The organism is Paraburkholderia atlantica, assembly GCF_000092885.1.
Classification (GTDB): Bacteria; Pseudomonadota; Gammaproteobacteria; order Burkholderiales; family Burkholderiaceae; genus Paraburkholderia; species Paraburkholderia atlantica.
On sequence record NC_014118.1, the window covers coordinates 1,197,541 to 1,255,211 of the forward strand.

General features: G+C 63.8%; 51 protein-coding genes and 2 pseudogenes (2 of these 53 only partly in view). 32 read left to right on the forward strand and 21 right to left on the reverse strand.

Features of this window, described 5'->3' with window-relative positions; all coding sequences use genetic code 11:
• The 3 genes from BC1002_RS21410 to BC1002_RS21420 form a co-directional block, all read left to right on the forward strand.
• Window positions 1–146, forward strand: the 3' portion of a protein-coding gene (locus tag BC1002_RS21410; protein WP_013092081.1) for a cation:proton antiporter. It extends 1,147 nt beyond the left edge of the window; the window shows 146 of its 1,293 coding nt (coding positions 1,148–1,293); the start codon falls outside the window, past its left edge; the stop codon is at window positions 144–146.
• Window positions 147–561: 415 nt separating this feature from the next.
• Entirely contained in the window at window positions 562–840 is a 279-nt protein-coding gene (locus BC1002_RS21415) for a DUF1488 family protein (RefSeq protein ID WP_013092082.1), read from the forward strand.
• 19 nt (window positions 841–859) lie between these two features.
• Entirely contained in the window at window positions 860–1,651 is a 792-nt protein-coding gene (locus BC1002_RS21420; RefSeq protein ID WP_013092083.1) for a phosphate/phosphite/phosphonate ABC transporter substrate-binding protein, read from the forward strand.
• A gap of 40 nt (window positions 1,652–1,691) precedes the next feature.
• Here the strand turns inward: BC1002_RS21420 and BC1002_RS21425 are convergent, their stop codons facing one another.
• Genes BC1002_RS21425 through BC1002_RS21440 form a run of 4 tightly spaced genes read right to left on the reverse strand, consistent with a single transcriptional unit; the run spans window position 1,692 to window position 7,493 of the window.
• Entirely contained in the window at window positions 1,692–3,761 is a 2,070-nt protein-coding gene (locus tag BC1002_RS21425) for an acetyl/propionyl/methylcrotonyl-CoA carboxylase subunit alpha (protein WP_013092084.1), read from the reverse strand.
• A gap of 52 nt (window positions 3,762–3,813) precedes the next feature.
• Entirely contained in the window at window positions 3,814–4,602 is a 789-nt protein-coding gene (locus BC1002_RS21430) for an enoyl-CoA hydratase/isomerase family protein (protein ID WP_013092085.1), read from the reverse strand.
• A 49-nt stretch (window positions 4,603–4,651) separates the two neighbouring features.
• Entirely contained in the window at window positions 4,652–6,259 is a 1,608-nt protein-coding gene (locus tag BC1002_RS21435; RefSeq protein WP_013092086.1) for a carboxyl transferase domain-containing protein, read from the reverse strand.
• Window positions 6,260–6,311: 52 nt separating this feature from the next.
• Window positions 6,312–7,493: an isovaleryl-CoA dehydrogenase gene (locus tag BC1002_RS21440; protein WP_013092087.1), complete on the reverse strand. Its 1,182-nt coding sequence runs from the start codon at window positions 7,491–7,493 to the stop codon at window positions 6,312–6,314.
• A gap of 247 nt (window positions 7,494–7,740) precedes the next feature.
• Between BC1002_RS21440 and BC1002_RS21445 the strand changes: the two genes are divergently transcribed.
• The 3 genes from BC1002_RS21445 to BC1002_RS21455 all read left to right on the forward strand — a co-directional run bounded on the left by BC1002_RS21445 (window position 7,741) and on the right by BC1002_RS21455 (window position 10,799).
• Window positions 7,741–8,478 carry a TetR/AcrR family transcriptional regulator gene (locus BC1002_RS21445; RefSeq protein WP_013092088.1) on the forward strand — a complete coding sequence of 246 codons (738 nt, stop codon included), beginning with the start codon at window positions 7,741–7,743 and terminating at the stop codon, window positions 8,476–8,478.
• 39 nt (window positions 8,479–8,517) lie between these two features.
• Window positions 8,518–9,441 carry a DUF72 domain-containing protein gene (locus BC1002_RS21450; RefSeq protein ID WP_013092089.1) on the forward strand — a complete coding sequence of 308 codons (924 nt, stop codon included), beginning with the start codon at window positions 8,518–8,520 and terminating at the stop codon, window positions 9,439–9,441.
• Between the two features lie 239 nt (window positions 9,442–9,680).
• Entirely contained in the window at window positions 9,681–10,799 is a 1,119-nt protein-coding gene (locus BC1002_RS21455) for a 3-deoxy-7-phosphoheptulonate synthase (RefSeq protein ID WP_013092090.1), read from the forward strand.
• A 245-nt stretch (window positions 10,800–11,044) separates the two neighbouring features.
• Here the strand turns inward: BC1002_RS21455 and BC1002_RS21460 are convergent, their stop codons facing one another.
• Window positions 11,045–11,323 carry an HU family DNA-binding protein gene (locus tag BC1002_RS21460; RefSeq protein WP_013092091.1) on the reverse strand — a complete coding sequence of 93 codons (279 nt, stop codon included), beginning with the start codon at window positions 11,321–11,323 and terminating at the stop codon, window positions 11,045–11,047.
• 350 nt (window positions 11,324–11,673) lie between these two features.
• Between BC1002_RS21460 and BC1002_RS21465 the strand changes: the two genes are divergently transcribed.
• Together BC1002_RS21465 and BC1002_RS21470 are read left to right on the forward strand one after the other, a co-directional pair.
• The gene (locus BC1002_RS21465; protein ID WP_238538012.1) at window positions 11,674–12,069 is read left to right on the forward strand and encodes a hypothetical protein; all 396 of its coding nucleotides are present in this window, start codon (window positions 11,674–11,676) and stop codon (window positions 12,067–12,069) included.
• Window positions 12,070–12,284: 215 nt separating this feature from the next.
• The gene (locus BC1002_RS21470; protein WP_013092093.1) at window positions 12,285–14,258 is read left to right on the forward strand and encodes a putative bifunctional diguanylate cyclase/phosphodiesterase; all 1,974 of its coding nucleotides are present in this window, start codon (window positions 12,285–12,287) and stop codon (window positions 14,256–14,258) included.
• Window positions 14,259–14,285: 27 nt separating this feature from the next.
• Here the strand turns inward: BC1002_RS21470 and BC1002_RS21475 are convergent, their stop codons facing one another.
• The gene (locus BC1002_RS21475) at window positions 14,286–14,999 is read right to left on the reverse strand and encodes a DUF899 family protein (protein ID WP_013092094.1); all 714 of its coding nucleotides are present in this window, start codon (window positions 14,997–14,999) and stop codon (window positions 14,286–14,288) included.
• Window positions 15,000–15,286: 287 nt separating this feature from the next.
• Here BC1002_RS21475 and BC1002_RS21480 point away from each other — a divergent pair, with 287 nt between their 5' ends.
• Together BC1002_RS21480 and BC1002_RS21485 are read left to right on the forward strand one after the other, a co-directional pair.
• On the forward strand, window positions 15,287–16,234 hold the full coding sequence (locus BC1002_RS21480) for a LysR substrate-binding domain-containing protein (protein WP_013092095.1): 948 nt from the start codon (window positions 15,287–15,289) through the stop codon (window positions 16,232–16,234).
• 82 nt (window positions 16,235–16,316) lie between these two features.
• A complete protein-coding gene (locus BC1002_RS21485) occupies window positions 16,317–17,597 on the forward strand; it encodes an MFS transporter (RefSeq protein WP_013092096.1) in 1,281 nt (426 codons plus the stop codon).
• 6 nt (window positions 17,598–17,603) lie between these two features.
• Here BC1002_RS21485 and BC1002_RS21490 read toward each other — a convergent pair whose 3' ends face one another.
• Window positions 17,604–18,209 carry a peroxidase-related enzyme gene (locus tag BC1002_RS21490; protein WP_013092097.1) on the reverse strand — a complete coding sequence of 202 codons (606 nt, stop codon included), beginning with the start codon at window positions 18,207–18,209 and terminating at the stop codon, window positions 17,604–17,606.
• Between the two features lie 179 nt (window positions 18,210–18,388).
• Here BC1002_RS21490 and BC1002_RS21495 point away from each other — a divergent pair, with 179 nt between their 5' ends.
• The 8 genes from BC1002_RS21495 (at window position 18,389) to BC1002_RS21530 (ending at window position 26,140) form a co-directional block, all read left to right on the forward strand.
• A complete protein-coding gene (locus BC1002_RS21495) occupies window positions 18,389–18,805 on the forward strand; it encodes a cupin domain-containing protein (protein WP_013092098.1) in 417 nt (138 codons plus the stop codon).
• 283 nt (window positions 18,806–19,088) lie between these two features.
• Window positions 19,089–20,108, forward strand: coding sequence for a VTT domain-containing protein (locus BC1002_RS21500; RefSeq protein WP_013092099.1), 1,020 nt, complete (start codon window positions 19,089–19,091; stop codon window positions 20,106–20,108).
• Window positions 20,109–20,355: 247 nt separating this feature from the next.
• On the forward strand, window positions 20,356–20,577 hold the full coding sequence (locus BC1002_RS38995; protein WP_026226309.1) for a hypothetical protein: 222 nt from the start codon (window positions 20,356–20,358) through the stop codon (window positions 20,575–20,577).
• A gap of 307 nt (window positions 20,578–20,884) precedes the next feature.
• A complete protein-coding gene (locus tag BC1002_RS21510) occupies window positions 20,885–21,652 on the forward strand; it encodes a gamma-glutamyl-gamma-aminobutyrate hydrolase family protein (protein WP_013092100.1) in 768 nt (255 codons plus the stop codon).
• Window positions 21,645–22,979, forward strand: a complete 1,335-nt coding sequence (locus tag BC1002_RS21515) for a glutamine synthetase family protein (RefSeq protein WP_013092101.1) — start codon at window positions 21,645–21,647, stop codon at window positions 22,977–22,979. Before BC1002_RS21510 ends, BC1002_RS21515 begins: the two co-directional genes overlap by 8 nt.
• 49 nt (window positions 22,980–23,028) lie before the next feature.
• Window positions 23,029–24,486, forward strand: coding sequence for an aspartate aminotransferase family protein (locus BC1002_RS21520; RefSeq protein WP_013092102.1), 1,458 nt, complete (start codon window positions 23,029–23,031; stop codon window positions 24,484–24,486).
• Window positions 24,487–24,561: 75 nt separating this feature from the next.
• Window positions 24,562–25,296, forward strand: a complete 735-nt coding sequence (locus tag BC1002_RS21525; protein WP_013092103.1) for an alpha/beta fold hydrolase — start codon at window positions 24,562–24,564, stop codon at window positions 25,294–25,296.
• Window positions 25,297–25,408: 112 nt separating this feature from the next.
• A complete protein-coding gene (locus BC1002_RS21530; protein ID WP_013092104.1) occupies window positions 25,409–26,140 on the forward strand; it encodes a DUF2278 family protein in 732 nt (243 codons plus the stop codon).
• A gap of 47 nt (window positions 26,141–26,187) precedes the next feature.
• Here the strand turns inward: BC1002_RS21530 and BC1002_RS21535 are convergent, their stop codons facing one another.
• From BC1002_RS21535 to mdlC, 3 genes and pseudogenes are all read right to left on the reverse strand, one after another.
• On the reverse strand, window positions 26,188–27,606 hold the full coding sequence (locus tag BC1002_RS21535; RefSeq protein WP_013092105.1) for an MFS transporter: 1,419 nt from the start codon (window positions 27,604–27,606) through the stop codon (window positions 26,188–26,190).
• Between the two features lie 68 nt (window positions 27,607–27,674).
• A pseudogene (locus BC1002_RS21540) lies at window positions 27,675–28,894 on the reverse strand (aldehyde dehydrogenase family protein).
• Window positions 28,895–28,929: 35 nt separating this feature from the next.
• A complete protein-coding gene (gene mdlC, locus BC1002_RS21545; protein ID WP_013092106.1) occupies window positions 28,930–30,573 on the reverse strand; it encodes a benzoylformate decarboxylase in 1,644 nt (547 codons plus the stop codon).
• Between the two features lie 104 nt (window positions 30,574–30,677).
• Between mdlC and BC1002_RS21550 the strand changes: the two genes are divergently transcribed.
• The 5 genes and pseudogenes from BC1002_RS21550 to BC1002_RS21565 all read left to right on the forward strand — a co-directional run bounded on the left by BC1002_RS21550 (window position 30,678) and on the right by BC1002_RS21565 (window position 36,079).
• The gene (locus tag BC1002_RS21550; RefSeq protein WP_013092107.1) at window positions 30,678–31,595 is read left to right on the forward strand and encodes a LysR family transcriptional regulator; all 918 of its coding nucleotides are present in this window, start codon (window positions 30,678–30,680) and stop codon (window positions 31,593–31,595) included.
• An 8-nt stretch (window positions 31,596–31,603) separates the two neighbouring features.
• Window positions 31,604–31,763 (forward strand): annotated as a pseudogene (locus tag BC1002_RS37845) (5-oxoproline transporter, DUF979 family subunit); the annotation flags it as partial.
• A gap of 10 nt (window positions 31,764–31,773) precedes the next feature.
• The gene (locus BC1002_RS21555) at window positions 31,774–32,784 is read left to right on the forward strand and encodes a DUF2891 domain-containing protein (protein WP_013092108.1); all 1,011 of its coding nucleotides are present in this window, start codon (window positions 31,774–31,776) and stop codon (window positions 32,782–32,784) included.
• Between the two features lie 134 nt (window positions 32,785–32,918).
• Complete coding sequence (locus BC1002_RS21560; RefSeq protein WP_013092109.1) at window positions 32,919–35,303, forward strand: DNA polymerase II; 2,385 nt, start codon at window positions 32,919–32,921, stop codon at window positions 35,301–35,303.
• A gap of 410 nt (window positions 35,304–35,713) precedes the next feature.
• Window positions 35,714–36,079: a BON domain-containing protein gene (locus tag BC1002_RS21565; RefSeq protein ID WP_013092110.1), complete on the forward strand. Its 366-nt coding sequence runs from the start codon at window positions 35,714–35,716 to the stop codon at window positions 36,077–36,079.
• A 208-nt stretch (window positions 36,080–36,287) separates the two neighbouring features.
• On the opposite strand, the gene BC1002_RS21570 is transcribed toward BC1002_RS21565, so the two are convergent.
• Both BC1002_RS21570 and BC1002_RS36545 read right to left on the reverse strand, forming a co-directional pair.
• The gene (locus BC1002_RS21570) at window positions 36,288–38,696 is read right to left on the reverse strand and encodes a heavy metal translocating P-type ATPase (protein WP_013092111.1); all 2,409 of its coding nucleotides are present in this window, start codon (window positions 38,694–38,696) and stop codon (window positions 36,288–36,290) included.
• Window positions 38,697–38,952: 256 nt separating this feature from the next.
• Window positions 38,953–39,225, reverse strand: a complete 273-nt coding sequence (locus tag BC1002_RS36545) for a hypothetical protein (protein ID WP_013092112.1) — start codon at window positions 39,223–39,225, stop codon at window positions 38,953–38,955.
• A gap of 438 nt (window positions 39,226–39,663) precedes the next feature.
• On the opposite strand from BC1002_RS36545, the gene BC1002_RS21580 reads away from it, so the two are divergent.
• Window positions 39,664–40,488, forward strand: a complete 825-nt coding sequence (locus BC1002_RS21580) for a DNA/RNA non-specific endonuclease (RefSeq protein ID WP_013092113.1) — start codon at window positions 39,664–39,666, stop codon at window positions 40,486–40,488.
• Between the two features lie 116 nt (window positions 40,489–40,604).
• Here the strand turns inward: BC1002_RS21580 and BC1002_RS21585 are convergent, their stop codons facing one another.
• The 4 genes from BC1002_RS21585 to BC1002_RS21600 form a co-directional block, all read right to left on the reverse strand.
• Window positions 40,605–42,095, reverse strand: coding sequence for an MFS transporter (locus tag BC1002_RS21585; RefSeq protein WP_013092114.1), 1,491 nt, complete (start codon window positions 42,093–42,095; stop codon window positions 40,605–40,607).
• Window positions 42,096–42,228: 133 nt separating this feature from the next.
• Window positions 42,229–44,184, reverse strand: coding sequence for an aconitase family protein (locus tag BC1002_RS21590; RefSeq protein WP_013092115.1), 1,956 nt, complete (start codon window positions 44,182–44,184; stop codon window positions 42,229–42,231).
• Between the two features lie 133 nt (window positions 44,185–44,317).
• The gene (locus BC1002_RS21595; RefSeq protein WP_013092116.1) at window positions 44,318–45,220 is read right to left on the reverse strand and encodes a LysR family transcriptional regulator; all 903 of its coding nucleotides are present in this window, start codon (window positions 45,218–45,220) and stop codon (window positions 44,318–44,320) included.
• A 104-nt stretch (window positions 45,221–45,324) separates the two neighbouring features.
• Window positions 45,325–46,053 carry a 2OG-Fe(II) oxygenase gene (locus tag BC1002_RS21600; RefSeq protein ID WP_013092117.1) on the reverse strand — a complete coding sequence of 243 codons (729 nt, stop codon included), beginning with the start codon at window positions 46,051–46,053 and terminating at the stop codon, window positions 45,325–45,327.
• 212 nt (window positions 46,054–46,265) lie between these two features.
• Here BC1002_RS21600 and BC1002_RS21605 point away from each other — a divergent pair, with 212 nt between their 5' ends.
• A complete protein-coding gene (locus tag BC1002_RS21605; protein ID WP_013092118.1) occupies window positions 46,266–46,913 on the forward strand; it encodes a DsbA family oxidoreductase in 648 nt (215 codons plus the stop codon).
• Between the two features lie 29 nt (window positions 46,914–46,942).
• Complete coding sequence (locus BC1002_RS21610; RefSeq protein WP_013092119.1) at window positions 46,943–47,425, forward strand: CPBP family glutamic-type intramembrane protease; 483 nt, start codon at window positions 46,943–46,945, stop codon at window positions 47,423–47,425.
• Between the two features lie 53 nt (window positions 47,426–47,478).
• Here the strand turns inward: BC1002_RS21610 and ppnP are convergent, their stop codons facing one another.
• On the reverse strand, window positions 47,479–47,799 hold the full coding sequence (ppnP, locus tag BC1002_RS21615) for a pyrimidine/purine nucleoside phosphorylase (RefSeq protein WP_008917257.1): 321 nt from the start codon (window positions 47,797–47,799) through the stop codon (window positions 47,479–47,481).
• Window positions 47,800–48,114: 315 nt separating this feature from the next.
• Between ppnP and BC1002_RS21620 the strand changes: the two genes are divergently transcribed.
• Window positions 48,115–48,501 (forward strand): BON domain-containing protein, encoded by a 387-nt coding sequence (locus tag BC1002_RS21620; protein WP_013092120.1) that lies wholly within the window; start codon window positions 48,115–48,117, stop codon window positions 48,499–48,501.
• A gap of 90 nt (window positions 48,502–48,591) precedes the next feature.
• On the opposite strand, the gene BC1002_RS21625 is transcribed toward BC1002_RS21620, so the two are convergent.
• Window positions 48,592–49,371: a hypothetical protein gene (locus BC1002_RS21625; RefSeq protein ID WP_013092121.1), complete on the reverse strand. Its 780-nt coding sequence runs from the start codon at window positions 49,369–49,371 to the stop codon at window positions 48,592–48,594.
• 518 nt (window positions 49,372–49,889) lie between these two features.
• On the opposite strand from BC1002_RS21625, the gene BC1002_RS21630 reads away from it, so the two are divergent.
• The 4 genes from BC1002_RS21630 (at window position 49,890) to BC1002_RS21645 (ending at window position 54,424) form a co-directional block, all read left to right on the forward strand.
• On the forward strand, window positions 49,890–51,047 hold the full coding sequence (locus tag BC1002_RS21630) for an L-dopachrome tautomerase-related protein (protein ID WP_013092122.1): 1,158 nt from the start codon (window positions 49,890–49,892) through the stop codon (window positions 51,045–51,047).
• Window positions 51,048–51,294: 247 nt separating this feature from the next.
• Window positions 51,295–52,500, forward strand: coding sequence for a paraquat-inducible protein A (locus BC1002_RS21635; protein WP_013092123.1), 1,206 nt, complete (start codon window positions 51,295–51,297; stop codon window positions 52,498–52,500).
• Entirely contained in the window at window positions 52,497–53,792 is a 1,296-nt protein-coding gene (locus BC1002_RS21640; RefSeq protein ID WP_013092124.1) for an MlaD family protein, read from the forward strand. Before BC1002_RS21635 ends, BC1002_RS21640 begins: the two co-directional genes overlap by 4 nt.
• Window positions 53,789–54,424, forward strand: a complete 636-nt coding sequence (locus BC1002_RS21645; RefSeq protein ID WP_013092125.1) for a PqiC family protein — start codon at window positions 53,789–53,791, stop codon at window positions 54,422–54,424. Before BC1002_RS21640 ends, BC1002_RS21645 begins: the two co-directional genes overlap by 4 nt.
• 30 nt (window positions 54,425–54,454) lie before the next feature.
• On the opposite strand, the gene BC1002_RS21650 is transcribed toward BC1002_RS21645, so the two are convergent.
• The 3 genes from BC1002_RS21650 to BC1002_RS21660 form a co-directional block, all read right to left on the reverse strand.
• Window positions 54,455–55,444 (reverse strand): bifunctional helix-turn-helix transcriptional regulator/GNAT family N-acetyltransferase, encoded by a 990-nt coding sequence (locus tag BC1002_RS21650; protein ID WP_013092126.1) that lies wholly within the window; start codon window positions 55,442–55,444, stop codon window positions 54,455–54,457.
• A 171-nt stretch (window positions 55,445–55,615) separates the two neighbouring features.
• Window positions 55,616–55,975, reverse strand: coding sequence for a protocatechuate 3,4-dioxygenase subunit alpha (locus BC1002_RS21655; protein WP_013092127.1), 360 nt, complete (start codon window positions 55,973–55,975; stop codon window positions 55,616–55,618).
• The gene (locus tag BC1002_RS21660) at window positions 55,975–56,817 is read right to left on the reverse strand and encodes a gallate dioxygenase (RefSeq protein ID WP_013092128.1); all 843 of its coding nucleotides are present in this window, start codon (window positions 56,815–56,817) and stop codon (window positions 55,975–55,977) included. The genes BC1002_RS21655 and BC1002_RS21660 overlap by 1 nt, the downstream gene beginning before the upstream one ends.
• Window positions 56,818–57,207: 390 nt before the next feature.
• Between BC1002_RS21660 and BC1002_RS21665 the strand changes: the two genes are divergently transcribed.
• A protein-coding gene (locus tag BC1002_RS21665; protein WP_026228459.1) for a GntR family transcriptional regulator crosses the window boundary here: on the forward strand, window positions 57,208–57,671 show its 5' portion. Its footprint extends 238 nt past the window's final position; only the first 464 of its 702 coding nucleotides appear in the window; the start codon lies at window positions 57,208–57,210; its stop codon lies beyond the right edge, outside the window.

The window sequence follows — 57,671 nt, forward strand, 5'->3', positions numbered from 1 at the left end:
TCGGCGTCACGTATCTGGTCGTCGTGTTCAGCCTGCTGATTCAAGCGACTACATTGGGCCCGCTGATCCGCCGGCTCAATTTCTCGGGCGCTCACGCAATCCGGCCGGCCCCGCCGGAGTCATCTCCTGCACAAAACGCGCGCTAATCGTAAAGTGGATACCTACGCGGATCTACACCGCGAGGTTGGTGAGAAAATCCCAAGGAGAGTCCGAGGCCGGCGCGAGCTGTTCGCACGCCGGTTTCAACGTTGGATTGGAGCGCGTCCATTTAAGCGTCTTCTGAGCAGTGCCCGCCGTGATTGCGACCCACGGCGGCCCACCACGAGGCAGGACCGGTGGCGAGGCGAATCGCCGCAGTCTTCCCTCCGGCCACGGTTCACGCCGGGGCCCTGGCTCGGGCTCGAACGAGTCCGCCGCCAGTTTCTGGCTTACTTTCCGCCAGTTTCCGGACCGTCGCGCCTGCCGCGGCGCCGGGCATTTGGCCGTCAATGCCGGTTCTCCCACATACCTGGCAGGCGCGGTTTGTCATCCTGTCGATTCAGGCGTTGGAAGGAGTTCGCCATGTCGGTCTATGTCGATGAAGGGTTTCGGCCCTGTGTGACGGAATGCGCGACGGTCGCGTTCCGGGTGTGCTGCGACGATCGCGCGCAGGTTTTTGAAGTCAGCGCCGACGCGCTGGTCGAGTTCTGCGGCGCCGAGAGCCGTCGCAAGCAGGACCTGCTGATCGCGTTCGAGGATGCGCAGGACGAGATCCTCTCGGTGGCCGCGCAGCGATGGCAGTACACGCCGAGCGAGCCCGTGCGGCTCGGTCTGGACGATTTCAAATTGGTCAGACATTAGGCGCGCGAGAAACGCCTTCATGAGCTGGATCGCCGCCCTGCCGATGTACAACGTGACACCCGCGCTCGACCTCGAATGGCGCGAGTGGCTCGACGACGTGCTGCGCCGGGTCAAGCCCGCGTGCCGCATCGTCGAACCGGACGAGGAATTGCACGGCTTCTGGCGGCGCCCGAACCTGCTGATCTCGCAGACTTGCGGTTATCCGCTGATGCACGGGCTGCACGCGCAGGTCCAATTGGTCGCGACACCCTGCTTCGACGCGCCCGGCTGCGACGGCGCGCGTTATTCGAGCGTGCTGGTCACGCGCGCCGATGCGCGCTTCGACTCACTCGCCTCGTGCCGCGGCGCGCGCGCCGCCTACAATCAGGACGATTCGAACAGCGGCATGAACGCGTTTCGTCACGCAGTCGCGCCGCTCGCTCGCGCCGGCATGTTCTTCGGCTCCGTGCTGCGTACGGGCTCGCACCTCGGTTCACTGCGCGCGGTTGCCGACAATCGCGCGGACGTCGCCGCGATCGACTGCGTGACCTTCGCCTTCGTTGGCGATGTGCTGCCGGAACTGGCGCGACGCGTGCGCGCGATCGGCATGACCGCCGCCTCGCCGGGCTTGCCGCTGATCGCCGCGGCCAATGTGCCGCCGGCCACGATTGCCGCGCTGCGCGACGCATTGAACGAGACGTTGAGCATCCGCCCCGAGCGCGCGAAACGTCTGCGTTTGAGAGGTTTTTCGACGCTGCCGCTGACCGACTACGCGCGCATCGGCGAACTCGAAAGCGAGGCACGCGCCGCAGGCTACGCGCGGCTCGCCTGATTCACGCCGTCGCTCATTTTCCACTCGGCGCTCGGCGCGCTTATCCATCCGCCTGCTGCACGTCCAGCACCAGCAGTTGCGCACCGTCGGTGACCTGATCCCCGACCGCGTACAGCACCTCGGCGACGGTCCCGGCAGCCGGCGCGCCGATCGTGTGCTCCATCTTCATCGCCTCCATCACGATCAGCGGCGCGCCCTTCTCGACCACCGCGCCCGGTTCGACCAGCACCGCGATCACCTTGCCCGGCATCGGCGCGGTCAGACGGCCTTCGCCATGCTCGGCATCCGCGGCATGCGCGAGCAGGTTCTGCCATTCGAATGCAAGCGTCTCGCCGTGGCAGAACACGTGGAACCTGTCGCCGTCGACAAATACACGCCCCGTCACGCGCGCATCGCCGATCGTCGCGCGGAATTCATGGGCGCCCGTGCCGACCGACCAGCTGAAGTCCTCGCGCAGGCCGTCGTGTTCGAGGGTTTGCACGAGCGCTTGCGTGTCCCCGTTGCGCGCGAAAACGACCGTGAACGACTCGGGGCTGTCATCGTTGGCGCCGTCGTCGATCACGCGCCAGCCGAGCGTTTGCGTGTAACCGCTATTGAGCCGCCAGTGCGACAGCGCGTCCCACGGCGACGCGCCGTGCGCGGTGCCGCCCTCGCGGGTCAGCAATGCGGCGCACGCGAGCGCGAGCGCTTCCTTGAACGGCTTCCGTGCCGGCGCGAACAGCGCGTCGTGATGACGCTCGATCAAACCGGTGTCGAGATCGCCGCTCGCGAACGGTTCACTCGCGACGATGCGCCGCAGAAACTCGACGTTCGTATGCGGCCCGACCACCTCGCATGCATGCAACGCGCGGGAGAGGCGCGCCAACGCCTCCTCGCGCGTCGCGCCGTGCACGATCAGCTTCGCGATCATCGGATCGTAGAACGGCGTGATCGTGTCGCCCTCGCGCACGCCGCTGTCGATACGCACCGGCGCCTTGCGTCCCGGCTCGCCGAGTCCGGCCGCGTCGATCGCGAACTCGACGCCTTCGGGCATGTGCAGATGCTTGAGCGTGCCGGTGGACGGCAGGAAACCGCGCGCCGGATGCTCGGCGTAGATGCGCGCCTCGATCGCGTGGCCGTCGAGCTTCAACTGCTGCTGCGTGAGCGGCAGCGCCTCGCCCGCGGCAACGCGCAGCTGCCATTCGACGAGGTCCTGCCCCGTCACCATCTCGGTGACCGGATGCTCGACCTGCAGCCGCGTGTTCATCTCCATGAAATAGAACTCGCCGGTCGGCGTCATGATGAACTCGACCGTACCCGCGCCGACGTAATTGACCGCCCGCGCGGCGGCCACGGCCGCTTCGCCCATCGCGCGTTTGACCTCGGCCGACAGCCCCGGCGCGGGCGCTTCCTCAAGCACTTTCTGATGCCGCCGCTGCACCGAGCAGTCGCGGTCGAACAGATACACGGCGCCGCCATGCTGATCGGCGAACACCTGGACTTCGACGTGCCGCGGCCGGGTCAGATACTTCTCGATCAGCACGCGATCGTTGCCGAAGCTGCTCGCCGCCTCACGCTTGCACGACAGCAACGCGGCCGCGAAGTCCGCGCTGCGCTCGACCACGCGCATGCCCTTGCCGCCGCCGCCCGCGCTCGCTTTCAGCAACACCGGGTAGCCGATCGCGTCGGCCTCGCCCTGCAACAACTGCGGCTCCTGGTCCTCTCCGTGATAGCCGGGCACGAGCGGTACCGCGGCCGCGTGCATCAGCGCCTTCGCGGCGGCCTTCGAGCCCATCGCGGCGATCGCCTCGACAGGCGGTCCGATAAAGACGATGCCGGCTGCCTCGCACGCGTGCGCGAAGTCTTCGTTTTCGGAAAGAAAGCCGTAGCCCGGATGCACGGCCTGCGCGCCGGTCGCGCGCGCGGCTTCGATGATGCGCTCGATGCGCAGATAGCTTTGCGCCGCCGTCGAGCCGCCGATATGCACTGCTTCGTCGCAGGCGGCGACATGTTTCGCGTTGGCGTCGGCGTCCGAATAGACGGCCACGCTCGCGATGCCGAGCCGCTTGCAGGTCGCCGCGACGCGGCATGCAATCTCACCCCGGTTGGCGATCAGGATCTTGTTGAACATGAGTGTCTCGATGAAATTGGCGGTACGGGGCGGTTGTTGTTAGCGGGGCATGTCAGTTGCGCCAGCCCGGCGTGCGTTTTTCGAGGAACGACGCGACGCCTTCGCGGCCTTCGGCGCCCGCCCGCGTCTTCGCAATCCGCACTGCCGTGTCCTCGATCAGCGCGTCGCTCAAGTCGCGGCCCGCGATGTCCTGCACGAGCCGCTTGCAGGCGCGCACCGCTTGCGGGCCGTTCGCGCACAGCGTCTGCGCGAGCTGCGCGACCGTCGCATCGAGCTGCTCGACACTGGAGACCGCTTCGCTGACCAGACCCAGCCGCAACGCGGTCGCGCAGTCGAACGCTTCGGCGGTGACGAAGTAGCGCCGCGACACCTGCTCGCCGAGCGCGCGAATCACGTACGGCGCGATCGTCGCGGGAATCAGCCCGAGCCGCGCTTCGGACAGGCAGAAGTGCGCGCTATCGACCGCGACGACAATGTCGCACGCGGCAATCAGGCCCATGCCGCCCGCGTACGCGTCGCCATTCACGCGCGCGATCACCGGCTTGTTGCAGCGATATACCGCCGACAGCATGCCCGCGAGACGCATCGCGTCTGCGCGGTTCTCGTCGTCCGAGTAGCCGGACATTTTTTTCATCCAGTTCAGGTCGGCGCCCGCGCAAAACGCCTTGCCGTTCGCGGCGAGCACGACCGCGCGCACGTCGTCGCGCGTGTCGAGCGCGGTGAATGCGGCGGTCAGCTCGGCGATCATCGTTTCGTTGAACGCGTTGCGCACGTCCGGACGATTGAGCGTGACCGTCGCGAGCTGGCCGGCAACCTCGAGCTTCAGCGTTTCGTATTGCATGCGTTGCACTCCTTTGGCTGGCTTTCTCGCAGCGCGGCGCCGCGCGCCATCACATTCTGAACACGCCGAAGCGCGTGTCTTCGATCGGCGCATTCATCGCCACCGACAGGCCGAGGCCGAGCACGTCGCGGGTCTGCGCCGGGTCGATCACGCCGTCGTCCCACAGCCGCGCGCTCGCGTAGTACGGATGGCCCTGGTGCTCGTATTGCTCGCGGATCGGCTGCTTGAACGCTTCCTCTTCCTCCGCGCTCCAGTTGCCGCCCTTCGCTTCAATGCCGTCGCGCTTGACGGTGGCGAGCACCGACGCAGCCTGCTCGCCGCCCATCACCGAGATGCGCGCGTTCGGCCACATCCACAGAAAGCGCGGCGAATACGCACGGCCGCACATGCCATAGTTGCCCGCGCCGAACGAGCCGCCGATGATCACGGTGAACTTCGGCACCTTCGCGGTCGCGACCGCCGTCACCATCTTCGCGCCGTTGCGCGCGATGCCTTCGTTCTCGTACTTGCGGCCCACCATGAAGCCGGTGATGTTCTGCAGAAACACGAGCGGAATCTTGCGCTGGCAGCATAGTTCGATGAAGTGCGTGCCCTTTAGCGCCGACTCGGAAAACAGAATGCCGTTGTTCGCGACGATGCCGACCGGATGCCCCCAGATATGCGCGAAGCCCGTCACGAGCGTCGTGCCGTAGCGCGCCTTGAATTCGTCGAACGCGGAATCGTCGACGATACGCGCGATCACCTCGCGGATATCGAACGGCTTGCGGGTGTCGACCGGAATCACGCCGTAGATGCTGTGCGTGTCGTAGCGCGGCGGCTTCGGCTCCTGCAACACGAGCGGCGCCGGCTTCACACGATTCAGATTGCCGACGATGCTGCGCGCGATTCCGAGCGCATGCGCATCGTTCTGCGCGAGATGATCGACGACGCCCGACAGACGCGTATGCACGTCACCGCCGCCGAGATCTTCGGCGCTGACCACTTCGCCGGTCGCGGCTTTGACGAGCGGCGGGCCGCCGAGAAAAATCGTTCCCTGGTTCTTCACGATGATCGACTCGTCGCTCATCGCCGGCACATACGCGCCGCCCGCGGTGCACGAGCCCATCACGACCGCGATCTGTGGAATGCCCGCGGCCGACAGATTCGCCTGGTTGTAGAAGATGCGGCCGAAGTGATCGCGATCGGGAAACACGTCGTCCTGATTCGGCAGATTCGCGCCGCCCGAGTCGACGAGGTACACGCACGGCAAGCGGTTTTCGCTGGCGATTTCCTGCGCGCGCACGTGCTTCTTCACGGTGACCGGGTAATAGGTGCCGCCCTTCACGGTCGCATCGTTGCAGACGATCATGCACTCCTGGCCCGCGATGCGGCCGATGCCGGTGATCACACCGGCGCCCGGCGCGTCGTCGTTATACATGCCGTACGCGGCGAGCTGCGACAGTTCGAGAAACGGCGTGCCCGGATCGAGCAGGTACGAGATCCGGTCGCGCGGCAGCAGTTTGCCGCGGCTCGTGTGCTTGTCGCGCGCGGCCTGGCCGCCGCCCTGCGCGAGCTGCTCGATCTTCGCGCGCAGATCGGCGACCAGCGCTTCGAGCGCCGCCGCGTTTGCGCGGAAGTCGTCCGAGCGTGGGTTCAGTTTTGATTCGATGATCGGCATGACGTGGCTTCTCCAGAGTGCCGTCTGTTGTTAGGGCTCACGCGCCCTTGCATCACAGCGTTTCGGCAAACAGCTCGCGGCCGATCAGCATGCGACGAATCTCGCTCGTGCCCGCGCCGATTTCATAGAGCTTCGCATCGCGCCACAGCCGCCCGACCGGATACTCGTTGATATAACCATTGCCGCCGAGAATCTGGATCGCCTCGCCGGCCATCCACGTGGCTTTCTCGGCCGTGTACAGGATCACGCCCGCGCAGTCCTTGCGGACCTGGCGCACGTGGTCGTTGCCGAGCGTGTCGAGTTGGCGGCCCACCGCGTACAGATATGCGCGGCATGCCTGCAGCGTCGTGTACAGATCGGCGACTTTGCCCTGGATCAGCTGGAACTCGCCGATCGACTGGCCGAACTGCTTGCGGTCGTGGATATACGGCACCACCGCGTCCATTACAGCGACCATGATGCCGGTCGGGCCGCCCGCGAGCACCGCGCGTTCGTAGTCGAGACCGCTCATCAGCACTTTGACGCCGCCGTTCAATGTCCCAAGGATGTTTTCCTCCGGCACCTCGACGTCCTGGAACACCAGCTCGCCGGTGTGCGAGCCGCGCATGCCGAGCTTGTCGAGCTTCTGCGCGACCGAGAAACCCTTCATGCCCTTCTCGACGATGAACGCGGTAATGCCGCGCGAATTCGCTTCGGGATCGGTCTTCGCATAGACGACCAGCGTGTCGCAATCCGGGCCGTTGGTGATCCACATCTTGGTGCCGTTCAGCACGTAGCGATCGCCCTTCTTCTCGGCGCGCAGCTTCATGCTGACCACGTCCGAGCCCGCGTTCGGCTCGCTCATCGCGAGCGCGCCGACGTGCTCGCCCGACACGAGCTTCGGCAGATACTTGCGCTTCTGCGCCTCGGTGCCGTTGCGATGAATCTGGTTCACGCACAGGTTCGAATGCGCGCCGTACGACAGGCCGACCGATGCCGACGCCCGCGAAATTTCCTCCATCGCGACCATGTGCGCGGTGTAACCCATGTTCGCGCCGCCGTACTCTTCGGAAACCGTCATGCCGAGCACGCCGAGGTCGCCGAACTTGCGCCACAGGTCCATCGGAAACTGATCGGTGCGATCGATTTCTCCCGCGCGCGGCGCGATTTCTTTCGCGGCGAACGACGCAATGCTGTCGCGCAGCATTTCGATCTCTTCGCCGAGCGGGAACTGCAAACCGGGCAGATTGGGCATTGCGGTGTCTCCTAAGTTCGTGGGCGGCCGCTGACGGAACACGACGCGGCGCGCGAAAACATGTCATGGCGCATTTCACGCCAGATTGACGTAAGCGTCAATAGGTATTTTTGAGCTTTACTCAGAAAATTGATAAAACCGCGTCAGCACGCCTATTCAGTGCTACGATCGCGCTTATCGGGCATCTACGCGGCCTTCGAACGCCGGTTTGCCCCCAATCTGCATCGAAAATCTGAATCTGACTCATATGACGGTTGTCGAGAAGGCCGGATTACCCGTCTCGCGTCGCCAGCCGGCCGGGCGCAAGTCGCAGCAGCGCGTGAAGGAGATCCTTCAGGCGGGGCGCGACGTGTTTTCCGAAAAGGGCTACGAACGCGCGACGACCGCGGAAATCGCACAGCGCCTCGGCATTTCCGAGGCGACGGTGTTCAGCTACTTTCGCGGCAAGCGCGAGTTGTGCGCCCGGGTTATCGGCGATTGGTACGACGAGATCATTGACGCGATCGAAGCGGGCCTGCCGCGCGACGGCGACGTGCGCCAGCAGTTCGCGTTCATCGTGCGCATGCATCTGCGGCTGATGCTCGTGAACGGTACCGACCTATGCGCACTCGTGCTGTCCGAAGGTCGCGCGCGCCATCACGAACTGAGCGAAGCGCTGACCGAATTGCAACGCCGCTACACCGCGCCGTTGATGCGCGTGCTCGCGCAGGGCCAGCAAAGCGGCGAGATTCGCGTCGACATGCCGCTGCGACTGTTGCGCTCGATGGTGTTCGGCCCGATGGAACACGTGCTGTGGGACGCGACGCTCGCGAACCGGCAGATCGATATCGAGGCCACCGCCGATCAGCTGATCGACGTGCTGTGGGCCGCGCTGACGCCCCCCGACCTCGCGCTTGGCGCGTTGCAGCGTTTTCGCGTGGAAGTGGCCGCAGCGAGCCGTCGTTTCGACGAAGCCAGCGCCGCGCGCCGCGAGAAAAGCGGCTAATCTACGAGCTTTCCCGCCGCAGCCTGAAGGAGAGCTCAAGTGCCCGCAGCGAAAAGCGCGAAGGAAAGCAGCAAGCGAAGCGACAAGCCTGACGAAGAACGCGGCGACAAGCCGCAAGCCGCAAAGAAAGCGCCAACGAAAAAATCAACCGAAGCGCCGTCGAAGTCCGCGTCCGCCGCACGCATTCGCATTGGCATCGGCGGCTGGACCTACGCGCCATGGCGCGGGCCGTTTTATCCGGAAGACCTCACGCAGAGCCGCGAACTCGAATATGCGAGCCGGCATCTGACGTCGATCGAAATCAACGGCACGTTCTATGGTTTGCAGAAACCGGCCAGCTACGAAAAGTGGTTTCAGGAAACCCCCGACGATTTCGTCTTCTCCCTGAAGGCGCCGCGTTACGCGACCAACCGCAAGGTGTTGGCCGATGCCGGCGACACGATCGAGCGCTTCTTCGCAAGCGGCGTGCTGTTGCTCAAACAGAAGCTCGGACCGGTCAACTGGCAGTTCGCGCCGACCAGGAAATTCGACGCCGACGATTTCGAGTCCTTTCTGAAGCTGCTGCCGGCGAGCATCGAAGGACAGAAGCTGCGGCATGCGGTCGAGGTTCGTCATGATTCGTTCAGGACGCCGGAGTTCATCGCGCTGGCGCGCAAGTACAAGGTCGCGGTGGTGCTCGCGGCCGACAGCGAGTATCCGCAGATCGCCGACATCACCGCGCCGTTCGTCTACGCGCGCATCATGGGCACGAGCGACAAGCAAGCCAAAGGCTATTCGACGAAAGAACTCGACGCATGGGCCGAACGCGCGCGCCAGCTCGCCGCGGGTAGCACGCCCGACGATCTGGAAACCTGCGCCGAGCCTCCCGCGAAAGCCGTCCCGCGTGACGTCTATCTGTATGTGATCAGCGGCTTCAAGGAGCGCAACCCGGCCGCCGCGATGGCGTTGATCAAGAAGCTCTGAATCCGCCAGCCGCCAAACCGGCGCGAGTGTCATAATCGCGCCAGCGCATCCGTGCGCGGTCGCGTCGGCGTCGCGTCAAGTCCGGCGCATGATCTTGCGTCGAACCTCGCCCGAGGTACGCAGCCAGCAGATCCGCACGGTCCACGTCACATCCACGCAGCGCCCGCGCGCCTTCGTCGCGGCGGCGCTCGCATAGTCAGGCGGCAAGACCGCCTCATCAACCGATTGCGGAGAACATCTTGAGCGCCCTCGACAATCCCCTGCACGATCAGGAAGTCGGCTCGGCCGACGCCACCCAGGACACCACGCGCATCGACGACGTGCGCATCGGCGCGGTCCGTCCGCTGATTTCGCCGGCGCTGCTGCAGGACGAACTGCCGGTGCCGCCCGCGGTGCAGACGCTGGTCGAGAAGACCCGCGTCGAAATCGCCGACATTCTGCATGGCCGCGATGACCGGCTCGTGCTGATCGTCGGCCCCTGTTCGATACATGACCACGACCAGGCAATCGAATACGCGCGCAAGCTGAAGGCCGCCGCCGATCACTACCGCGACGATCTGCTGATCGTGATGCGCGTGTACTTCGAGAAGCCGCGCACGACTGTGGGCTGGAAAGGCTATATCAACGATCCGCGCCTGGATGGCAGCTTTCGCATCAACGAAGGGCTGCGCCGCGCGCGGCAGTTGCTGCTCGACATCAACGGTCTGGGGCTTGCCACCGCGACCGAATTTCTCGATCTGCTGAGCCCGCAATACATCGCCGATCTGATCGCGTGGGGTGCGATCGGCGCGCGCACGACCGAGAGTCAGAGTCATCGTCAGCTCGCGTCGGGACTGAGTTGCCCGATCGGTTTCAAGAACGGCACCGACGGCGGCGTGCAGATCGCCGCTGACGCGATCGTCGCGGCGCGTGCGAGCCACGCGTTCATGGGCATTACGAAAATGGGCATGGCCGCGATCTTCGAAACACGCGGCAACGACGACGCGCACGTGATCCTGCGCGGCGGCAAGAAAGGACCGAACTACGACAGCGCGTCGGTGCAGGCGACCTGTGAAGCGCTGCGTTCAGCGGGTCTGCGTGAACAGGTGATGATCGACTGCTCGCATGCGAACTCGAACAAGTCGCATATGCGGCAGATCGAGGTCGCGGACGATATCGCGCGGCAACTGTCGGCGCGCGAAGGCCGCATCATCGGTGTGATGCTCGAAAGTCATCTGGAAGAAGGCCGTCAGGATCTGAAGGCCGGTGTGCCGTTGCGTTACGGCGTGTCCATCACGGATGCCTGTGTGAGCTGGGCGCAGACCGAACCGGTGCTCGCCACGCTCGCCGAGGCAACCCGCAAGCGTCGCGCGGGCTGACAGCACAACGCACGGACCGCGCGACCGCGGTTCGGCGACGACTCCACTCGCGACCCGATCAAGCCCGATCGAGGACGAGAACGCCAGGCCCCAACGGGCCAGGCACACGCGCCGCGCCAGCTGCCGGGCAGACCGCCAGGCGGGTTGGGCAGCGCGTGATCCTCACGCCTATCGCATCATTCACGCATGCGCCTCACAGGAAGCTGCAAAGCGCACCGCGAATGCTCCGGCGTGATGCGCGTTGCTTACGACGCGTTGACGGCTTCCTTGAACGCCTTGCCCGCGGTGAACTTCACCGTCTTGGCCGCGGCGATCTGGATTTCTTCGCCCGTCGACGGATTGCGGCCCACGCGTGCCGCGCGCGCGCCGGTCGAGAACGAACCGAAACCGACCAGTTGCACCGTATCGCCGCTCACCACGGCCTTGGTCACTGCCTCGACGATCGCGTCGATGGTCTGGCCGGTTGCCGCTTTGCTTTCGCCCGTCGCTGCGGCGACTGCATCAATCAGTTCCTGTTTGTTCATAGCACTTCCCGTATGGTAATCATGGAACCGGCGCCACTCTAAGGCGCCGGGACCGACACACTAACGCATAGGCGCACCTTCGCGCAAACCCTTGGTGTAAGGCTTGTATCAAGGCCGGAGCGCCGGTTTGACGATTTTCCGTCGCAAACTGCCATAAGAATCGCGGGCTTATGCGTGCGCGTCGAGTTATTAGCGTTCGCCGCGCATCACAATCCGTTGCAATTTCAGTACGTTAGGTCCCGTTACGCGAGCCCGCGCGGCCTCCCCGATGACGATAGCCCTTTTCGCGAAGCGCGGGCGCGCTATTTGCGAGCCACGTCATAAGAAAACTTTCGGCAAGACATAAAAGAGTGAGAATTCGCCACTTTGCAACATGCGCGCTGCTTGCCGCGTTGTCATCGGGAGCTGCCGCGGCCGGCGACAACGCGTGCGCGACCCTCGTCGGCGCAACCAATTCCAGTGCCGCGCAGGGCTTTTCGCTCCGCGATGGCGAACCGGTCGACTTCGTCGGCGGCGGAAAAACGGTGCACGGCAAGCTGCTCGTGTTCAGCGACGGCGACGTGTTGCGCGCGTACTGGCAGCCGGACGACAGCCCGGAAAAATACGTGCTCGCGAATGCGGGAGCCGACGCGGTCCGGCTCGTCTCGTCAGCGCCACGGGGCACGCCCGCACCAGCCGGCCAGCCCGGCACTCCCATGCGGCCGCAGCGGGTGCTGTCGTGCCCCAACCTTGAGCATTTGCAATAGCGAGCTTTCGTCGAGAGTCTCGCCACCGGCATCCGGCACAAACGTCTGCTTCCGGCGCCGCCAGGTAGTACTTACCGCGCGACGATTCGTAAGCATGCAGTCGGATCACAGACCCTCCGCTGTGATGCGCCTTTACCCGCCAAAACGCTCAAGTTAACCAGCTTCGCGCCGATATAAACAGCTGCGTTTAGCGCGCAAACGTTAAAAGGATGGTGATGGTCTGGCTCGCAAGATTGAAGAATGTACTGTCGGTCGCCGACCGTGACCGTGCGCTGATGCGTGCGCGGTTGCACGCGTTCAGCCGCCAGGTACCGCTTCTCTACTTCATCCTGCTCGTCAACACGGCGGCGGTCGCGGCGACGCATCTGGACAGCGCGCCGGCCTGGCTGTCGATGTATGTGCCCGGCGCGCTCGGCGCGCTGTGTGTGCTTCGCTGCGTGCGCTGGTGGCGCAAACGCAACCGGACGATGACGGACGCCCAGGTGGTCAGCGAATTGCGCAGCGTGACGTGGATCGTCGGCGTATTCGGCGTCGCGTTCAGCGGCTGGTCGCTGCTGTTGTTCCCGTACGGCGGTGCGTACCAGCAGGCGCAGGTCGCGTTCTATATGGCGACGACGCTGGTCGGCAGCATGTTCTGCCTGATCCACCTGCGCAAGGCCGCGCTTCTGCTGCTTTGCATCGTCATCCTGAGCTTCTTCGGGTTCCTCGTTTCCAGCGGCTCGCCGGTGTTCTTCGCGATGGCCGTCGACATGACGCTGGTCGGCGTCGCGCTCGCGGTGGTCATCCAGCTTTACTGCCGTACCTTTGCGGACGCGGTGCAAGCGCAACGCGAATTGCAGGCAAGCCAGCACAACACCCAACGGCTCAGCGACGACAACTACCGGCTCGCCAACATCGACAGTCTGACCGGCCTGCCGAACCGGCGCAGCTATTTCGCGGCGCTGAGCGCGATCCTGGAGCAGGCGCTCGAAACCGGCGGCGGCTTCAACGTCGGACTCATCGATCTGGACGGCTTCAAGCAGGTCAACGACATATATGGTCACGCGAGCGGCGACCTCGTGCTGCAGGAAGTCGGCACGCGGCTCGTGTCGATCAGCGAAACCGGCCTGATGTTCGCGCGTCTGGGCGGCGATGAATTCGGCGTGCTCGTGCGTCACAAGCTGTCGAACGAAGCGCTGGTCGAGTTGGGGCAGCGGATCTGCGACGCGCTCAGTCAGCCTTACCAGGTCGCCGACAATGTCGCGGAGCTGTCGGGCACGATCGGCTGGGCCGCATTTCCCGACGCGGGCTCGACGGTCGCGCAGGTGTTCGAACGCGCCGACGCCGCGCTCTATGTCGGCAAGGAAAACCGCCGCGGCATGCCGGTGATTTTCTCGACCGAGCACGAAACGCAGATGCGGCGCCTAAGCCTCGTCACGCAGGAGTTGCGTCACGCGGACCTCGAAGCGGAACTGTTCCTGGAGTTCCAGCCGATCTACGATCTGCTCACCCACCGGCCAATCGGCCTCGAAGCGCTCGGGCGATGGCACAACGCGCGGCTCGGCATGGTCAGGCCCGAGGAATTCATTCGGATCGCGGAGCGTACCGAGCTGATTCTCGGCATCACCGACGTGCTGCTGCGCCAGGCGCTCGCCGAAGTCGCACACTGGCCGGCCGATCTGTATCTGTCGTTCAACCTGTCCGCGATCGATATCTCGACGTCGGCGCGCGCCCGTCGCCTGATCGACATCGTCGCGGCAAGCGGCGTGTCGCCGCATCGCGTGACGTTCGAAATCACCGAAACCGCGTTGACGCGCGATTTCGCGCAGGCGCACAGCGCGATGACGATGCTCAAGCAGGCCGGCTGCAGGATGTCGCTCGACGATTTCGGCACCGGCTATTCGAGCCTCAGCTACGTGCACCGCTTGCCATTCGACGCGATCAAGATCGACCGCAGCTTCGTCTCCGACGTCGACACCAACAGCGCGTCGAAGAAGATCATCAAATCCGTGATCGACCTGTGCCGCAACCTCGGGCTCGAATGCGTGGTGGAAGGACTCGAAACGCCATTGCAGGCCCAGGTCGTGAAGGCGCTCGGCGCGCGCGCGGTGCAAGGCTATCTGTTCAGCCTGCCGATGCGGGCAAGCGCGGTCGGCACGTTTCTATGGACCGCGCTCGCGCAGAGCCACGCGGCGGAGACGCATTCCTAGCGCTCGATCGCTTCGCGGCAGTGCCGCTCAGTACGCCAGCTTCGGATACCAGTCGGTGCCGCGGCCGCCGGGGGTCATGTCGAGGATCGTCCATAGCGGCATCAAATCGGGCGCGCCGCGCGGGTCCTGCCCGGGGTCCGACGTCGATGGCCCCATCTCTTCGGCCCAGAAGTGCCGCACGACACCGCCCGTGCGCGTGAATACGTTGAGCGCGGGAACGTCGTCGGCGGCGGGATCTTCGGCTGCGTAATCGCGATTGAACGTGTTGCCGCCCGACGAATAGAGCCGCAGATGCCGCCAGCCGCGCTCCTGCTTGAACGCGACGAGCTTGTCGATCGGCGAGCGGCCGATCACCGCGAACGCGACGCGCTGCAGGATATCGGGCATTTCGCCGTCCCACGCGCTCAGCAGCGACGTGCACATCGGGCACGGCCGCTCGCGCTGCGGTCCGAACATCCAGTTGTAGGTCAAGAGCGTGTCGTGCGCGCCGAACATCTGCGATAGCGTGGCCGGGCCCGCTTCGCCGTCGAAACGGTAATCCTCCGGCACGATACCGCCCGCCGGCAACGCGCGGCGCTGCGCGGCGACGCGCTCGATCTGGCGGCGCAACTCGATCTCCTCGGCGAGCAATGCGTTGCGCGCGCGTCGATATTCGGGGCTCTCGCCGGGAAAGCGTTGAGGCAGGTCGGCCAGTTCGCGGGCCGGTTTCAGTGTGTGCATCGAAGTGTTTGCGTCGTTCATCAGCCATCTCCTTGTGAGAAGTCGTGCGAAAAACGGACGGAAAACGGGCGGCTGCCTGCGCTTTACCGCGCTTCCTATAAGCGACGACGAATGAGACCACGGAAAATCGACATGCCTTGCGATGATTTTTGAGCGGCAGCCTTTTTGCAGCGTTTTGCGGACGGTTCGACAACGCACTCGCGAGCGCCACCGCAAGGTATGCTTGCGCCAGACAGCACGCCCACTACACTCGCCAACACCACGCGGCACGCGCGCCACGCACGACGCGGCCGCCTTGGGGAACGCACATGCCGCTTCGTCTGCCACCCCTGCCCGCGCTCCGTTTTTTCGAAGCGGCCGGCAGGCATCAAAGTTTCAAGCTCGCCGCCGCCGAGTTGAACGTCACGCCGAGCGCGATCAGTCATGGCATCGTCGGACTCGAGGAAGCGCTCGGCGTCGAGCTGTTCGTGCGCGAGCCGCGCGGCATCTCGTTGACCGCGGTTGGCGCGGATTATCTGTCGTACGTCTCGGAGGCGTTTTCGCTGATCGCAATCGGCACGCAGCGTCTGCCCAATCAACGCGCGGATCGGTCGGTCACGCTCAGCTGCGCGCCGACCTTCGCGTCGCGCTGGCTGCTGCCGCGCCTCGCGGGATTTCGCGCGCGCTGGCCGAATATCAACGTGAGCGTGGATACATCGCGTCGCCAGGTCGGTTTTCCGGTCGACGGCTTCGACTTCGCGATCCGCATGAGCCGCGCGCCGGTCGCCGGCACCGCATGGACGCGACTGTTCGGCGAGCGTTTCGTGCCCGTGTGCAGCCCCGCTTACCTGGCGACGCTGCGCGACGAGCGCGGCGTCCCGAGCTTGCAATGCGCGACGCTGATTCACGTGAACGCCGCGAGTGAAGACTGGCAGATGTGGCTCGATGCAACCGGCACCGACGGCATCGACACGACGGGCGGCTTGCACGTCGACACGATCCAGCTCGCCTTCGAAGCAGCCAGCATGGGCCTCGGCGTCGCGCTCGGCCGCAAGCCGCTGGTCGACGGCGACCTGGCGAGCGGCGTGCTGGTCGAGGCTTGCGCGCCCACCATCGCATCCACCACCGCCTACTGGCTGGTCAGCACGGAGAACGCGGACAGCGCGATCCGGCGGCCCGAGCTCGCCGATTTCCGGCGCTGGCTCGTCGACGAGGCGGCGGCCTTCGACGCGCATGCCGACGCGGCCGCGGACGGCGACCTGGCAGCGCACAGGTGAGCCACGCTCACCTGTCGTCGAAATCTTTTCCTTTGCCGGCCACGCGGCGGGCTGCGACGATGGTGGCCAAGGAGAAGCCGCCATGTCGACCACCCACAGCAAGCAACCCACCCCGGCCCTCGCTCCGGCGACGACCGTCACCACGACGGTCGTGATCGTCGCCGCTGCGCTGATCCTGAGCGCCGCGATGGGCATTCGCCAGACCTTCGGCCTGTTCATCGGCCCGTTCTCGTTCGACCGCGGTCTGCCGGTCACGCTGATCGCCTTCGCGATCGCGCTGCACAACCTGGTGTGGGGCTTCGCGCAGCCGTTCGCTGGTGCGGCCGCGGATCGCTATGGCTCGGCGCCGGTGGTCGCGTTCGGTGCTTCGACGTTCGCGGCCGGCCTCGGGCTGTCCGCGGTCGCGCCGAGCGGCGCGCTGCTGGTGATCGGCATGGGGCTGCTGGTCGGCATCGGCGTCAGTTGCACGACCTTCGGCGTCGTGTTGCCGGCGGTCGGCCGCATGGCGTCGCCGGAGAAGCGCAGCGTCGCGATGGGCCTCGTCAGCGCCGGCGGCTCCGCCGGACAGGTGCTGATGGTGCCGCTCGTGCAAGGCATCCGGCTGCACGCGGGCATCGCGACCTCGCTATTCGTGCTCGCCTTCGTGATGCTGCTGATCGCGCCGCTCGGCATCGTGCTCGACCGTCGCGCGCAGATCCATGCGGCAGGACAGGCCCGGATCGACGACGCACCCGAGACTTCGCTGCGCGAGGTTCTGTCACAAGCGACGCGCCATCGCGGCTACCGCCTGCTGACGCTCGGCTTCTTCACCTGCGGCTTCCAGCTCGCGTTCATCGCGACGCATCTGCCCGCGTATCTGACGCTGTGTCATATGCCGATCGGGCTGGGCGCCACCGCGCTCGCGCTGATCGGTCTATTCAACATGGCGGGCAGTTGGGCTTGCGGTTGGCTCGGCGGCCGGTTCCGCCAGCACCATGTGCTCGGCTGGCTTTATCTGATTCGCAGCGCGACGATCGCCGCATTCTTCGCGCTGCCGAAAAGCGCGGTGTCCGTGGTGATTTTCGCGGCCGTGATGGGCCTGACATGGCTCGGTACCGTGCCGCTGACGAGCGGGCTCGTCGCCAAGGTGTTCGGCACGCGTCACCTCGGCAGCCTGTTCGGCTTGTGCTTTCTGAGCCATCAGATCGGCTCGTTTCTCGGCGCGTGGCTCGGAGGCCTCGTGTTCGATCTGACGGGCTCGTACTCGCTGATCTGGGTCGCGACGGTCGCGGCGGGATTGATCGCGGCACTGCTGCATTTCCCGATCGACGACAGGGCGGTGACGACACCCGCGCGGCGTTCACCGCGTCCCGCTCAGGCTTGATGCAGATTACTTCTTCGGCGCATCCGCCGCGGCTTTCGGCACACGCCCCATCAAATAGAACTCGTCGTTCGGACGCATCGAGATCACGTTCGCCATCCGGTTCGATAGCCCGAAAAACGCGGTGATTGCCGCGATGTCCCAGATGTCTTCATCGGTGAAGCCGTGGCCGCGCAGCGTCTGGAAGTCCTCTTCGTCGACCGTGCCCGACGCGCGGCACACCTTCAGCGCGAAATCGAGCATCGCCTTCTGGCGCTCGGTGAGGTCGGCCTTGCGATGATTGACCGCGACCTGGTCGGCGAGCAGCGGCGCCTTCTCGTAGATGCGCAGAAGCGCGCCGTGCGCGACCACACAGTAAAGACAATCGTTGACCGCGCTCGTCGCGACCACGATCATCTCGCGCTCGCCTTTCGTGAGACCGCCCTCTTTCAGCATCAACGCATCGTGATAAGCGAAGAACGCGCGAAATTCGTCGGGCCGATGCGCGAGCGTCAGAAACACGTTCGGCACGAAACCCGCCTTCTGCTGCACTTCAAGAATGCGGGCGCTGATGTCTTCGGGCCACTCGCTCGGCTCCGGGACCGGGTAGCGGCTGATGGGCTGAAGCGTGGCCATGCGCTGTCTCCGTGATCTTTGTCTGGGGTATGCCAACCATTGTAGCAACGCGTTTTCGCGATCGCCCGCGCTTCACCAGGTCCGCTCGATCACGTCCGATATCGCCGCCCGCATCGTCCTAGACTTTCAGTTCGGCATGCGTGAAGCCGCCCCGCACGGCGGCGACGAAAGGAGCAACCATGTCAAACCTGACGCACGACGCGCGGGCCACTGTGATCAAGGTGCGCCCGGAACGGGAAATGGCGACGATGCAGCGGCTGCCTTATTTCGTCGGCATTTCGGCGCGCACCGCGGGCACCACCAGCCTGTCGATGTATATGGTCGTGGTCCCGCCTGGCGGCCATGCGGAGCCGCACTATCACGCCGACTACGAAACCGCGATCTATATGCTCGAAGGCAGAATCGAGACGCGCTATGGCCCGGGCTTGCGTGAATCGGTCATCACCGGGCCGGGCGACTTTTTGTTCATTCCGCCGGGCGTGCCGCATCAGCCGTTCAATCTCGACGCGAACGCCGCGGCGCGCGCGATCGTCGCGCGCAATCAGGCGAACGAGCATGAGCGCGTGGTGCCCTATGATCCGTCTGTAGATGCGTAAGGCGACAGGCCTCTTTCCGTACCACCTCGCCTGAAGCGACGCGAATCCCGCTGCCCAGTCCGTGTTGATCGACTTGCCGCGCGGCGCATGCAGCCTTAATGGCGCGGTGGGTCTCGCCCTTCCCCGCGCCCTTTCGTCGCTCGCGCGCCACTTCGTCGGCGCACTTTCATAACGCCGTCTCGCCACCTGTGCTTAAATCCGTCTTTCGCGTCGCTAGAGGCTTGTATCGGCCTCGGCCGGACGATGTCTTTTTCCCTTTCTTTGCCTTATCAGGAGCGCGGTTGTGTGGCATTTCCCGGTCGCTATTCCACCGTCTGCGGGCGTGTGGGCCGTCTTCATGAGCGTGCTCGTCACGCAGCTCGGCATGCCGATTCCGGCCGCGCCGATGCTGATTCTCGCTGGAACGATGGCCGCGGTGGGCGAAGCCTCGTACCTGAACATGATCTGCGCGGCGGTCAGTGCGACGCTGATCGCCGACTCGCTATGGTTTTTCACCGGACGCGCGTATGGGCGCCGCCTGCTCAATTACCTCGTGCGCTTCTCGCTGTCGCTGGACACCACGGTGCGCGTCGCGCGCAATACCTATGAGCGCCATGGCGCGCCGATTCTGACGGTCGCGAAGTTCCTGCCCGGTCTCGGCCTGATTTCCGCGCCGCTGCTCGGCACGACCGCGATCGGCGTCGGCATATTCTTGTTGTGGGACATGGTCGGTGCGACGCTGTGGGCGAGCGTCTGGATCATCGGCGGCGCCGCCTTGCACGATGAGATCGTCCAATTGATGCTGTTCGTGCGGCACAACGGCGGCACGATCTTCGATACGTTCGCGGTGATCTTCGCGGCGGTTCTGCTGTATCGCTGGCTGCGCCGTTTGCAGTTTCGCCGCTGGCTCGCGCATGCACGCATTTCGCCCGATCAGCTCGACGCGATGATGAAGTCGAACGAACCACCGCTGATTCTCGACGCGCGCCCGCACACCGTGCGCGAAAAGGAATCGCATCGCATTGCCGGCGCACGGCCGCTCGATCTCGAGTCGCCCGATCCGATTCATCCGGAGTATCTGAAGCGGCCGATCGTCGTCTATTGCGTGTGTCCGAACGAAGCGACCGCGAAGCGCATCGTCAGGCAATTGCATCGCAAGAACATTCATCATGTGCGCGCGCTGAAGGGCGGACTCGATGCGTGGGAAAAGCGCGGTTATCCGGTCGAGCCACTGCCACCCGACTTCAATACGGCGATGGCGCACATGCTCGAAGACAAGGGCAACGAAGGCGAATACACGGTGCGCGCGCGTCTCGCGGAGTGAACCAACAGTCGACAAAGCAGACGGCATCACGCTCGATGCCGTTTTGTCAAAAAACAAAAATAAATTGACGGCATTCTTAGCTCGTATATCCTAGCTATCGGGAGATCGCGTGCGCGGCGCTGCGAATTAAGCTATTACCGTTTAGTACCGTTTCTTCTCGATCGACCCGTGTCCTGTTTCTTCAATATCCGCTGTGGATTCGAAACAGGCCGTTCAATACCCTCAACTACGCCAGTCGAGTGTCATCGTGAGAGTCCGAGGCCCTTTGGTGAATTGGAATCGCAGTCAGGCGCGTTGTACTTGCGCTGACGGCGCCAGCGCCGACGGCAGCAACGGCAGCCTTGCGTTTCGCCGCTTTCTGTCCGTCATCACAGTCCTGTCGCGTCGTTCCGTTCGACGCCGCAACGTCCTCTCCGCACGCGCGTTCATCGCAGTGCGCACAGACGAGGTCGCTTCGCTGCTGCCGTAGCGCCTCTCTTCTTTAGTCTCTTTTCGCTGCTCGATTCATCCGTTTGCACGCGTTTTCGCGAGCTTTCTGCTTGCGTCCGCGCGGCGCTGACTGATTGCCGCGCATCGCGACGGATTCGATCGAACCGCTTTTAATCTGATTAGCGCTGCGCGTTATTGCGCGGATTCGCTTTGGCGTCGACTCGCCTTCGCGATTTCCATATCCTCGCGCGCTATTTAACGCCGCTCGCCTCGTGGGCGGCGTGGGATCGACACGCCTATTCGTTATGCGAAACCAACCCATAGTAGGAATCACCGCCGATAGAACGATGCTCGGCGCTCATCCATCGCACGTGGCCGGTGAAAAGTACATCGCCGCGATCGTCGAGGGCTCGCGCGCGCTCGCGATGCTGGTGCCGGCTTTCGGCGAACGTCAGAGCAGCGACGATGTGCTCGCCGCCGTCGACGGTTTGCTGTTCACCGGCAGCTATTCGAACGTCGAGCCGTGCCGTTACGGCGGCGCTTCGAGCGAGCCCGACACATTGCACGACCCCGCGCGCGATGCAACCACGTTGCCGCTGATCCGCGCGGCAGTTGCGGCGGGCGTACCGGTTCTCGCCATCTGCCGCGGCTTGCAGGAAATGAACGTGGCATTCGGCGGCACCTTGCATCAAAGCGCTCATTCGGTCAGTGGACTGAACGATCATCGCGAGAACAAGGACGACTCGCTCGACATGCAATACGCCACATCGCATTCGATCGTGCTGACGCGCGGCGGCATGCTACAGCGCCTCGCGGACGGCGCCCACGAAGCGCGGGTAAATTCATTGCACGCTCAGGGCATTGCGCGACTCGGCGTAGGCCTCGACGTCGAAGCCCTCGCGGCGGACGGCCTGATCGAAGCCATCAGCGTCAGCCACGCCCGCACATTCGCGCTCGGCGTCCAATGGCATCCGGAATGGAGACATGCGGACGATGCGTTATCGACCGCGATGTTCCGCGCCTTCGGCGACGCGTGTCGCCAGCGCATGAATACACGAAACCCTGCACGCATGCCCCCGGTCGCGGATCAAAACAGAGAGAACAATCATGCATGACATCGACGATTTCCTGAAAAAGCATCACGTCACCGAAATCGAAGCAATCATTCCGGATATGGCCGGCATCGCGCGCGGCAAGATCATTCCGCGCAGCAAGTTCGAATCGGGCGAATCGATGCGTCTACCGCAGGCGGTGATGATTCAGACAGTGACCGGCGACTATCCGCAAAGCGATTCGCTGACCGGAGTCACCGATCCCGACATGGTGTGCGTACCCGACGCGAGCACGATCCGGATGATTCCGTGGGCAGTCGATCCGACCGCGCAGGTGATTCATGATTGCGTTCATTTCGACGGCACGCCGGTCGAAATCTCGCCGCGCTGCGTGTTGCGCCGCGTGCTCGATCTATACAAGGCGCGTGGCTGGAAACCCGTGATCGCGCCAGAGCTCGAGTTCTATTTAGTCGATATGAACCGCGACCCCGACCTGCCGCTGCAACCGCCGGTCGGACGTACAGGCCGCGCGGAAACCGGACGCCAGGCGTATTCGATCGAGGCGGTCAACGAGTTCGATCCGTTGTTCGAAGACATCTACGAGTACTGCGACGTGCAGGAACTCGAAGTCGATACGCTGATACACGAAGTGGGCGCCGCGCAGATGGAAATCAACTTCATGCATGGCGATCCGCTCAAACTCGCGGACAGCGTGTTTCTATTCAAGCGCACCGTGCGCGAAGCGGCGTTGCGCCACAAGATGTACGCGACCTTCATGGCCAAGCCGATGGAAGGCGAACCGGGCTCGGCCATGCACATGCATCAGAGCCTCGTCGATATGGAAACCGGCCGCAACCTGTTCACCGCCGCCGACGGCGAACCGACATCGCTTTTCACCAGCTATATCGCCGGCTTGCAGAAATACACGCCGGCGCTGATGCCGATCTTCGCGCCGTACATCAATTCGTACCGGCGTCTGTCGCGTTTCATGGCCGCGCCGATCAACGTCGCGTGGGGTTACGACAATCGCACGGTCGGTTTCCGGATTCCGCATTCGACGCCGGTCGCGCGCCGCATCGAGAACCGTATTCCGGGTGTCGATTGCAATCCGTATCTGGCGATTGCCGCGACCTTGGCCGCGGGTTATCTGGGCATCACGCAGCGGCTCGCCGCAACCGAACCGCTGGCGAGCGACGGCTATGCATTGCCCTACCAATTACCGCGCAATCTCGAAGAAGGCCTGACGTTGATGAGTGCATGCGAGCCGATTGCCGAAGTACTCGGCGAGCAGTTCGTCCGCGCGTATCTCGCGTTGAAAGAGACCGAATACGAAGCGTTTTTCCGTGTGATCAGTTCGTGGGAACGCAGGCATTTGCTGCTGCACGTGTGAGTGCCGCGGGCCAATCGGTCGATCAGAACCTTGAAAAGACGGAGGCAGTATGAGCTATAAGACCGAAGACTTGATGTATGCGGAGAACGAAACGCCCGAACGTGGCGGCACGATAGACGCGCCGACCTCGCAAGCCACATCGCGAAGCACCGCCGAATACCGCGCGCTGGATGCCGCGCATCACATCCACCCGTTCTCGGATATGGGCTCGCTCAACCGCGCGGGTTCTCGCGTGATCGTCAAGGCGCAAGGGGTGTACCTGTGGGATTCGGACGGCAACAAGATCATCGACGGCATGGCCGGACTGTGGTGCGTGAACGTCGGCTACGGACGCCATGAACTCGCCGACGCCGCCTTCCGGCAGATGCAGGAACTGCCGTACTACAACACGTTCTTCAAGACGACGCATCCGCCGGTGATCGAACTGTCGGCCCTGCTCGCCGAGCTAACGCCCGCGCCATTCAATCACTTCTTTTACTGCAACAGCGGCTCGGAAGGCAACGACACCGTGCTGCGCATCGTCCATCAATACTGGGCGACGCAACGCCAGCCAGCGAAGAAGTTCGTCATCGCACGCAAGAACGCTTATCACGGGTCGACGATCGCGGGCGGTACGCTCGGCGGCATGGCTTATATGCATGAGCAGATGCCGTCGAAAGTCGAGAACATCGTGCATATCGATCAGCCCTATTTCTTCGGCGAAGCAGCAAGCGATCAGACGCCGGAAGAATTCGCGCTGGCTCGCGCGCGTCAGCTCGAAGCGAAGATTCTCGAACTCGGAGCGGACAATGTCGCCGCATTTATCGGTGAGCCTTTCCAGGGAGCGGGCGGCGTGATCTTTCCGGCCGATACTTATTGGCCGGAGGTCGAGCGCATTTGCCGGAAGTACGACGTGCTGCTCGTCGCGGACGAAGTGATCGGCGGCTTCGGCCGAACCGGCGAATGGTTCGCGCATCAGCACTTCGGCTTCGAGCCGGACCTGATCACGCTCGCGAAGGGACTAACGAGCGGTTACGTGCCGATGGGAGCGGTGGGTCTGCATGATCGCATCGCCCGCGCACTTATCGACAACGGCGACTTCAATCATGGCCTGACCTACTCCGGGCATCCGGTCGCGGCGGCCGTCGCGCTTGCCAATCTGAAACTGCTACGCGACGGGAAGATCGTCGAGCGCGTCAAAGCGGATACCGGTCCGTACTTTCAGAAAAGACTGCGTGAGACGTTCGCCGCTCATCCTATCGTTGGCGAGATCAGCGGCGTGGGCCTCGTGGCGGGAGTGCAACTCGCCGAGGTGCCACTCGAGCGCAAGCGCTTTGCGAATGGGGGCGATGTCGGTGCGCTGTGCCGCGACTTCTGCTTCAACGGCAATCTGATCATGCGCGCGAGCGGCGACCGGATGTTGCTGTCGCCGCCTCTCGTGATCAGCCGGCCGGAAATCGACGAAATCGTCTCGAAGGCAAAAGCAGCGATCGATGCGACCGCGCGGCGGATGGGCATGCTATGGTAAGGCGGACGAATGACCACTCGACGATGGCGTCGTATCGAGTGTCATTTCTCCGTTCAACGCATCACAGGACCACCCATGACCCACCAAATCGTTTTGCTCCCTGGACTGCTTTGCGACGACGCAGTGTGGGCCGATCAGCGCGGCGCGCTTGGCGCGATCGGCGACTGCTTCGTGCCCGACTACGGCATGCGCGACTCGCTCGGCGCGATGGCCGAGTTAGTGCTCGAGTCGGTTTCGGGAGACCGCCTGCTGGTCGCGGGTCATTCGATGGGAGGACGGGTCGCGCTAGAAGTGTTCCGGCGCGCACCGGCGCGCGTCGCCGGTCTCGCATTGCTCGACACCGGTTGCGCTCCGCGCGCTGCTGGCGAGGCCGGCGAAAGCGAGCGCGCGCAGCGGTTGAGGCTGCTCGAACTCGCGCGCGCGAAAGGCATGCGCGCGATGGGCAATGAGTGGGCGCCCGGCATGGTCAATGCCGACCGCCACGATTCCGCCGTCTACGAGGCGGTGCTCGACATGATCGAGCGAAGCACGCCAGATAAATTCGCGGCGCAGATCCGTGCGTTGCTCGATCGTCCCGATGCGACGGCGCTGCTTCACGACATCGCGTGCCCGACGATGATCGTGTGCGGACGCGATGATAAATGGAGTCCGCTGGCGCGTCATGAGGAGATGCACGCGCAGATTCGCGGCTCGGAGCTTCGCGTGATCGAACGAAGCGGTCACATGTGCACGATGGAGCGACCCGACGATGTGACCGAAGTGCTGGTCGAATGGGCTCGGTGGGCAGCCGGGTCCGAAACGGCTCGTTGATCTGTTTGCCGTTCGCCGCGCGGTCGGCACGATCCTGTCTATCGACGATTGGCACCGTATGCCTGGATGCGAATCGCTTTCCGTTCATCAACTTCGACAAGGTCATTCAGTCATGAACGAATACTGCATGTTCAAGGGAAAACTGCTGCGCGCGGCGCCTTTCAAGGATTCGTACGTGGGCAGTCCGCACTATGTGATTACGGTGACTGGCAACGACAACACGCCATTCAATATCGTCGTCAATTCGGCATCGACGCAACCGGGCGCAAGCGGTAACGACGACGTGTACTTCTATGCCGATCTGAACTTCGCCGATCCACTCACCGCGAAACTGCAGGCCCTGAACCTCGGCCTCTACACCAGCGGCTTTCCGCGGCTCGATTACTTCCAGGACAGCAGCCTGCTCGACATTCACCGCATGCGGCCGGTCCCCTACGAGGATCAAAACGGCAATCGCGCCGACGTCAACGACATCATCGACGAAATCCTGACCATCGACGAAAGCAAGCCGTCGCAAAGCCTGCCTTACGACAACGGCAGCGGTCAGTTGCATAAACGCGATTTCTGGACACCGACGACCGCAGGTATCGTCGTCTATGGGTTCGGCTTTCTGTTTCTGCCGAAGAAGGACGGTCTTCACGAAACCCACATGAATCAGGGCAATCCGCGCGGCCCGCATTACGACGAAAACGGCGCGTTCCAGGACGGCGCGGTGATCGTGCAGCGCGCCGACGGATTCGCCGCGATTTTTACCGCGTTTCAGACGCAATATTTGCCGACCAACGCGGCCGGCGATCCGGCCGCGAATGCGGTGGCGTTGCCTGTTTATATTCAACGAGGTTGATAGCGTCGCTACGTACGCCGGGGCATCGCGACGGACCTTCGCATCGGTCAGCGCGCGGTCGCGGCGCCTCGTCGTGGAATATGCCGCTGCACCACCGCCAGCGCGATCAGCACGACGATCATCGCAATACCGAGCATCAGCAGATAGCCCGCTGCGCCGCCGGCCGTGATCACCGCGGCGCCCGCGAACGCGCTCAGAATCGCGCCGACGCGGCCGAACGCGAGTGCCGACGCAGTGCCCGTTGCACGCACACTGGTCGGGTAGACGTAGGCGCACAGCGCGTACATCGTCGATTGCACCGCATTGACGAACAGCCCGTGCAAGCCGAGACCGACGATCATCAGCGCCGTATGCTGCGTCGCGCTGACACCGAGCAGCATCCATGCGCTCGCGACGCCGCCCGCGCAGCACAGCAGCAGCGGCCAGAGCGAGCCGTAGCGCCCGATCGCCAGCGCGCACAGCACCGCGCCGATTACGCCGCCGAGGTTGTATGCGCTCAGGCCATAGCCCGCGAGCGACACGCTCAAACCCTCGCTCGTCAGCATCGACGGCAGCCAGCTGAATGCCGCGTACACAGCGAGCAGGCACATGAAGAACGCGCCCCAGATTGCAAGGGTGTCGCGCGAACGGCCATCGCGGAACAGCGCAGTGAAGCCAACGTGTTTCTCAGCGCTTTGTTCGCGCACGTCGGTAAAGCTCGCATCGGCGGGCACGTCGCGCGCCATGCGCCGCAGCAGCTTCGCGAGTTCGGTCCAGCGATGCGGACGGCGCGCCATAAAACGCGGCGATTCCGGCAGCGCGGCGACGAGGACGATGCCGAGCACGAGCGGCAGCACCCCACCCGCGACGAACAGACCGCGCCAGCCATAAACGGGCAGCACCTGCCCGGCGAACAACCCCGCGACCATGCCACCGAGCGGCACGCACAGAATGGTCGCCGTCACCGCGAGGGTGCGAAAACGCGCGGGCGTGAATTCGGCGGTCAGCGTCGTCGACGTCGGCAGCGCGCCGCCGATGCCGAGCCCCGCGATAAAGCGCAGTGCCGCAATGGCCGCGACGTTCGGCGCCAGACTGATCGCGCAGGTCGCGAGGCCGAACACGAACACGCTGCCGATCACGGCCCAGCGGCGGCCGAAGCGATCGGCGAACAGCCCCGCGAACGCACTGCCGATGCCCATGCCGATCAGCCCCGACGCGACCACCGGCGCAAACGCATTGCGCGTGATGCCCCACTCCTTGATCAGCATCGGAATCGCGAAGCCGATCAGCTGGCTGTCGAAACCGTCGACGACGATCGACAGCGCCGCCAGCACCACCGCGATTTTCTGCAGCAACGTGTAGGGGCCGTCGTCGAGCGCATGACCGATGTCGACCGTGTTGCCGCCGCGCGCGATGCCGGCGAGCGCCACGTCGTCGCGCGCGGTCGAGGTCGAGGGTGCGGCCGAAGCCGGAGGAACGTAATTCATCGACATGTCTCCGTTGTTTGCGCTGCGCGCGCGTTGTTCGATTTTTTTGTTGTCGGCAGTTAGAACGGCTAGTGACGCGGCGTCGTTTGCAGCGTGACCCAGCGCAGATCGGTGAACTCCGCGATCCCCGCCTTGCCGCCGAAGCGGCCGAAGCCACTCGCCTTCACGCCGCCGAACGGCATCTGCGCTTCGTCGTGCACGGTCGGACCGTTCACGTGACAAATGCCCGACTCGATGCGCTTCGCGACGTTCAGCGCGCGCGCCGCATCGCGGCTGAACACCGCCGCCGACAGGCCGTACTCGTTGTCGTTCGCGCACGCTATCGCGGCTTCTTCGCCGCGCACGCGCACGATCGGCTTGACCGGCCCAAACGATTCGTCGTGATAGATGCGCATGTTCGCCGTCACGCGATCGAGCAGCGTCGCGGGCATCAATGTGGTCTCGCTCTCGCCGCCGCACACGAGCGTCGCGCCTTTGGCGAGCGCGTCGCCGATCAGCGCATTGCAGCGCTCGACGGTGCTCATGTCGACCACCGAGCCGAGCACGACCGGCCCCTTGCGCGGATCGCCGAGCGGCAACGCGCGCCCACGCGCGGCGAGCCCGTGAAGTTCACGCGGCGCACGGCCGGGTGTTCGATCATCGCATCGACGATGGGCGCGGCGTCGGCCGGCGCATTGGTCACGAAGTTCACGGTGCCGCGCGGCAGACCCGCCTGCTGCATCGCCTCGATGATCAGGCCGTGCGTGGCCGGGCAGATCTCCGAGCCCTTCAGCACGACCGTGTTGCCGCATGCGAGCGGCAACACGGTCGCGCGCACCGCCAGAATCACCGGCGCATTCCACGGCGCGATGCCGAGCACGACGCCCGCGGGCTGGCGCACGCCCATCGCGAGACTGCCGGGCACGTCGGACGAAATCAGTTCGCCGGCGATCTGCGTGGTCAGCGCGGCCGCTTCGATCAGCCCGGCCGCCGCGAGATGCACGTTGAGGCCGGCCCAGATGCCCGACGCGCCGGTTTCGGCGGCCATGGCGGCGGCGAACGCGTCGGCCTTCGCTTCGAGCGCGTGCGCGGCCTTCGTCAGCAACGCGCGGCGCTCGCCGGGTCCGAGCGCGGACCACACCGGAGAGGCGGCCGCGGCGGCATCGACGGCGGCGACGGCATCTTCGACGGTCGCGGCCGGTGCGCGCGTCGCGGCTTCGCCGTCGAGCGGATTGCGGCGCTCGAGCGTCGCGCCGTTGCGCGCCTGGACCTGTTCGCCGCCGATCAGCATCGATACGGTTTTCGTCATGTGTTTGTCTCCTTGTTCGTGAACGGGAAGCGCCATTAAGCGACGATCGCTTCGACGAGCGTGGGACCGCTTTTCACGTCAGCTGCGTTCAACGCGCGACGCAACACGCCGGCAAGCTCAGCCGCCTCGCTGACGCGCACGCCCGGGCAACCCATGCCCGCCGCGATCGTCACGAAGTCGAGCCCCGGCAGGTCCGTGCCCTGCACGGTCTCGTTCGGCGCGAAGCCGAACACCGGCGCGAAATCCTGCAACGCCGCGTAGCGCGTGTTGTTCAGAACCACGAACGTGATCGGCAACCGCATCTGCACCGCGCTCCAGATCGCCTGGATCGAGTACATGCTCGAACCGTCACCGATCAGCGCGATCACGCGCTCTCCCGCCCTCGCCAGCGCGACGCCGACCGCCGCCGGCATGCCGTAGCCGAGGCCGCCGCTGTCCATCGTCAGGAACGTGCCGGTACGCGCGATCGGCAAATAGGTCTGCATGACGGGCCGCGAGCTCGGCGCTTCCTCGACGACGACGCATTCTGGATCGCGCACTTCCGCGAGTGTCTGCAACGCGAATGCGACCGACATCCGCTCGCCTTGCGCGGGCGGCAGCGCACGCGGCGCCACCGCGCGTGGCGCGGGCAACTCGCGCGCTTTGGGCGCGGCGCGCGCGAGCAGTTCCTGCACGCCGAGCCGCATATTGCCGACCGCGGCGATGCCCTGCGGCGTCCATGCCGCGACGCCCGGATCGTCGATCAACTGGCATAGCCGCGCGCCCGGCGGCACATGCGGACCGCTGCCTTCGACGTGATACGTGAACGCGGGCGCGCCGATCACGAAGATCGCGTCATGCGCGCCGAGCATCTCGACGATGCGCTCGCGCATCGCCGGCAAAAAGCCCGCGAACAGCCGATGCGTTTCGGGGAAGCTGCAACGCCCGGTCATCGGCGCGACGTAGACGCGCGCGGCATGCCGCTCCGCGAGCCGGACGACTTCCGCCGCCGCATCCGCGCGATCGACCGCGCCGCCGACCACGAATGCAGGCCGCTCGCACCCATCGAGCACGGCGCCGATGCGCTCCAGCGTCGCCGGATCGGGACGCATGATGTGCGCGACTTCGCGCTCGGCCACCCGTTCGGCCGGCTGATCCCAGTCGTCGGCGGGAATCGACACGAACACCGGGCCGCGCGGCTCCTGCATCGCGATCGCGTATGCACGCGCGATCGCGAGCGGCACGTCCTGCGCGCGGGCCGGCTCGATGCTCCACTTCACGTAGGGCTTCGGCAATTCGGTCGCCTGGGTCGCGGCGAGGAACGGGTCGAACGGCAGGATCGAACGGGCCTGCTGACCCGCGGTGACGACCAGCGGCGTGCGGTTCCGAAACGCGGTGAAGATATTGCCCATCGCGTTGCCGACGCCCGCCGCCGAATGCAGGTTCACGAGCGCCGCGTTGCCGGTGGCCTGCGCGTAGCCGTCGGCCATGCCGACCACGACCGCTTCCTGAAGACCGAGCACGTAGCGGAAATCCGCGGGGAAATCGCGGAACATCGGCAGCTCGGTCGAGCCTGGGTTCGCGAAGATCGACGTCATGCCGACGCGGCGCGCGAAGTCGATGACTGCGTCTCGGACGCTCCATTGGGTGCCCTGCTCTTTTGTGTGTGCCGGCTTGTGCTGCGGTGCGCTGCCTGTCATGCGAGGCCTCCTGCGCGGTGAGCGCGAAAAATCGAAAGGCCATTATCACGGCCGCCGGGGTAACCGAAAATTGCCTAATTCGCTAAAAGGCATTACCTTTTGGCATGACTTACAACCTTCAACAACTGCAGGCATTCGCGGTGATCGTCGAGAGCGGCAGCCTCGGACGCGCCGCCGAAGCGCTGCACATCACACAGCCGGCGCTGAGCCGGACCATCCGTCGTCTCGAGGAACAGGTCGGCGCGCCGCTGTTCGAGCGGCACTCGCGCGGCATGCACCTGACCGCGGTCGGCGCGGCGCTGCTGCCGCACGCAATCCTGCTGCGGCGCGAAGCCGAACATGCACGCGAGGAAATCGACGCGATGCGCGGCCTCGCGCGCGGCACGATCCGCGTCGGCGCGGTGGGCAGCATCGCGAGTCTGTTGTTGCCCTTCGCGGTCAGCGGCGTGTTGACGAGATGGCCTAACCTGCGCGTGGAGATCATCGAGGGCGTGTGGGACCGGCTCGCCGATGCGCTCGTCAAACGTCAGATCGATCTCGCGCTCAGCATGGCCGTACCCGATACCGACGAGATCACCGCGATCGCCGATTGCCGCTGGGAAGACGCGAGCTACGTGGTCGCCGCGCTCGATCATCCGCTGCGCTGTAAGCCCGACCTCACGCTCGCCGACACGCTGGGCGAGCGCTGGGCGATTCCGCCGCGCGGCACCGGGCCGTTCGAGCACATGCAGAGCGTGTTCGCCGAGCGCGGGCTGGGACTGCCGAATGTCGTCGTCGAAACGCGCTCGGTTACGGCGTTGAAGAGTCTGGTCGCGCGTTCGGGCTTTCTGAGCTGGATGGCGTCGACGATGTACGTGACCGAAAGCAAGGCCGGGGTGTTCGATACGCTCGGCGTGCCGGGCGTGGTCGGGCGGCGCACGTTGACCGCGTTCCGGCGGCGCCAGGGCATCCTGCCGAGTCCAGCGGTCAAGCTGCTGGAGCAGTTGCGGCAGTTGACGTCGGACGGAATCGCCACGGGTTGAGCGCTTCCGGCACGCTGATCACGCCGATGGGCGAACTTCGACATCGTCCCCGCCGCGCTGCTCGAACTGAAGGAGCGGAACGGCGTGATCAAGACGCAATGGCCGACAGCTTTACTATTGCCGATCGTCAACACCATACTGTTGTACTTGTTCGTATTCCGCTTCTGAGGAGCCGCCGATGACCACTCAGCTCACCCGCGAATTCGCATCCAGATTCGCCAATGTCGCGCTCGCTCACCTCACTCGCGAATACCCGAACAAGCTCACGCACTCGCTCGCAGGGCCGCAGGACGTACAGGGTCCGCGCGCCCTGCATCCGATCTTCTACGGCAGCTACGACTGGCATTCGTGCGTGCACGGCTACTGGTTGATCCTGCATCTGCTCGAACGCTTCCCCGATCTGCCCGAGGCCGCGCGCATCGTCGCGGTGGTCGACGAGCATTTCAACGAGGCGAACGTCGCCGGCGAACTCGCGTATCTGGAGCTGCCGCACAACCGCGGCTTCGAGCGGCCGTATGGCTGGGCGTGGCTGCTCGCGCTCAGTGCGCAGCTGCAGTCGATGAAAATCTCCGAAGCCGCGCGCTGGTCCAAGACGTTCACGCCGCTCACCGAGACGTTCGTCGAACGCTTCGAGGAGTTCCTGCCGAAAGCGACCTATCCGCTGCGCGTCGGCACGCACTTCAACATGGCGTTCGCACTCGCGTTGACACTCGATTTCGCGCGGCATACCTCGCGCGAATCGCTCGAGGCGCTGATCGTCAGCACCGCGGAGCGCTGGTATCTGGACGACGTCGCGTGTCAGGCGTGGGAGCCGGCCGGCGACGAGTTCCTGTCGCCGTCGTTAATGGAAGCGGAGTTGATGCGGCGCGTGTTGCCGTCCGCGCAGTTCGCCGACTGGTTCGGACGCTTCCTGCCGCACCTCGGCGCGAAAAAGCCGGCGACGCTGTTCGAGCCCGTCACCGTTACCGATCGCAGCGACGGCAAGATTGCGCATCTGGACGGCCTCAATCTGAGCCGCGCGTGGTGCCAGCGTGCGCTCGCGCGTGCGCTGCCCGCCGGCGACGTCCGTCGCACCGTGCTGTTCGAAGCGGCCGAGCGTCATCTGCACTGTGCGCTGCCGCATGTGGCCGGCGACTACATGGGCGAGCACTGGCTCGCCACGTTCGCGACGCTGGCACTCGAAGCCTGAGCGAACCGGCAGCGGATTGAGCGGTGCTGTATTGGCGCTTCAATTTGAAGCGCCCTTTTCTTTGCCCGCTCAACAGCCGCTGCCCGCGGCGGTAAAATCGAGCAAGGCGATTGCGCCGCATCAAAGGTGGAAGTTTGACTGAGTTCGAGCAGGGTTTCATTTTGACCCGACATTGGCGGGACACACCCGCCGGCACGGAAATCGAGTTCTGGCTGGCGACGGACAGCGGGCCGCGCCACATCCGTCTGCGCCCTCAGCCGTCCACCGCCTTCATTCCAGCCGAACATCGCGAACGCGCCGAAACGATTCTTCGCCGCGACGCGCCGCTCGATTTGCGGCCGCTCGAATTGCGCGACTTCCAGCATCGGCCGGTCAACGGGCTTTACTGTGCGCAATACCGGCAATTGAAGGGCTTCGAGAAGCGCCTCAGAGAAGGCGGAGTCGATGTCTACGAAGCCGATATCCAGCCGCCCGAGCGCTACATGATGGAGCGCTTCATCACCGCACCGGTGTGGTTCAGCGGCGTACCGCAAAACGATGGTCCGGGGCGCGCCGGCCCATGGCTCGATGGCGAGCTCAAACCGGCCAACGGCTATCGTCCGCCATTGAAGCTCGTATCGCTCGACATCGAAACGAGCGCGCATGCCGAGCTTTATTCGATCGCGCTCGAAGGCTGCGGCGAGCGGCAGGTGTATATGCTCGGACCGTCGAATGGCAACGCTGCCGACGCCCTCGACTTCAAGCTCGAATACTGCGAAACCCGCGCACAACTGCTCGAAAAACTGATCGAGTGGATGGAGCGGCATGATCCTGATGCGATCATCGGCTGGAACCTGGTGCAGTTCGATCTGAAGGTACTGCAACAACATGCCGAGCAGTATCGCGTGCCACTGCGTATCGGCCGCGGCGGCGCGGTGATGGAGTGGCGCGAACATGGCGTTACGCGCAATCACTTTTTCGCGGGTGTGGCGGGTCGTTGGGTCATCGACGGTATCGAGGCATTGCGGTCGGCGACGTGGAGCTTTCCGTCGTTCAGCCTCGAATACGTGTCGCGCTCGGTGCTGGGCGAAGGCAAGGCGATCGACAATCCGTATCAGCGCATGGACGAAATCCAGCGCCGCTTCGACGAAGACAAGCCCGCCCTCGCGCGCTACAACCTGAAGGACTGCGAGCTCGTCACGCGCATCTTCGCGAAGACCGAGCTGCTGCCGTTCCTGCTCGAACGCGCGACCGTGACCGGCCTGCCCGCCGATCGCAGTGGCGGCTCGGTCGCGGCATTCACGCATCTGTACATGCCGCGCATGCATCGGCAGGGCTATGTCGCGCCAAATCTCGGCGACGTGGCCGGCGCCGCGAGCCCCGGCGGTTTCGTGATGGATTCGCGGCCCGGCCTCTACGACTCGGTGCTCGTGCTCGACTACAAGAGCCTGTACCCGTCGATCATTCGCACGTTTCTGATCGACCCGCTCGGTCTCGTCGAAGGCATGCTGCATCCCGACGACGCGCACTCGGTGCCGGGCTTTCTCGGCGCGCGCTTCTCACGCACGCGTCACTGCTTGCCGTCGATCGTCGCGCAGGTGTGGCAGGCACGCGAAGCGGCCAAGCGGGAGCACAACAAGCCGCTGTCGCAGGCGCTGAAGATCATCATGAACGCGTTCTATGGCGTGCTCGGCTCGACCGGCTGCCGCTTCTTCGATCCGCGGCTGGCGTCGTCGATCACGATGCGCGGCCACGAGATCATGCACACGACGCGCGAGTTGATCGAGGCGCAAGGCTACGAAGTGATCTACGGCGACACCGACTCGACCTTCGTCTGGCTCAGGCACGCGCACGACGAGGAAGACGCCGCGCGCATCGGCCGCGCGCTCGTCGAACATATCAACGCGGCGTGGCGCCAGAGGCTGCAGGCGCGCTTCGGTATCGACAGTGCGTTGGAACTGCAATTCGAGCGGCACTACCGGCGCTTTTTCATGCCGACGGTACGCGGTGCAGAGGAAGGCAGCAAGAAGCGCTACGCAGGCCTTACCGTACTGCCTGACGGACGCGAGGACGTGGTCTACAAAGGACTGGAAACCGTGCGCACCGATTGGACGCCGCTTGCGCAGCAGTTTCAGCAGGAACTGTATCGGCGCATTTTCAAGCAGCAACCGTATCAGGATTACGTGCGCGACTATGTGCGCGATACCCTCGCAGGCCGGCTCGACGATCAGCTCGTCTATCGCAAGCAGCTGCGCAGACCGATCGACGCCTACGAGCGCAACGTGCCGCCGCATGTGCGCGCGGCACGCGTCGCCGATGAGTTCAATCGCCAGCAGGGACGTCCGCTGCAATATCAGAACGGCGGCTGGATCAGCTACGTGATCACGGTGGCCGGCCCCGAGCCGCTCGAAACGCTGCGCTCGGCGATCGACTACGAGCACTATCTGACGCGGCAATTGCAGCCGGTGGCCGACGCGATTCTGCCGTTGCTGCGCGACGATTTCACGACGCTGATGTCTGGGCAGAAACAGTTGTTCTGATCGTGGCGGCGAGCGCGCGGCTGCAACCATGGACGAATTGCCTACTTCATCACGGACGGCGGCTAAGCCTCTTCATCGGCGGGCGCTCTATGCCCAAATGTAACTTTGCCGCCACATCCCGGATGGCTAAATATGTCAATCAGGCATAGGTAATCCATGATTAAAGGCGGAAAAAAACTAATCCTTAGTTTTTGATTTGTAACGCTATCAACGGAATTAGAGCGCCATCATAATTTGAAGTATTCTAATATCGTTGCTTGTCCGCGCAATTGGCCTGATTTCCATTGTTTCTTGACCAAACCCTTTATTGTCCTATAGTGCCATTTGATCCGCCCCGGAAAAACTGCGGGGGCGCTATGCGATATCCCAGAGTCTGTAGCCCAACGATCTGCAACGACAGGAGAAGATGCATGAAAGCAATCCAAGCCGTCAGACTGGTCAGTGCCGCCCTTCTGATTTCGGGTTCGATTCACGCCTATGCGCAGAACGCTAACGCGCCTGAGTCTGCCCCGACCACGACGCCCGAAGCCCGCTCGCATTACAAGTCGATGAAAGCAGCGAACCGGGCGCTACAACGTCAGGTTCGAAATGCGCTGGTGAGAGACAGGAGCATCTCGACGTCCAATATTACGGTTCGCGCCCGCGACGGTGCCGTGACGCTTCAGGGCAGCGTACCGCTTCAGGCACAGAGCGACCGGGCAACCGAGGTGGCAAAAGGTGTACCCGGTGTAACTTCGGTCAAGAACGCGCTGTCGATCCGGCCCGTCGGGACCTGACGTAAGCCAACGCGGCAAACATGGCGGAGGCCGGCTCAAAACCTGCCTCCGCCATGTAGAAATCTTCTCCAGTCGGAGCGCTTGATCGGCATCGCGTGCGGATTTTGCGATATTGCGACGCAACAATCTTTGCCTGGCTGCATCCCTTCACTGCCTAACAGGAGCGCTGTGCACACATTTCGTGCCTAAGCCCCGCCCGGACGAAGCGTCAAATCCGGACTTTCCGGAGGCGCAAAGCGTTCGCCACCACCGATGCGGAACTCAGGCTCATCGCTAGTGCGGCAACCATGGGCGACAGCAACATACCCGTGGGTGCGTACAGTACCCCCGCGGCAAGGGGAACGCCCAACGCGTTGTAGACGAAGGCAAAGCCGAGGTTTTGCTTCATGTTCCGGATGGTCGCCTCCGACAAGTTCCGGGCACGGGCGATGCCGCGCAGGTCGCCCTTCACCAAGGTCACCTGAGCACTGCTCATGGCGACATCTGTACCTGTTCCCATGGCAATGCCCACATCGGCCTTGGCGAGCGCCGGCGCATCATTGATCCCGTCACCGGCCATCGCGACAACCTTGCCGTCCTGTTGGAGCTTCGACACGAGAGCCAGCTTATCGGCCGGCTTTACCTCGCCGTGGAATTCCTCGATGCCCAGTTTGGCTGCCACGGCCTTCGCCGTCGCGACGCCATCACCCGTAGCCATCACGACATGGATGCCTTCTTCCTTGAGTTTGGCGACCGCTTCCGGCGTAGTCGCTTTCACCGGATCTGATAAAGCAAGAATCCCTGCGAGCTCTCCGTCAACGGCCAGATACATTACGCTCGCGCCCTCGGCGCGTAACGCGTCACCGTCGCTGGCCAGAGAGGCCGTCGCAATCCCCTCCGCTTGCATCAATGCCGTGTTGCCGAGTGCGAGTTTCCTGCCGCCAACAATGCCTCGCACCCCGATGCCGCTTCCAGACTCGAACTGCTCCGCCTTCTCGAGTGCAAGGCCTCGCTGACGAGCCGCCTCGACGATAGTTGCCGCGAGAGGATGCTCGCTGCCTTGGTCCAGGCTTGCCGCCAGCCGTAGTACTTCGTCTTGCGCGAAACCGTTCGTACCGATACCGCGCTCGAACGTCGGCCGCCCCTCGGTCAGGGTGCCAGTCTTGTCGACAATTAGCGTATCGACTTTCCGCAGATGCTCGATGGCCGCAGCATCGCGAAACAGCACACCGTTCGATGCACCTTTGCCACTCGCCACCATAACGGACATTGGGGTTGCAAGTCCAAGAGCACACGGACAAGCAATGATGAGGACGGCCACCGCGTTGACGAGACCATACACCCAGCTCGGCTCAGGGCCGAAGAAGCCCCAGACGAACAAGGTGAGTAGTGAAATACCAACCACCGCCAGAACGAATACTCCCGCTACTTTGTCGGCCATCCTCTGCATCGGTGCCTTGGAGCGCTGTGCCTGGGCGACCATCTGAACGATCTGGGACAGGACCGTTTGAGAGCCGACTTTCACAGATTCGATGACCATGCTCCCCGAGGTGTTCATCGTGGCGCCGATGACGTGATCGCCAACACGCCTGGTGACTGGAATCGGCTCGCCGGTGATCATCGACTCATCCAGAGCGCTCGAACCTTCGGTCACAACGCCGTCGACCGGCACCTTTTCGCCCGGCCGGACTCGAAGACTGTCGCCAACGTGTACGTGGGCAAGTGGCACATCTTCCTCGCTGCCGTCGCGGTTGATGCGTCGGGCCGTCTTCGGTGCCAGGCCGAGCAGCGACTTGATCGCAGCCGAAGTCTGCGAGCGCGCTTTCAATTCCAGCAACTGTCCGACCAGCGTCAGCGAGATGATGACCGCCGCCGCTTCGAAGTACACTGCGATTCGCCCGTGGGCTGTGAAGGTTGCCGGAAAGACATTGGGCGCAACCGTCGCGGTGACGCTGTAGAGATAGGCAGCGCCCGTGCCCAGTCCAATCAACGTCCACATGTTGGGGCTGCGATTGATGAATGACTGCACACAGCGCTGAAAGAACGGCAGGCCAGCCCAGAGGACGATGGGAGTGGAGAGAACCAATTCCACCCAACTCTGGGTAGACGCCTCCATCCAGCCAAGGCGATGCCCAAACATGGCCAGGATGAACACCACAGCAGTCAGTGGCAGCGTCCACCAGAAGCGATGGCGGAAGTCAACGAGTTCAGGATTCTCTTCGTCGTCCAGCCCTGGAATGAGAGGCTCCAGAGCCATGCCGCACTTCGGGCAATTGCCCGGGCGGTCCTGGCGAATTTCGGGGTGCATCGGGCAGGTGTAAATGGTGCCTTTTGGGGCGGCTGCAACTTCCATGGGTGCGGGCGCGATGTACTTCAGAGGCTCAGCCTGAAACTTCCCCCGGCACGACTCACTGCAAAAGAAGTACTGGACTCCATCGTGTTCGCTATGGAATTGCGATGCTTCTGTAACCGTCATGCCGCACACCGGATCCTTCGATTGCGTCGCGGTGGTGGGAGTCGCATGGCCATGATTGTGCTCGTGCCCGGCATGGCTTTCGGGCGCAGAAGCATTCGGATTCGCGTGGTGATCATGGGAACATTGGTGGGACTCCGCGTCCTTGCTACCCTGGTCGCTCATTTTCGATCCTCCAATTCTTACGTCGCACCGTGCATCCACTCTTCCACGCATTGCCTTCGCAGCATCCAGCTCCGGCGCTGCCACGAAGCTCGCGGCTCTGCTTAACAGCGTCGCGGCGCCGCTCATTCCAGCATCGGCAAGGAGTTGTGAATCAGGGAACGAATTTTTGATAATCCCCGATAGCAGTTTGCGCACCCGCCGCACGCGTGGCCGCCTGGTAGGAACTTTCAACTACATCGGCAAAAATACCGGTAGCTTATCCGATGGCAAAGCCCGCACCTGCACAGCGCGCGGTTACGTTCTGCATTAAGGGGGAAACAGGATTGTTAGCTAACAATAACGTCGACTCGAACAGGAAGACAGCGTCGTCGCCAGTGACGATTATGTCTTTCACATCTGAACCTGCCGACGTGTAGGTCGCTTCGATGACGCCGCTCTTTGGAAGCGTCTGGGCCAATGCGGACGATACCCAAACAAGGCTTCCTATCACCATGGCGATCGACTTTCCAGCATTGCTGTTGTTCTTCATGGTCTTCCACCTCCTCACTGTTTTACCTACGTCGCGGTCTGCTGCAGACAAGCGTGCGACATCGGTCGGGCAGAACGCTACCCGAAGGCAATAGACGCATTGGGATGGGAGATTATCGGGGCGGAAAGAGCCGGATCTGCTCATGGCGCTCCGATTGGTTCTACACATTCTTTTTATCGGTCTTTCAAAGTTAAAGGTCTAGTACTTCCGCTTCACGGCATACCATGTCGGCTGATTTTTTCAGAGTGCTGGTCGAATCGTGCTAATCAACCGGTTGTAATTTTGTTGCTAAAAAAGCGAACCCCGGTTGGATGGTTTGGCAAGGAAAAAAACCTTCTGTCGGCTAGCCTCCGTTTTTAACCATCATCAGCAGATCGCAACTGCCCCTCGCCCGTTGAAGCTCCTTCCTGGTTTGCATACCAAGCTGTCCAGCACTATGTGCGCCAAACCACACAAGGGGTTATCCAGCCCGACCCGACAAAGGGAGAGCTGAAGTACGAACACTTTAGTTTGATACTCCACAAATCGAAACGTATGGCGATGTTCACCGCAACGAACATCGACGGTCAGCGCTACCTGGAGGTCGACAGGAAAACCGGCAAGGTGAACTCGTCCGAGGGCGACGTCTGGTTTAAGGACCCACGCGTAAGCAACAGTTTTTTCCTGGATCAGACGTTCTACTCGCAGTGGTCGACCTACTTCGACCGAGGTCATCTCACGCGTAGATCGGACCCCACGTGGGGCACACCGGATGAAGCCGAGCGTCCCAACGCAGATACATTTCATTTCTCGAACTGCTCACCGCAACACTTCCGTTTCAATGAAAGCGCCGTGTATTGGCAAGGCCTCGAGCGTTACGTGCTAGAAAACGGCGTACTGGACAACGAAACGAAGCGCAGGCTGTGCGTGATTCAGGGCCCCATCTTCGACGATAAGATCGATCTGTGGGCCGATGATGTACAAATACCATCGTCATTCTTCAAGATCGTCGTCTGGAAATCGGCGGCAGGAACCAAGGCTGTCGGACTTGTGGCGGATCAATTGAACCTCCTCTCCGAAGCAAGGCGCTCGCTGGGTGCACCGCACGATCTGCCAGTGGTCAATGTCAATCATTGGCGTGTCCCAATCACCGCCATCGAGAAGAAAACGGGGCTTGAATTCGGCGCTCTGATACGAAATGCCGACACCATCGACCAAGCGGACCAACCGGATGTCGGCGAAGCCAAGGTACTGATCAGGGACTTTTCCGCCATCAGGCTTTGAGAGATTAGGCTCGAGTCAGCTGAACCGAAAAATCGAGGCTACGCCGCCCGTCAAGAGATTGGTCAAACGATAAGAATCCCAGACGGGCGCCTTCACGCGCTGCTACAAATGCCCTTCTATCTGGAGATTGCTTCGAGTTCAAGTCCTTTTGTACGCGGTCCCATCAAACCGATCGCCAGCATCACGATGAACATCGCACCGGCGATGAACACGAACACGCCGGTCGTCCCGAAATAGCGCAACACGGCCGCGATCAGAAAGGCCGTAAAAATCGCGGAAAAACGGCTCCACGAGTAGACGAAGCCGACCGCGCGCGCCCGGATGCTGGTCGGAAACAGTTCCGTCTGATACGCGTGATAACTGTACGAAATGATGTTGCCGGCCAGCGTCAGGCACACCCCGAGGCTCACAAGCAGCACCGCGCCCGATGCCTGACTGAACCACAACCCGCACACGACATTGACGCCGGCCATCACGACGATCACCGTCTTGCGCTCGAAGCGGTCGCCGATAAACAGCCCGATGATCGGACCTATCGGCGCCGCCAACGCAATCACGCTCGAATACATCAGGCTCGTGGTAATGGTGATGCCCTGCTTGATCAGCAGCGTCGGCACCCAGTTCGCGAAGCCATAGAAACCGACCGTCTGGAAGATATTGAAGATCGCCATCATCAGCGTGCGGCTGCGGTACGGCGGCACCCACATGTCGCGGAAGCTGCCGCGTGGTGCGACCGGCACCGGCGGCGCCGGCGGTGGCAACTCGCGGCCGTATTCGTGACGTACCTTCGCCTCGAGCGCACTCATCACACGGTCGGCTTCGGGGAGACGTCCTTGCTGCGCAAGCCAACGCGGACTCTCCGGCAACGCGCGGCGAATCCACCAGACGAATAGCGCGCCGTGCGCGCCGATCAGCACAACCCAACGCCAGCCGTCCAGACCGAACAGCGTACGCGGCACCAGCAGAAACGACAGAAACGCGACCACCGGCACCGCCGTGAAGCCGACCGCCTGCTCGCACGCGAACGCGCGGCCGCGAATCTGCTTCGGCACCAGCTCGGAGATGTACGTGCCGATCGTCACCAGCTCGACGCCGATGCCGACACCGGCGACGAAGCGCCAGAAATTGAGGCCCGTAGCGGTCTCCTGGAATGCCATCACGACGTTCGCCGCGGTATACCAAAGCAGCGACCACGTGAACACCGCGCGCCGCCCGAAGCGATCCGCGAGGAAACCGCACGCGATCGTGCCGATAAACAGGCCGCTAAACAGCGCGGCGATGAAACTCGCGACGCCGGTCGAGCCGAACAGGCCACGCGTGGTCGCGGTCAGCAGGCCGCTTTTCACGAGGCCCGGCGCGACATAGCCCGAGTACAGCAGATCGTAGAGTTCGAAGAAGAAGCCGAGGCTCAGCAGCACCACGAGCTTCCAGATGGAGCGTGTGGCGGGCAAGCGGTCGAGGCGCGCCGAAATGCTGCCGGCGTCGAGCGATGTGTGGCTCGCCGCCTGAGCGGTGGTGCTGCGGGCGGCACTGCCGGCCGCGTCGGTGGAATGCGCCGCATTGCCGCCGCTGCGTGCGACGGACCCCGCGTGATCGGGGGATGCCATGTTGTCTGTCTCCTTCTGTTGCAACTGCTTTTACGGCGCGCTGATCGCTCGCCGCGGCCGGTCCGATGCCGGCCTTGCGTTTAGTCGCGCGTTGCACGCATCACGTTGCCCCGGCCGGAGTTCGGCCAGCATTCTAGCCGTGCGAGCGCTGCAATTGTTCGAACGTGGTGATTTTCCCGGCCAGCGCGCTCGCCGCGACCGTGTACGGGCTCGCGAGCCACACGTCGCCCGGTCCAGAACGGCCCGGGAAATTGCGGTTGATCGCGCTGATCGTCACGTCGTGCGGGTTGGCCGATTGTCCCGGTCCGCAATTCGCACACGAGCCGCAGCCAGGCATCACGAGCGTCACGCCCGCGCGCTCGAACACCGGCAGATAGCCCTGCTCCTCGCAATACGCGCGCACCGCCATCGTGCCGAACTGCAGATACAGACGCGTGCGCTCGGGCACGCGCAGGCCGTGCTCGACGCCCCAGCGCAGCACCTCGTGATAGAAATCGAAATCCTCGCGCTTGCCCGCGGTACACGAGCCGCCGTACGCGATATCGATCGCGACGTCCTGTTCGAGCCGCGGTGCCGGCACGCCGTTGCCGGGGTCGCCCGGCCGCGCGAGCATCGGTTCGATCGCATTCGCATCGATATGGATCGTGTCGCGATAGGTCGCGCCCGCGTCGCTTTTCATCCAGTTTTGCAGCACGAAATCGACGCCGCGCCGCTCCTTCAGGAACGCGACCGTGCGCTCGTCCGGCTCGACGATGCCGGTGAAGCCGCCGAGCTCCGCGACCATGTTGGTCAGCGTCGCGCGTTCGTCGATCGACATCGCGCGCACCGCCGCGCCGCCGTATTCGAACACGAGGCCGATCGCGCCGCCCGAGCGGATTGCTTCCGTCCGCAGCAAATGCAGCACGACGTCCTTCGCGGTGACGCCTTCGCGCAACTGGCCGTCGATCTCGATGCGCAGCGTCTCCGGCACCTTGCAGCGCACGTAGCCGGTGACCCAGCTATTGGCGATTTCGGTCGCGCCCGCGCCGAACGCGAGGCAGCCGAGCGCGCCCGAATGCGGCGTGTGCGAATCGGTGCCGCATGCTACCTGTCCCGGCAGCGCGTATTGCTCGGCCATCAACGCATGACAGATGCCCTCGGAGCCGGGCGCGCCATCGAGCGCGCCATGCGAGCGCACCGGGTAGTCGCGCGAAAACGACGTGTGGCCTTCCATCAGAGTCGCGACGCCCGGCAGCAGACCGTCGCGCACGTGCGGGATGCTTTGCGGCGCGAGCACCAGATGGTCCTGGAACGCGATGATGTGATCGGGCGCATGCAGCGGCGCGGGCTTGCCGAACGCGCGATGCATCAGATGCGCGCACATGCCGGTGAAATAGTCGTGGCTGAAGCGCCAGTCGGCGGCGATGAACACGCCGTCGCCGCGCTGCGCGCTCGCGGTGCCGGGATGCAGATGACGGCCGATGATTTTCTCGACCAGCGTTTTCGGCTCGGCGCCCGGCGCGTCGGTCGCGGCATTGTTCGCGCGCTCGGCCGGCGCCGGCCAGTCCGCGAACTTGCTATACGCGAGCAACCCGCCGCTGCGGATGATCTGCTGCGTGAGCGCGTCGCGGCCCTTCAGGAACTCGTCGATCGGGACCGCTTCACCCGCGAGCAGGCGATCGAGAACGGAAAAATCCGTGGTGGTCAGAATGCCGATGTTGTCGCAGTTCTGCTGATAGATACGCTCGAAGCTCTCGGCAACGATCAGCCGAATACCCGCGGACAACTCCGCGAGCGGGCTCGATTCGCGCGACGAGCCCTTGCCATAGCGCTTGCCCGCCACCGTCACGCGAAAGCCGCCGTCCTTCACCGCGTTGCGGCCGATCGGCAGACATTCCCCCGCCTTGAAGCCGACGTACGGGTACTGGCCAAGGCGCTCGTCGTAGGTGAGCATCACGGTGACGGGCGTGATCTCGTCGGTCGACACGTTGTCGCGCAACGGCCCCGCTGTCTCGCGCGTGAAGTTTTCGCCGGCCAGTTGCGCCCCGATCACGGCCGGGTCTTGCGACAGGTACAGCACGCGGCCATCCAAACGAATCGTATCGCTCATCACTGCATTCTCCTTGCGCCCACTATACGGCGCGCAAGGCCGATGCCGAAGTGCCGATACGGCAACGCTGCCGTCTCGTTTCGCTAATGCTCGATGGAGGAACCGCGGCGCGACGTCCGTGTGGGGGAATCGACTAAGGCTGATTGCCGAGGAACGACACCAGCGCGGCCGCGCTCGCGCTCAACTGCTCGCGCGCCTTGAAGATGATAATCAGATGACGCTCGGCCCAGGTATCGCCAAGCGGCAGGAGCCGCACGTCGAGCGTGTTCACGTACAGCAGGCCGACCGGCTCGGGGACGATCGCAATGCCGAGCCCCGCATGCACCATCCGGCACAGCGCATCGAGACTGCTCACGCGCATCCGCACGTCGAGCTGCCGGCCCGCGCTCGCCGCCTGCTGCGCGAGCAAGCGCGTGAGCGCGCTTTCGCTGCGCAAGCCGACGAAGCTGTCGTGCAACAGATCGTCGAAGCTCACCCGTGCCGCGCTGGCGAGCCGATGCCCGCCCGGCACGAGTACCGCGAGCCGGTCCTGCCGGTATGGCACCTGCTCGAACGCCTCGCTCCCCGCAACCGGATTGCAGATGCCGAAGTCCGCACCGTGTTCGTCGACGATACGCAGCACGTCCGCGCTGTTTTCCTCTTCGAGTTCGATCGATACGTCCGGGAACGCGCGGCCGAACGCGGCGACGTCTTCAGGCAGAAACTGCACGATCGACGACAGATTCGCGACCACCCTCACGCGCCCTTTGACGCCCGTCGAAAAGCGCGACAACTCCGCGCTCATCTGCTCGATATTGCCGATGATCGCGAGCGCGTAGCGCAGCACGGTTTCGCCGACCGGCGTCACGGTAATGCCGCGCGACTGCCGCTGAATCACCGGCAGTCCGATCAGCGCCTCGATCTCGGCGATGCGCCGGCTCACCGCCGACGATGCGATGAATTCGCGCTCCGCCGCGCGCGCGATATTGCGCTCCTGACACACGGCGACGAACAGACGCAGCGAAGTGAGATCGAGTTTCTTGAGCAGGTTTTCCATGGGACGAGGCGACGGGTCTGACGACAATGGCGGCGGATCACTGGAATCGTGGCCGTTATCGTCTCACGGCACGCGGTGTTGCGCCATTGCGCCGACCGCGGACCTCACAACGCATCATGAAAGATGATGCCGACCGTATGCCGATGCCCCGAGCGCAGGCGGCTCACGCCATGCCGCAGATTCACGCGATACGGTCCGCGCGTGCCCTGCACCGGCCGGCTGTTCACCGTGAACACGACCGCGTCGCCCTTCGCGAGCGGCACGACTTCGGCGCGCGACTGCATGCGCGGACGCTGCTCGGTCATCACGAACTCGCCGCCGGTGAAGTCGCGCCCCGGCTCCGACAGCAGCACCGCGACCTGCAGCGGGAATACGTGTTCGCCGTACAGATCCTGATGCAGGCAGTTGTAATCGCCCTCGCCGTATTGAAGGATCAGCGGCGTCGGCCGCACCTGGCCGGCATCATGGCAGCGGCGAATGAATTCTGCGTGCTTCGGCGGGTAGCGCACGTCGATGCCCATCGCCCTGTTCCAGCGGTTCGCGACCGGGACGAGGTGTGGATACAGCGCGCCGCGCAAGCCGTCGACGAGCGGCGGTAGCGGATACGCGAAGTACTTGTATTCGCCGCGGCCGAAGCCGTGGCGCGCCATTACGATGCGGCTGCGATACAGCGCGTCGCGGGGGTAGAGCGCGCTCAGCGCGTCGCATTCGCGCGGCGTCAACAGTTGCGGCACGGCGGCGCAGCCGTATTGATCCAGATCGTGTTCGATCCGCGGCCAGTCGAGTGCGTCGACGCGTTGGTCGATGGTTTGGGTGGGAGCGATAGCGTTCATCGTCGATGAGAGGGCGGCCGGGCTCGTTGCCCGCGCCGCGAAAGTAGATAGCTCGATGCGCTTAGTGTACGAGTGTGGCGGCGGGAAAACACTCCGGGTCTTGCGGTCAAATTCGGCAGCACTGCACGGGCGGACGATTCACGCTACGCTGTCGATACCGTTGCGGCCGCATTTGCCCGGCCGCCTCGCAATTCATTTCGCCAGGGACAACCATGAAACAGCAGCTCACCATCGATTTTGTTTCCGACATCGCCTGCCCGTGGTGCGCGATCGGCCTGTCGTCGCTGCAGCTCGCGCTCGCGCGGCTTCAGGACAAGATCGACGCGCGCATCGTCGTGCATCCGTTCGAACTGAATCCGCAGATGGGACCGGACGGCGAAGACATCGTCGAGTATCTCGGCAAGAAATATGGCCGCACGGCTGCGCAGATCGCCGAAACGCAAGCGATGATCCGCGAACGCGGCGCGAGCGTCGGCTTCGATTTCGGTCCGCGCACCCGCACCTACAACACGTTCGACGCGCACCGCCTGCTGCATTGGGCGGGCCTGAAGGGCCAACAGTTGCCGCTGAAGCTCGCGCTGTTGCGCGCCTATCACGCCGACGGCAAGAATCCGGGCAATCATGACGTGCTGGTCGAAGCGGCGCAGTCGGTCGGACTCGACGCCGCCGAAGCGCGCGAAGTGCTGACGAGCGACGCGTATGCCAGCGAAGTGCGCGAGGCGGAAAAGAACAATCAGGAAATGGGCATTCAATCGGTGCCGTCGATCGTTTTCAATCGCCGCTATCTGGTGACGGGCGGCCAACCGGTCGAGCAATTCGTGCAGGTGATCGAGGAGATTCTTGCCAAAGAGACGGCCTGAGATCCTGCCAATCGCGAACGGAGCCCACATTGCACGCGCTGACGGTTTTAACGAAAAGAGGCTGGAACGAGGTGCCCCGATGTGGGCTGATAATCGGCGGCGCGGCACTCATGTTTTTCGGCCAGATCGCGCTGGTATTCGCTCAATACGCGCTGTGGGGCGCGCCACCGCCGCATAAAATCCCGCTCGCCGATAAACCGGTCCTGGTTCAGCTGTTCTTTATCGTCATTCTGATGCCGTTGCTGGAGACGATCGCCGGGCAATGGCTGCCCATTCGGCTCATTAACGGCGTTTTTCGTTTGTCGTGGCGGGTTGCCGCAGTGGGGTCGATTGCGTTGTTCACGCTGATGCACGGTTACGTCGATCGTGCGGTCGTGTCGATTCTGTTGGGTGCGGTGGTGCTGGCGGCGGTGTTTATCGTCGAAGCGAAGCGTAATGGACGGCCCGTTCTAAGCACCTGGCTCACGCATGCACTCGCGAATGCTTGCGTGTTGTCTCTTCAACACATGTGAGCAAGGATGGCTTGGGCCCATTGCCCAAGCCATCGCGAGCTCCTTAAAACCGCTTACAGATAGCTGCAAACGTAGTCGAGCGTTTCGACCACATCGATATCGAAGCGGCTCTTGCCCGGCACCGAGAACGATTCGCCCGCGCCATAGGTCTTCCACTCGTCGCTGCCGTCGAGACGGATGCGGCACTTGCCCGCCTGCACTTCCATCAGTTCCGGCGCGTCGGTGCCGAAGTTCAGCGTGCCGGGCAGGATCACGCCGAGCGTTTTGCGGGTGCCGTCGGCGAACAGCACGGTGTGCGATACGCACTTGCCATCGAAGTACACGTTGGCTCGTTTGACAACAGAAACCTGGTCGAATTGCGTTGCAGCCGTCATGGCGGTCTTCCTCTGGGTCATCATCGTGAATGGATGCGTTGCGGCCGGTTGGGCGCGGCAGACGGCGCGCGATCCGCGCAAGCCGCCCGCGCGGGGCTCCGGCCCGGGCGCGAGCCCGCCATCATACAGGCTATTGATGGCGCCAATACGGTAAAGTCTGCCACAAGCATATCGACACAGTGCCGACGACGTCCATGCGATGTCGCTGGCGAATCTCGAGTACTGCACGGTCGTCACCACGGACGCGCTATTGGGCAACCGGTAACCGCATTAGCCGGAACCCATATACGGCGAATTCCCGGTACAGGAGGACATGTGAGTAAAGTCAGCGCAAACATCATAATCGGCGCAATCGCAGCGGCAGCGATTGCGATCGGCACAGCGACCTGTGCGAATGCACAACCTGGTGGCGGCATGCCGACCGATGCTTCCGCGCAAAGCCAGTCCATCGCGGCGTCGCCGGCTCGCAACAGACCCGATAGCGAACTCGCGCGCGACGTGCGGCGCGCGCTCGCACGCACACCAAACCTGCATTCAACGGCGATTCACGTGCAGGCGCGCCGCGGAGTCGTGACGCTGACCGGTTGGGTGCCGCAGCGCGCCCAGGTGCAACGCGCGGGCAGTGTCGCGAGATCGGTGCGCGGAGTCCGACAGGTGATTAACCATCTGAACGTGCGCACGAGAGGAGCCAGCGGTCATTAGCGCAAAGCGAATAAAAGAAAGTACTCAGCCCGGCACGAATGCGCCGGGCTGAGTACTTTCAAACGATGCGCGAGAGTTCGCCGCAATCCCTCAACGCCACATACGATAGCCATACACCGGCGGCGCACGATACGCATAAACGCGCGGCTGCGCCCAATAGACCGGCGGATGATAAACCTGATAAGCAACAGGCGCGGCCGGTTGAATCACCGTTTCCACGACCTGCGGCATTTCTTCGTATTGCGCCTGCGGATATACCGGCACGTACTGCACGGGTGGCTGCGGATAGTCCTGCCGCACATAAACCGGCTGGTTGTCGTAGACCGGTTGCATCTGCGCGTAGGCCGGCGCCTGCTGGTATTGCAGTGGCGGCGGCGCGTATTGCGGCTGCTGGTACACCTGCTGATATTGCTGTTGCGGCGGCGGTGGCGGTACCTGACGTTGCGCATACTGGACCGGCTGCGGCTTCTGAGGCTGCGGCGGAATACTCGTGTACTTCGAGTTATCGTCTTCGGGCACGCCCGGCGGCAGCGGCGGCACGTCGACCCGCGCGACGTCGGTCTTCGCGGGTTGCCGCTGACCGTGATTGTGCGAGTCGATCATTGCCTGGTAATCGGCCTGATCCTGCTTGCCGCGATTGATATAGCCATTGCGATACGCGCGCGCCACGTCCGACATCTTCGCATTCGGATCTTCTTTCATGCCGTCCGCATTGACCTTGTACTCGTTCGGACTGAGCGAGCCGGCCGGCACCTCGTCGCCGGACGCATACGCCGCTTCGGGTCCGTCGGCCCACGCTGGATAACACTGCAGCGTTAGCACCGAAGCGACCGTCGTCACCCCGAGCCCCCAAAGCGCACTTGTTCTCATGATCCACCTCACGGCCGATTAAGAGTATTGAAAGCCGAAATTTTTACTTGCAGGCGTGGCTATTTCTCTGCGCGTGCAATTGTTATTTTCTAGCACATTCCTTTGACGCCGGCATTATTTTTTCTTTGCAAATGAGCGGTGTAGCGCACGACTGACATGGCGGCACCAAATGCGAGGCAGGAGAAACCCTGAGAGTCAAAGTTGCCGAAATGGACCGCCTGGTACGGCGGCTCCGCAAGCCGCCGCGAAGCAATTCTTTTCGCCATGAATGACTTGGTACCGACGCGGCCTTTTAGCGCGCCAGTTCGCATCAAGCACTGCGCGACAACTCGGCTTTCCCTATTGCGCGACCTGCCGTTCTCTGCTCGCGCGAAACTCAAACAATATGCATAAAGGACGATCCGCAATTCAAGTTGAATACCTTCCGAAAGATTCGCGGATTACGATCTGTTTTATCTATGCCCGCGGCATTCGCTTTGCTGAATACGGACATTTCCATTCTGCCCCGGAGGCAGCCCATGAAAGACTCCGTCACGCCACCCGCCGCGGATAGGGTTCCGCTGACCGCCGCGCCTGCATCGAGCGCCGGTGACGACGGCTCGCGGCCGCATCTGCGCGAGATCGCATCGTTCGGGCATCAGGTTACCGGCGTCGCCGTCGCCGCGGACGGACGCATCTTCGTCAACTTCCCGCGCTGGACAGAAGACTCGCCGATCTCCGTCGGCGTACTCACGTCCGATGGCGACGTTCGTCCTTATCCCGACGATCGCTGGAACGGCTGGCGCAATGCCAGGCGTGACGAGTTGAACCCGCAGGATCGCTGGGTCTGCGTGCAGGCAATGCTGTGCGATTCGCAAAACAACCTGTGGATACTCGACCCCGGCGCACCGGCCCAGTCCTTCGTCGTGCCGGGCGCCCCTAAACTGGTCCGCATCGATCTTGCGACGGATAGCGTCGTCGGCTGCATCGCGTTTGCACTCGAGATCGCTCCTCAGGGCAGTTATCTGAATGACGTGCGCGTGAGTCCCGACGGCCAGTTCGCCTACATCACGGACTCCGGAACACGCGGGGCGATCGTCGTGGTCGATCTCGGCACGGGTCAAGCGCGCCGCGTGCTCGACGGGCATCCATCGACGCAAATGGAGCCGAGCGTCACCGTGCATGCAGGCGGCGCACCGTTGCGGCGTCCGGATGGACGCGGCGTCGAATTTTCGGCCGACGGCATCGCGCTGACTCGCGATGGACGGTATCTGTACTGGCAGGCGTTGAAGGGCAAAACGCTTTACCGCGTGCCCACCGAAGCGCTTCGCGATACCGCGCTCGCGGCCGACGAAGTCGGCAACCGCGTCGAGAAAGTGCTCGAGCATCGCCCCGCCGACGGCCTGCATATCGACCGCGCGGGACGCCTGCTGATTACCGCGGTGGAAGAACATGCGGTGAAGGTATGGGACGGCACGACCTTGACGACGCTGCTGCACGAGCGCGGCCTGCGCTGGCCGGATACGTTCGCGGAAGGGCCGGATGGCACGATCTACCTGACCGATTCGCGCATCCCCGAGATGAACTGGTTCAAGCCGGGCCATCCGGACGCGCTGCCTTCGAGATTGCTGATCATTGCCGACGCCGCTCCATCTGCCGCGCCGGACACCCAAGCGGGCACGCCGCCCGGCTCGTAAAGCGAGGCCGACCGGAACTGCTCAACCGACTGACGCCATACCGCAGCCGCCGACCATCCGCGCTCCCCGGCGCCCGCAGGTCGCCCGGGAACGCGCAATGCTAGTGGAGGAGATGGAGCTGGCGCGTGCCAGCGCGCCTGCCGTGCATTCACGCGCCAACCGGCGCCGGGGGTCGAGGGATGATCGGCGAAACCTCATTTGCAACGCACTGCCCGCCTGATAGCGGACAGCCGATGGAGAACGTCGCATGACGATCGGCTGCCCCGAATGCGGCGCGCTCGAAGACATCCCGCCGCTCGCCGCACACACTTACGCACGTTGCCGCGCCTGTCACTTTCCGCTCGAGCGGCGTAACGGCCGAAGTCAGACCGCGGCGCTCGCCTGCGCGAGCGCAACCTTCGTGTTGCTGTTTCCGGCCAACCTCGCGCCGCTGATGTACGTGCACATGCTCGGCGTCGAGCACTCGTCAGTGCTGTCGTCGGGCATCGTGCAGATGTGGAACGACGGCTGGTTCATTCTCGCGGTACTGCTCGGCACCTTCGGTATCGTGCTGCCGTTCGTCCGCTTCGGCGGCCTCGTGGCCGTCCTCGTCGCGCTGCGGCTCGGCTGGCGTACCAGGGCAATCGGCGCGCTGTTTCGCTGGACCACCTCGCTCGATATCTGGGCCATGCCCGATGTCTATCTGGTCGGCGGCTTCGTCGGTTACGCGCGCGTGACGCAGAATCTGACCGGCACGATCGCTCCGGGCGGCTACTGTTTCATCGCCGCGGCGCTGCTGTCGATGCTCACGCGCGCGTCGCTCGACCGAAGAACCGTGTGGCGCGCGATCGCCCCGGACAACGAGTTGCCGGAACACGAAGCGCCGCTGTCCTGCACGGTTTGCGATCTGGTCGTGCCGATGTCGCAGGAGGGGCGTCCCTGCCCTCGCTGCGCGCTGACGTTGCGCGCTCGCAAGACCGACGCCGTCGTGCGCGCGGCTGCGCTGTCGCTCGCCGCGCTCGTTCTGACGATCCCGGCCAACGTGTTTCCGATGACCAGTTCGATGCAACTCGGGCAGATCCAGTCGACCCGGATCATCGACGGCGTCTACCAGCTGTTCCACGTGGGACTGTGGCCGCTCGGCATCCTGATCATCTGCACGAGCATCGTCATTCCGTTGGCGAAGATTGTCGGCATGGGCTGGTTCATCGTCTCGGTCCGGCGCCGTTCGCGTCGGCATCTGCGGCTCAAGGCGCATCTGTATCGCTTGATCGACGAACTCGGACGATGGTCGTTCGTCGACGTGTTCACGATCGCCGCGTTCGTGCCGCTGATCCAGTTCGACGGCATCGCGTCGGCCAGACCGGCGATCGGCGCCACCGCGTTCGCGCTGGTCGTGTTCCTGACGATGGCCGCTTCGCGCGCATTCGACCCCCGCCTGATGTGGGACGTCCACCCGCGGAGCAAGCGATGAGCGGCACGCGTCCCCGTCGTTCGCAAGCTCAGGTGCGGCGCAGCCCGTGGCCCGGCTGGATCTGGGCGGTGCCGATCGCCGCCTTCGCGATGACCGGCTGGCTCGGCGTTCGCGCGCTGACGCAACAGGGCGAGACGGTCACGGTCACCTTCGACAACGCATACGGCATGAAGCCCGACGACACGATCGTCACGCTGCGCGGCGTGAAGGTCGGCGCCGTCTCGGAGATCACGCTCGCGCCCGATGGCCAGCACGTGCAGGCCGAGCTCAAGATAGATCGCGCCGAGAAGAAGTATCTGCGCAGCGAGACCAGGTTTTTTCTGCGCGGGGCACATGTGGACCTCAACGATCCGGCGTCGCTCAAAGGCGTGCTGTCCGGCCCGGAGATCGTGATGGAGCCTGGGCCCGGCGAACCGGCGTCGCGCTTCGACGGTGTCGATCGCCGCCCCGCGCTCGCACCGGGGCACGGCCCGGTCGTCACTTATCTCGTGCGCTTCGACGGTGCCGTCGGCGACCTGAAGAGTGGTGCCGATGTGCAATTGCGCGGTTTCGACGTGGGCACCGTCACCAGCGTGCGCCTGAACTACGACGCACGCACGGGCGCGCTGAGCACCCCGGTAGAGATCGCGTTGAACCCGGCGCAGCTCGGCATCGTCGGCGCGCCGCCGCCGGCCAACGGCGACTGGCGCCCGCTCGTCGACGCCATGCTCGGCCGCCTCGTCGCCACGGGCTTGCGCGCGCGGTTATCGCAAGATCCGCCGGTCGTCGGCGCGGACAAGATCAACCTCGACTTCGTGCAGGGCGCGCCGGTCGCGACGCTCGCCAGCGAGGGCGGCCTGCCCGTCATTCCTGGCGTCGCCGCCGCGAATCTCGACACGACGATGGCCAAGGCCAACGAGGTGATCCAGAAAATCGACGATCTTCCGATCCGGCAAACCGGCGAACAGGTCCGCAGTATCGCCGCGCACATCAACGCGCTCAGTTCGTCGCCGCAGATCAAGGACAGCCTGACCCACATCGATCACTCCGTCGCGCAGATCGATCACACGTTGCAGCAGGTCTCGCCGCAAATCGGTCCGCTCGTCGCGCAACTGCGCGACACGGCGAGCGCGGCAGATCGCACCGTTGCGGCGGCTAACCGTACGCTAGGCGGCGATGCGTCGAGTCAGAACGACCTGCCCGCCGCGATGCAGGAGCTGACCGACACGGCGCGCTCGATTCGGGCGCTGGCCGACTATCTGGACCGCCATCCCGAGGCGCTGATCCATGGCAGGCAGCAGGAGACTCAATGATGACGAGGTCCACGCTTCGCATCGGATGCGCCGTCGCGGCATCGCTCGCGACGAGCGTCTGGACGGCGGCGTTTGTCGTCTCGGTCGCCGCGATGACGCTTGCCGGATGCGGGCACAGCATGCCGACGCGCTATGTGACGTTGAACCCGATGCCCGCCGACGCGCCGCCAGCCACGGCGCCGATGCCACCGATTCAACTGACCGCCGTGCATATTCCCGCGGTGCTCGATCGGCTCGAAGTCGTCACGCTGGCTTCACAGAACCGCCTGACGATCGACGATAGCGACCGGTGGGGCGCACCGCTCGCTCAGATGATGCGCAAAACGCTTGCCCAGGACTTGCTCACGCGGCTGCCCGCCGGGTCGTTCGTCGTACCGGATGCGCCCGCGCCGCCGGGCACGCGCAGGCTGGTCGTCACCGTGTTGAACGCGACGGCCGAAGCGGGCGGCACGCTGACCTTGCAGGCGGAGTGGACGTTGTTGAACGGGCATTCGGATCAGGCGCCGCTGCGGCAGCAAGTGACGCTCGACTCCGCGATCGACGGACACGATGCGCTCGCGCAGGCGGCCGCGTTGAGCCGCATTCTCGCCGTCCTGGCGGACCGGATCGTGGCGTCGGTGGTCGCGCATTGACCGAAGGTATCGAGCTCGCTGCTGCGTCGATCACGCGGCGCCGCTACCGCCCTTCTTGGCGGAACGCCGGTTGAAACGCTGCTCGATGACGCGTGCTCCCCATTGCTCACCTTCCGCTTCTTCGCTCAGCCGAAAACCGAATGACTCGTATAGATGGCGCGCCGCGTCGAGCCCCTGGAAAGTCCATAGATAAGTTTCGTCAAAGCGCTCGTCGACGAAACGCATCGCATGCGCCAGCAATTGCCGTCCAATCCCGGAGCCGCGCAAGGAATCGTCGACGATGAACCAGCGCAAATGAGCGACACCCGTGTCGTTGTCCCCGTCGATCACGACAGAAGCCAGCGTGCGGCCGTTTTCGACGTAAAGCCAAAGCCCTTTGCCTTCTGCCGGCAATGCGCCCGCGAACTCCGCCAGCTCCGTCGCGACCTTCGTTTCGAAGAAGGCGCCGAAACCCCAGTGTTGCGCGTAATAGCGCCCGTGCAGACTCGCGATATCGCCGATACAGCCGGGTTGGTAGCCTTCCACGATTCCCGCGGACCCCGCTTCCGTCGCAGGAAGCTTGCTGACCTCGCCATGCGCCAGGGCGTCCGCATAAAGCGCGAGAGAACGGACCAGTGCCTGCTGGTCGGCGGGAACCATGCGACGCAGAGCGCCGGACACGCGATCGGTCGCGAACCGGTCGATCTTTTTACGCAGCTTCTGACCTTCGGCCGTCAGGTAGAGCTCGGAAGAACGGGCATCGTCGGCGCAGACCGCGCGCTCGACCAGCCCGCTCGCTTCGAGCTTTGCGATCTGCCGGCTCGTATTCGATTTGTCGAGCCGCAGGATGGTCGCGAGATCTTTCGCGCTGATGCCCGGCGACATGCCGATTTCGATGACCGCATGCACGGCCGAGGGCGCCAGATCGCTGTCGGCGAGCGTCGTGCGCATGAAGCCGAGTTCGCGAACCAGCCGGCGGGAAAACTCGCGCAGTTCGAGAATCGTCGTGTCGCGAGGCTTGGCGGCTTCGATCAGATCCATGATGGCGCTCACATAGCAGTTGCGTTGCGCAATCAATATAGTTGCGGCCCGCAACGTAAGCAAACGCTAAGTTGCAGCCGACAGCGTTGCAACGCGGCATCCAGATGAAAAAAGCCGGGCTCGAACGAACCCGGCTTGCTTTTCCGTGCGCGCGCCTTCGATGCCCGGCCTTTAAACGGCGTCGGGAACCTGGCGGGTCTTCAGAAACTCTTCGAGCGTTTCACCACGCATGCTTGCGTACACGCCGAGATTGGTGATCTTCACGACGCGCGCGAACTTCTCGAGCACGAAGAAAGACACCCCATAACGGATCAGACCGATCCAGTCGGTGTTGTCGACCAGCGTGCGCTCTTCCGGCGTCAGGCCGGCCGCATCGTAAGCGGCGGTGCGATTTTCGAGCCACAGAGCACGCGCCGACGCTTCGCGCATCTGCCAGAAAAAACGGTTCAGGCGCATCGCCTTCATGCTCTGGCGGATATCGAACGGATACGTGCCGGTCAGTTCTTCGACGCCAACCAGTTGCGGATTCATTACGCCACCTCTCCTTCGTAGATCGTCACGGCCATCGCGGTGCTGGTCGCAAGGTAGTAGCTGCGATGCAGCTCGCGGACCTTCTGGCCGAGCGCGCCGCGCATCGCGAGCCACATGATCGTCTCGACGCTTTCCGCGCCGCCGAGGCGCACGTAGTCGACGTGCTTCATCCTGGCAAGACGCTCCGGATCGTTGACGATCAGGTCGAGGAACTCCATGTCCCATTCGGTGTTGTTGAAGCCGCTGCGCTCGCCATGCACCTGGTGCGACAGCCCGCCCGTGCCAACCACCACGACCTTCAGATCCTGCTCGAACGATTCGATCGCGCGACGCAGCGCCTGGCCGAGCCGATAGCAGCGATTCGCGGTGGGCAGCGGATACTGCAGCACGTTGACTTCGAGCGGCACCAGCGACAACGGCCAGCCGCCCTGATGCGGCAGCATCAGCGACAGCGGCGAATTGACGCCGTGATCGAGCGGCCGCTCCTGGAAGACGGTCAGATCGAACTCGTCGGCGACCAGTTGCTCGACGATATGAATTGCCAGATCCGGGTGGCCGGCGATGTCCGGCAGCGGACGCTTGCCTGCGCCTTCATCGGCGAATTCGTGGTTGGGCGACACGCCGAGCGCGAAGGTCGGATAGCAATCGAAGAAAAAGCTGTTCGCGTGGTCGTTGTAGAACATCACCATCACGTCGGGCTTCTGCTCGGCCAGCCACTGCGCCACCGGTTCATAACCCTTGAACATCGGCGCCCATGCCGGTTCATTCTGTTTGCCCTTGTCGTATGCCAACCCGATCGTGGGTACGTGGGACGTGCCGATGCCACCAATGATCCTTGCCATATTCGTTCTCTTCCGTCACTTCGTGCTGCTGCCAATCGGATAGGTCGCCTGGCTTACCGCGCTGGTCACCGCGACCGTCTTGGGATACAAAGATAGAAATTGTGCCTCGATACGGGAAGCACGGGTATACCTCAGGTTGAGCCGGGGTGATGGATAAAAACCCGGTATTCGGGGGCCAGGCGAGCCGATGACCCCGCCGCAGCCCAAGCTGCGCAGGGCTCTCTCGGTATCCCAAGCCCGTGCGGCGGGCCTTCCGCGGCCTCCTCGCGCACCGGCACACGATAAATAAAACAGATGGCCCGGAAAACAACTCGCAACGCACTTTTTCAAGGCTTGGAGCGGTGCTGCACGGGTGGCTATACTGCGGTGCTTCCGACCAGCGACGAAACGATGAACGAGACGACCCAGCAAGCGATTGTGCAGACCTTGCGCGAGAAGATCCTGTCGGGCGAATTGTCGCCCGGGCAGCGGCTCGTCGAAGCGCAGCTTGCACAATGGCTCGGCGTGTCGCGCACGCCGCTGCGTTATGCGTTGAGCGTGCTGTCGTCGGAAGGGCTGCTCGATCGTTCGGGCTCGCGCGGCTATGTGGTGCGCCGCTTCAGCGTGCGTGACGTCCTCGATGCGATCGACGTGCGCGGCGTGCTCGAAGGACTCGCCGCGCGCTCGGTCGCCGAAAACGGCGTGAGCCCGGCGCTTGCCGCAGCGCTCGACGAATGTTTGCGCGAAGGCGACGAAATCTTCGAGCAAAAGCATCTGCAGCCGGGAGACGACGTTCGCTACGCGCAGATGAACGGCCGCTTTCATGCGCTGATCGTCGAAGCGGCGCAGAACCAGGCGATCTCGGCCGCGCTCAG

Coding starts and splice junctions, on each gene's coding strand:
- BC1002_RS21415 (WP_013092082.1), top strand. CDS start 562: ATGTCGGTCTATGTCGATGAAGGGTTTCGGCCCTGTGTGACGGAATGC.
- BC1002_RS21420 (WP_013092083.1), top strand. CDS start 860: ATGAGCTGGATCGCCGCCCTGCCGATGTACAACGTGACACCCGCGCTC.
- BC1002_RS21425 (WP_013092084.1), bottom strand. CDS start 3,761: ATGTTCAACAAGATCCTGATCGCCAACCGGGGTGAGATTGCATGCCGC.
- BC1002_RS21430 (WP_013092085.1), bottom strand. CDS start 4,602: ATGCAATACGAAACGCTGAAGCTCGAGGTTGCCGGCCAGCTCGCGACG.
- BC1002_RS21435 (WP_013092086.1), bottom strand. CDS start 6,259: ATGCCGATCATCGAATCAAAACTGAACCCACGCTCGGACGACTTCCGC.
- BC1002_RS21440 (WP_013092087.1), bottom strand. CDS start 7,493: ATGCCCAATCTGCCCGGTTTGCAGTTCCCGCTCGGCGAAGAGATCGAA.
- BC1002_RS21445 (WP_013092088.1), top strand. CDS start 7,741: ATGACGGTTGTCGAGAAGGCCGGATTACCCGTCTCGCGTCGCCAGCCG.
- BC1002_RS21460 (WP_013092091.1), bottom strand. CDS start 11,323: ATGAACAAACAGGAACTGATTGATGCAGTCGCCGCAGCGACGGGCGAA.
- BC1002_RS21470 (WP_013092093.1), top strand. CDS start 12,285: ATGGTCTGGCTCGCAAGATTGAAGAATGTACTGTCGGTCGCCGACCGT.
- BC1002_RS21475 (WP_013092094.1), bottom strand. CDS start 14,999: ATGAACGACGCAAACACTTCGATGCACACACTGAAACCGGCCCGCGAA.
- BC1002_RS21480 (WP_013092095.1), top strand. CDS start 15,287: ATGCCGCTTCGTCTGCCACCCCTGCCCGCGCTCCGTTTTTTCGAAGCG.
- BC1002_RS21485 (WP_013092096.1), top strand. CDS start 16,317: ATGTCGACCACCCACAGCAAGCAACCCACCCCGGCCCTCGCTCCGGCG.
- BC1002_RS21490 (WP_013092097.1), bottom strand. CDS start 18,209: ATGGCCACGCTTCAGCCCATCAGCCGCTACCCGGTCCCGGAGCCGAGC.
- BC1002_RS21495 (WP_013092098.1), top strand. CDS start 18,389: ATGTCAAACCTGACGCACGACGCGCGGGCCACTGTGATCAAGGTGCGC.
- BC1002_RS21510 (WP_013092100.1), top strand. CDS start 20,885: ATGCTCGGCGCTCATCCATCGCACGTGGCCGGTGAAAAGTACATCGCC.
- BC1002_RS21515 (WP_013092101.1), top strand. CDS start 21,645: ATGCATGACATCGACGATTTCCTGAAAAAGCATCACGTCACCGAAATC.
- BC1002_RS21520 (WP_013092102.1), top strand. CDS start 23,029: ATGAGCTATAAGACCGAAGACTTGATGTATGCGGAGAACGAAACGCCC.
- BC1002_RS21525 (WP_013092103.1), top strand. CDS start 24,562: ATGACCCACCAAATCGTTTTGCTCCCTGGACTGCTTTGCGACGACGCA.
- BC1002_RS21530 (WP_013092104.1), top strand. CDS start 25,409: ATGAACGAATACTGCATGTTCAAGGGAAAACTGCTGCGCGCGGCGCCT.
- BC1002_RS21535 (WP_013092105.1), bottom strand. CDS start 27,606: ATGAATTACGTTCCTCCGGCTTCGGCCGCACCCTCGACCTCGACCGCG.
- mdlC (WP_013092106.1), bottom strand. CDS start 30,573: ATGACAGGCAGCGCACCGCAGCACAAGCCGGCACACACAAAAGAGCAG.
- BC1002_RS21550 (WP_013092107.1), top strand. CDS start 30,678: ATGACTTACAACCTTCAACAACTGCAGGCATTCGCGGTGATCGTCGAG.
- BC1002_RS21555 (WP_013092108.1), top strand. CDS start 31,774: ATGACCACTCAGCTCACCCGCGAATTCGCATCCAGATTCGCCAATGTC.
- BC1002_RS21565 (WP_013092110.1), top strand. CDS start 35,714: ATGAAAGCAATCCAAGCCGTCAGACTGGTCAGTGCCGCCCTTCTGATT.
- BC1002_RS21570 (WP_013092111.1), bottom strand. CDS start 38,696: ATGAGCGACCAGGGTAGCAAGGACGCGGAGTCCCACCAATGTTCCCAT.
- BC1002_RS36545 (WP_013092112.1), bottom strand. CDS start 39,225: ATGAAGAACAACAGCAATGCTGGAAAGTCGATCGCCATGGTGATAGGA.
- BC1002_RS21585 (WP_013092114.1), bottom strand. CDS start 42,095: ATGGCATCCCCCGATCACGCGGGGTCCGTCGCACGCAGCGGCGGCAAT.
- BC1002_RS21590 (WP_013092115.1), bottom strand. CDS start 44,184: ATGAGCGATACGATTCGTTTGGATGGCCGCGTGCTGTACCTGTCGCAA.
- BC1002_RS21595 (WP_013092116.1), bottom strand. CDS start 45,220: ATGGAAAACCTGCTCAAGAAACTCGATCTCACTTCGCTGCGTCTGTTC.
- BC1002_RS21600 (WP_013092117.1), bottom strand. CDS start 46,053: ATGAACGCTATCGCTCCCACCCAAACCATCGACCAACGCGTCGACGCA.
- BC1002_RS21605 (WP_013092118.1), top strand. CDS start 46,266: ATGAAACAGCAGCTCACCATCGATTTTGTTTCCGACATCGCCTGCCCG.
- ppnP (WP_008917257.1), bottom strand. CDS start 47,799: ATGACGGCTGCAACGCAATTCGACCAGGTTTCTGTTGTCAAACGAGCC.
- BC1002_RS21625 (WP_013092121.1), bottom strand. CDS start 49,371: ATGAGAACAAGTGCGCTTTGGGGGCTCGGGGTGACGACGGTCGCTTCG.
- BC1002_RS21630 (WP_013092122.1), top strand. CDS start 49,890: ATGAAAGACTCCGTCACGCCACCCGCCGCGGATAGGGTTCCGCTGACC.
- BC1002_RS21635 (WP_013092123.1), top strand. CDS start 51,295: ATGACGATCGGCTGCCCCGAATGCGGCGCGCTCGAAGACATCCCGCCG.
- BC1002_RS21640 (WP_013092124.1), top strand. CDS start 52,497: ATGAGCGGCACGCGTCCCCGTCGTTCGCAAGCTCAGGTGCGGCGCAGC.
- BC1002_RS21645 (WP_013092125.1), top strand. CDS start 53,789: ATGATGACGAGGTCCACGCTTCGCATCGGATGCGCCGTCGCGGCATCG.
- BC1002_RS21650 (WP_013092126.1), bottom strand. CDS start 55,444: ATGGATCTGATCGAAGCCGCCAAGCCTCGCGACACGACGATTCTCGAA.
- BC1002_RS21655 (WP_013092127.1), bottom strand. CDS start 55,975: ATGAATCCGCAACTGGTTGGCGTCGAAGAACTGACCGGCACGTATCCG.
- BC1002_RS21660 (WP_013092128.1), bottom strand. CDS start 56,817: ATGGCAAGGATCATTGGTGGCATCGGCACGTCCCACGTACCCACGATC.